Origin of the sequence: Streptomyces sp. NPDC093097 (assembly GCF_044754325.1) — a bacterium.
In the GTDB taxonomy this organism is placed as follows: domain Bacteria; phylum Actinomycetota; class Actinomycetes; order Streptomycetales; family Streptomycetaceae; genus Streptomyces.
In genome coordinates, this window is the sequence record NZ_JBIVOW010000001.1 from 344,742 (window position 1) to 400,762 (window position 56,021).

Genomic DNA, 56,021 nt, shown 5'->3' on the forward strand with positions numbered 1-56,021 from the left:
CAGCCCACCGTGAACCCGGCCCGGTGGCCCAGGGCCTCCCGCACATGCGCGTAGAACGAGCCCAGCGCCGGGCGGGCCACCGTCATCTCGGCCAGCATCCGCATGATCAGCACGGTGAGCCCGCCGGCCGCCAGGAACGACACCACCGCCGCCGGCCCCGCGGAACGGATCACCACCCCGCTGCCGACGAACAACCCGGCGCCGATCACCCCGCCCAGCGCGATCAGTTGCAGATGGCGGCGCGTCAGGCCCGTCCGGAGCCCCGTGCCGGCGGCCGCCGCACCCGGGCCGGCCGGGGCCTGCGGCCCTGGACTGGTGTCCGGCGCGGCCCCGGCGCCGGAGGCTGTGGTTCCCGTCGTCATGGGCTGCGACGCTAACGCGCCAATCCTGCGGCCCTGTTGCCGCAGTGTTTCGGGCGCGCCGGCCGCACTGCCGCGGACCGCCGCGCCCGCGGATCACAGCGGCAGCGCGCAGACCGCCAGCGGCGCCGCGAACGGCTCGCCCACCCGCCCCAGCGCCCCGGTCCGGGCGTCCACCGCGAACACCGTCACCGAGCCCGACTTCTGGTTCGCGGCGAACAACCACCGCTGGTCCGGCGAGAACGCGATCTGCCGCGGGAAGTCCCCGCCCACCGGCACCGTGTCCAGCAGCCGCAGCCGGGCCCCGCCCGCCTCCACGGCGTACCGCGTGAGGCTGTTGTCACCCCGGTTGGCGAGGAAGGCGAACCGGCCGTTCCGGGTGACCAGGAGCTGTGCCGGATAACTGACCCCGGGGCCGGTCCCGGTGGACTGCGGCGCACCGGGCACCAGCCGCCCGCCGAGCGGGTCGTAGCGGCAGACCACCACGGTGTTGTCGACCTCGTTCGCCAGATAGGCGGAGGTCCCCGACGGATGGAAGGTCAGATGGCGGGGGCCGGCGCCGGGCCGCAGCGTCGCGTACGACACCTGCGCCAACGTCCCGGCCCGCAGGTCGAGTCGGTAGCTGTAGACGGTGTCGTTGCCCAGGTCCACGGCGAGCACATGGCGGCCGTCCGGGGCGGTGACGATCTGGTGCGCATGCGGACCGGTCTGCCCGGGACCCGGCGGCGGGTCGGTGTGCACGACCAGGTCCGTGCGCGGCCCCAGCGCCCCGCTGCGGCGGTCGATCGGGTGCACGGCCACGCTCCCGGAGAGGTAGTTGGCGCTCAGCAGCCACCGCCCACCGGGGTGCACCGACAGATGGCACGGTCCGGCCCCGCCGGTGGACCGGCTGCCGAGCACCACCGGCCCGCCGCGCCGCGGCAGCGCCACCGCCGTCACCGCGCCGTCGTCCTGCTCGTCGACCGCGTACAGCGTCCGGCCGTCCGGCGCCAGGGCCAGATAGGAGGGGTCGGGGACGCCCTGGAGCACTCCGGCGGCGGTGAGCGCGCCCGTTGCGGGGTCGTAGTCGGCCAGGCCGATGCCGGTGCCGCCGCCCGGCTGCGAGGTGTACGTCCCCAGGAAGAGCGGTCGCCGCCGCCCGGTCCGCGCCGCGCCGGCACCGGTCGTGAGGGCCACCGCCCCGCCCGCGCCCGCCGCGACGAGCCCGGCGAACCGCCGCCGCCCGATCCCGCCGTGGACCCCTGCCGCCTCGCCCATGCCCCACCTCCGGTGCCGTGCCCGCCAGCGTGACCTGCCCTCCACCACCCCGCAAGAGCGCCCCATTTGACGGGGCGTCAGCCTTCGGTAACCCCGAGGGCCCCGTACATCCCGATGATGACCACCACCCCCACCCGTAGCACTCCAGTCGTACGTCACAACCCATACGTGGACGGATTCGCCGGACCCTCTCCCTTTCGTACGTTCGTGATCACGGGGAAAAGCACGAGGGAGAGGCCACGGATTGATGTACGGCAAGGCATTCGCCCCGGAGTACCAGGGCGAACTGGGCTCGACGCTGAGCGTGAACTCCTCCTACGAGGAGGTACTGGCCACCGCGCAGCGGACGCTCGCCGCAGCGGGCACCGCGCTGGAGCGCTCCAGAGCCCAACTGGCCGTCGCCGAGGCCAACCGGCGACTGGGCAGGGCGGAAGCGGCGGGAGCCGCCTGGCGCGCCGCCTACCGCAGCGGGCGCGCCGCCGGCGAACCGGCCGCCATGGCCTGGGCGTTATGGAGCGGCGGCACCCTGGCCCGCCAGTGCGGCACCCTGCCGCTGGCCCGACGGCTGCTCACCCACGCGGTGGCGCTCGCCGAGACCGGCGGCGACCGCCTGGCGCTCGGCTACTCCCTCGCCGGACTCGCCGAGACCGGCCGCATCCAGGGCGACTACGCCGCGGTCGCCGAACTCCACGAGCAACTCCTGGCGCAGGCCCGGGAGCACGGCGAGGCCCGGCACATGGTCTGGGCGATGTCCGGCATAGCCCAGATGCACCGCAACACCGGCGACCACCGCAAGGCCCTGGAACTGTTCGAGGAGTCCGCCCGTATCGCCGCCGAGGCCGACGACTTCCGCGGCCGGGCCTGGTCGCTGCGCGGCGTGGCCGACGTGCTCTCCGCCCGCGGCGAGCCGGACCGGGCGCTGGCCCTGCTGTCCGAGGCGGAGGCCATCTGCCGCACCATGGACCTCGCCGGCGCGCTCGCCTACAACCACAAGATGCGCGGCAACGTCTTCTACCGCGCGGGCCGCTACGCCGAGGCCCGCGACACCTACACCCTCGCGCTGGGCGAGTTCCGGGAGATGCACGAGCCGCGCGGCGAGGCGCTCTCCCGGCTGGGCCTGACCAAGTCCCGCGCCCGGCTGGGCCGCGACCGGGCCCGCACCCTGACCGAACTCGACGCCCTGGAACGGGACTTCACCCGCATCGGGCTCCGGCACGCCCGCGAGATGGTCATCGCCTTCCGTACAGAGCTGACCGCGACACCGGAGGCAGGAATTCCCGCTCCGCGGTCCGCTGCCACCACTCGCCGGTCTCCCGCAGTTCCCGCCAGGTCGTGAAGCGGTAGCGGAAGACCCGCGCCCGCACCCGGGCCGGCGGCAGATCGGGGAACGGATTGCGGCGCAGCAGCCGCAGGGTGTCCCGGTCGTTCTCCAACAGCCGTGCCACCAGCGGCAGGAACCACGACCGGGCATAGCCCGGCGACAGCGCCGCGAACCACATCAGCCAGTCCAGCCGCAGGTGGTAGGGGGCGAACTGGCGCGGCAGGCGGGCGGTTTCACCGGGCTTGCCGTGGAACTCGTAGGCCTGCCAGGTCGTCCCGGGCCCCGAGACCGCGTCCGCCGTCCCCTCCACGACGATCTCCCGGCGGACCCGGGTGATGCTGCCGAACGCCCCGTAGGAGTTGACCAGGTGCAGCGGCTCGTAGGAGGTGTTCATCAACTGCCCCCGGGAGACGAGGTTGCGCGCCGGGCGGTAGCTGAGCGCGACGACACCGGCCGCGGCCGCGCTCACCAGCACCTCGAACCACACCGGCGGGGCGCCGGGCGCCGCCGGGGGAGTGGCCCACAGGGGGGCGGCGGCCGACAGCGCCAGGGCGATGGTGATCCAGTTCAGCCAGGCGAAGTTGCCGGACAGCACCAGCCACAGCTGGGTGGCGGCCATCCCCAGGGCCGCCCATCCGGCCACCGGCTGCGGGGTGAACAGCAGGACCGGCAGGGCGAGTTGGGCGGCGTGGTTGGCGGCGGTCTCGATCCGGTGCAGCGGCTTGGGCAGATGGTGGAAGAACCAGCTCAGCGGGCCCGGCATCGGCTGCGTCTCGTGGTGGTAGTAGAGGCAGGTCAGCTCCCGCCAGCAGGGGTCGCCGCGCATCTTGATCAGCCCGGCGCCGAACTCCACCCGGAAGAGCAGCCAGCGCAGCAGCCACATGATCAGCACCGGGGGAGCGGTGTCGGCGTTGCCGAGGAAGACCGCCAGCGCCCCCGCCTCCAGCAGCAGCGTCTCCCACCCGAACCCGTACCAGGTCTGACCGACGTTGACGATCGACAGATACATCGCCCACAACACGGCCCACAGCAGCATCGCCACCCCCAACGGCACCGCGTCCGCCGCCCCCGCCGCGACCGCCGCCGCCAGCGCCGCCCCGCCCCAGGCCCATCCCGCGAAGAAGCGGTCCGAGTAGTGCAGCTGGAAGACCGACGGGGACAGCCGGAACGGCACCCGCGCCGTGAACGCGGGGATCGGCAGCATCCCCCGGGCCCCCAGAAGCGCCCGGAACTGCCGGGCCGCGGCGACGAACGCGAGCAGATACAGCACCGCGAGCATCCGCTGGAAGACCAGCCGGCCGAGCCATGAACCAGGATCCGAGAACCATTCCACGCGCCCATGCGTAGCACCGCGGCCCGCCGCGCACGGACATGGCACGCGGGCCGGCGCCCTCGTGCATACGCCCTACCTTTCCACGCTACGGAAAGCCCCGGACCCGGCAACCCGGGGAGCGGAGCGAACGCGGTGCGCAAGGGAAGGCCGACAGCCGGGCGGGTGAGTGACGGAGCGTGCCCCCGCGCCCCGGCGCGCGCCGTGCCGCCGGCGGTCCCCGTGTGTTCCCGAGACGTGCGGTTATCGCCCGAAAAAGTCGAGCGGCCCACCCGGGGCGCCGTTATCCTGAAAGGCGACGGACGACCCACCTGGGAGACGCCAACACCATTGGCCCGTCGCGGGAACGCCACGACCCTGGCCGACCTCCCGGTCTGTGAGAAGGCGCCACCGCGTCGGAACCAATACCTCGAAGAAGGAGTGCGTGGTGGCAGTGCACAAGGCTCAACACAAGCAGCCCCGTCTGAAGCAGGGCGAGCGCCCCGGGCGAATCAAGGAAGTCCGCAACCTCGAGGCGTGGGATCGCTGCGCGCCGGTCCGGCTGGCCGGCTGCGAAGAGGATCCCGTCGAAACGCATATCGTCCGCGGCATCGACTAGAGCGCCCGACCGCATCGACTGGAGCGCCCGCCGGTCCCGACCCCCTGCGCGGGATCGGGGCCGGCCTCCTCCGAGGCGCTCAGGGACGGCGACCGAGCAGGCACAGCAGCCGGGTCAGCTCGTCCGCGCCCGCCGGGGGCTCCACCGGCGCGGCGAACAGCCCGGAGCCCTCCAACGCCTCGGCGTACGGCTCCACCTCGCGCAGCGCCGCGGTCACCAGGCGCTCCGGCAGCCGCTCGTCGGCGCCGATCGCCCGGGACAGGTCCCAGCTGTGCACCACGGCGTCGGCGGTCATCTGCGTGCAGTACGCGTCGGCCGGGGTGGTGCCGTACGAGAGGTGGACCGAGCGGTGCAGGGCGCCCGGCTCGGAGAACGCGGCGACGGCCGCCGCCGCGGCCCGGTCCCAGGCACCCACCGGGTCCTCGCCGAGCTGATCGCCGTCGAAGTCCCCGTCCAGCGCGGCGATCGTGTACCCGTCCCGCACCAGGTGGGGCACCCACATCTGCTCCGCGGTGAGGTGGTTGACCAGATCGAACACCGACCACTGCGTGCACGGGGTGGGCGCCTCCCACTGGTCCTCCCGGACGGCGTGGACCCGGGAGCCGAAGAGCGTCAGCGCCTCCCCGTGGGTGCGCAGGATGTCGTTGTTGTCCATGGCCCCGAGGATAGGAGCGGCCACCGGCGACGGCGCCCCGTGCGGGGCGATCGGAGCACCGGACCAGGCCCGATCGCCGACGTCCCGCCTGCCGGACGGACGAGGGACGCGACGGCGGAGCCGGGCGCGCCGGGGATGGCGCGGGGCGCTCTGGTGGGCGCGCGGCGGTTGGCTGTTCAATGAGCCGGACCGGTGTGCGCCGGTCCTGGCCGCTCCCTCCTGGAGGCACCATGGAAGCCGTCGCACCGTCCGCCGCCGGCACCCCCGCCCTACGTTGCGCGGGGCATGAACGTGGCTATCCGCAACTCCTCGACCGTGCCGCACGGATCGCAACGGGCCTGGCGGAGCTGGGAGTCGAGGCCGGCGACCGGGTCGCGGTGGTGCTCCGCAACGAGCCCGCGCACCTGGAGATCACCACCGCGGCGGCCCTGCTCGGCGCCGCCGCCGTCCCCGTCAACTGGCACTTCCGCACGGACGACCTGCGCCATGTGCTCACCGACAGCGGCAGCGTGGTGGTCTTCGCCCACACCGACCTGCTGCCCGCGGTGACCGCCGTGCTCCCCACCGGCGTCCATGTCATCGAGGTCGCCGTACCGCCCGGTGTGGCCGCCGCCTGCGGGACGGACGCCCCGGCCGCCACCGGCCGGTACCCGCTGCTCGACGACTGGCTGGCCGAGCGCGCCCCACTGGACCGGCCCGCCCCCTTACGCCCGCCCACCGTCATCTACAGCTCCGGAACGACCGGTCGCCCCAAGGGAGTTCTGCGCGAGCCGGTCACCCAGGAGGTGCTGGCCGAGGCGGTCACCGGCTTCCTCGAATACTTCGCGGTCGCCCCGGGCGGCCGGACCCTGATCCCCGCCCCGCTCTACCACGCCTCGCCCAGCCAGCACGCGGTCCTGGCCCTGGCGGCCGGTCTGGACATCACGTTGATGCCGCGCTTCGACGCGGAGGAGTTCCTGCGGCTGGTCGAACGGCACCGCATCGCCCAGACCCAGATGGTCCCCACCATGTTCGTCCGGCTGCTGCGCCTGCCCCGGGAGGTCCGCGAGCGCTACGACGTCTCCTCGCTGACCTCCGTGGTGCACGCCGCGGCCCCCTGCCCGCCGCATATCAAACACGCCATGATCGACTGGCTGGGGCCGGTGCTGCGGGAGTACTACGGCGGCAGCGAGACCGGCGCGGTGACCTGGTGCGACAGCGCGGAGTGGCTGGCCCACCCCGGCACCGTCGGACGCGCCGAGGGCACCTGCGCGGTCGCCGTCCTCGGGCCCGACGGGACGGCGCTGCCGCCCGGCGCCACCGGCGACATCTACGTCCGGCCCGCCGACACCTGGCCCCGCTTCAGCTACCTCGGCGACCCGGACGGGCGCGCCGCCGTGGAGGCGCCCGGCCTGCCCGGATACGTCACCCTCGGCGACATCGGCCACCTCGACGAGGACGGCTACCTCTACCTCAGCGACCGCCGCAACGACATGGTGATCTCCGGCGGCGTCAACATCTACCCGGCGGAGATCGAGGGCTGCCTGCTGTCCCTGACCGGGGTGCGGGACGCGGCGGTGTTCGGCATCCCGGACGAGGAGTTCGGCGAGGTGCTCGCCGCGCACCTGGAGACCGACGCCGGGGAGCGGCTCACCGCCGCGGCGGTCCGCGCCCATGTCGCCGGGCGGCTCGCCGCGTACAAGGTGCCGCGGACCGTGGTGTTCGAGGAGCGGCTGCCGCGGGACGACTCCGGCAAGCTCTTCAAACGGCAGCTGCGGGACCCCTACTGGGAGGGCCACGGCCGCCGGATCTGACTCCGGCGGCCGGCACCGTGCGCCGGGCTCAGCCGGCCATCGCGTCGAGCACCGGGATCAGATGCTCCTCCTCGTAGGTCAGATGGGCCTCCAGCTCGTGCGTCAGCCGCTCGACCTCGGCGTGGAGGTCGCCGGGTGCGGCGGACGGCTCGGACAGCGTGCGCCGCAGCTCCTCCATGAGGGCCGCGATCCGCCGGTGCTCCTCGTCGAGGCGGTCCAGGACCGGGGCGAGTTCCGGCCAGCGGTGGCGGAGCGCGGGGAACATCATGCGGTCCTCGCCGGTGTGGTGGTTGGACAGCCCCAGGCACAGCGTCAGGCAGTTGATCCGCAGCTGCGCGCCGAGCACCGAGCCGGTGGCGGCCAACTCCTTCCGGATCGTGGCGAGTTCCCGCCGGAAGGCGTCGTGCACGAGGGTGAGGGTGGCGCCCGGGGTGGCCCCGGCGAACCGCGGCGGGCCGGTCTCGACCGAGGTCAGCGCCACCACCGGGAGGATGCGGCTGGTCTTCGCCTGATAGGCGGCCCAGCCCGGGTCGGCCTCGACGGCGCGGGCGAAGCCCCCCTCGCGGTCCGCCCCGGTCAGCACCTCGGCGCGTGCCCGGTAGGTGAATGTCCCGTTCTCGACGGTGGCATGGGGGTCGGCGAGGAGGTTGTGGAACCAGGCCGGGTGGCGCGGAGCGCCGCCCGCCGAGGCGATGACGAAGATCCGCTCGCCGTCGGGGAGGTAGCCGAGCGGAGTGGTGTGCGGGGCGCCGCTGCGGGCCCCGGTGGTGGTCAGCAGGATCAGTCGGCCGCCCTCGAAGGGGCCGCCGACCCGGCCGTCGTTGGCCCGGAACTCGTCGATGACCTGCTGGTTGAAGTCATGGGGCATGAAGGTGTGCTCTCCAGGGAGATGAGGTGCCCGGGGCGCGGGCCGCGCGGGCAGGCTGAGGCGACCACGCGACGGCGGTGGCGCGGCGCGGCAGGGCGCGGCACGACGATGGCGTCCGTGGTGAAGGAAGGAAGACGCGCGCGCGGAACAGCCGCGCGGAGCGGAAGGAAGCGCGCAGCGAAGGCGCGAAAAAGAAGAGAAGAAGAGCCTGGGAGGCAGGGGCGGGTCTCTCACCCGCCGCGCGGTCACGAAGTGACCGGGTGCCTCACTCGCTCATGGCCCATGGCCGACCCGGTAGTCACGGTCCCCACGGTACGGGCACATGTGTGCGCCGCGCAATCCGGTATCCGTGTGCGTTCGGGCGTCATGCTCCGGTTCGGGGACGGGAGTTGGCCGTCGGGCTGCCGCCCGCACTCGTGATGCTCACGACGGAAGCGCCTACGGAGGTCGCGCAGTGCCGGGCGAGTCCGCGTGAACTTCACGTGATGCCGGTGGCGTTGGTGTGGGTGGGCCCGTCGGGTGCCCCGGTCGATCGCCGCCCACCCCTGATCCCCGGCGTCCGCCCCCGCTAAAGTCGGCTCACCACAGCAGACCAGGGCAGACCGGCACAGACGTCACCACTGCCGCAGGTTCCGGGGGCAACCGCCCCGGGGGGAGGACGAACCGCGAGATGAGCCGCCGTTCCCAGGGATTACTCGGCATCTGGGCCGAGGCGCAGCGTCAGCAGCAACGCCGGGCGGAGGCCGAGCACCGCGCGCGCCTGCAGCAACAGCGGGAACAGGAACGGCAGGCCCGCACGGCCGAGCGCGCCATGGCCCGGATGCACCGCGAGCGGCAGACCGCCTACCGCCGCCAGCGCGAGGCCGACGCCCGCCGCCGCACCGAGGAACTCGACGCCCGCGTCACCGCCCTGACCGACCTGCTCGCCGACGGCTGCCGGGCACCGGCCTTCACCGCCGACGCCCTGCTCCGCCCCGAGCAGGTCGAACCGTTCGCCCCCGGAGCCCTCGCCACCCCGGTGGCCATGCCCGACCCGGCCCGCTACCAGGTGCCCACCGGCGGGATGCGGTCCGGCGCCCGCCGCGACCGCGACCAGCTAGAGGCCCGCGCCCGCTTCGAACAGGACTGGTACGCCGCCCAGGCCGCCGAGGCCCAGCGCCAGTCCCAACTGGCCGGCTACCGGCAGCAGTACGACCAGTGGGCCGCCGGCGCCCTGGTCGCGATACGCCGGCACAACGCCGGCGTCCAGGAGCTGGTCGCGGGCCTGCGCACCGGCGACGCCGACGCCGTGGTCGAGTACTTCTCCGCCGCCCTGTACTCCGGCACGTCCTGGCCCGAGGGCTTCCCCCGCCAGCTCAGCGCCGGCTACGACACCGCCGCCCGCCAACTGGTCCTCGACTGGGAACTGCCCGGCTACGACATCGTCCCCGCCGTCAAGGCCGTCCGGTATCTGCCCACCGCCGACGAGGAGCGGGAGACCGCCCGCCCGGCCGCCCAGCGCCGGGCCCTCTACCGCGAGGTGCTCGCCCAGAGCGTCCTGCTCGTCCTGCGCGACCTGTTCGCCGCCGACACCTACGGTGCCCTGGACTCGGTGGCGCTCAACGGCTTCGTCGACGACGTGGACCCGGTCACCGGCCGCCCCGCCCTGCTGGTCCTCGCCACCGTCCTGGCCCCCCGCAGCGCCGTCGACTCCTACGACCTGGCCCAGGTCAGCGCCCTGGACTGCCTCACCGACGGGCTCCGCGGCCAGCTCTCCACCCGCCCCGACCAGCGCACCCCGGTGCGCCCCGGACGGCGGCCGGACGACATCGCCGGCGGCGCGGTGGTCTCGCACGGCACCGACGGCGAGGCCGACCTCCACACGATGGACCCGCTCGCCTTCGAGCAGGTGGTCGCCGAGCTGTTCCGCGCGATGGGCATGCAGGCGGTCACCACCGAGCGCTCCGGCGACGGCGGGATCGACGTGGACGCCCTGGACCCGGACCCGATCCGCGGCGGCAAGATCATCGTGCAGGTCAAGCGCTACCGCAACACGGTCCCGCCGTCCGCGGTCCGGGACCTCTACGGGACCGTCCAGTCCGAAGGCGCCAACAAGGGCGTCCTGGTGACGACCTCCCACTTCGGGCCCGGCGCCCACCGCTTCGCCCAGGGCAAACCGCTCACCCTGATCGCCGGCCCCGAACTCGTCGACCTGCTCGGCCGGCACGGACTGCGCGGCCGCCTCGGCCCCGACGGCGACGGCCCCGGTGCCCCGGAGTCCGCCGAGCAGGCGGCCGACCACGTCACCCTCGCCATGAACTGGTCCGGTGCGGCCGCCCTCGATGTCTGCGCCCTGGTCTGCAAGGGCACCGCCGTGCTCGACGACGACCACTTCGTCTTCTTCAACAACCCCGCCACACCGGACGGTTCGGTGCGGATGCTGGCCGGGGTGACGGAGGACCGCGCCGCGCTGCGGGTGCGGTTCGAGGGCCTGCCGCCCGCCGCCGACCGACTGGTCCTGGTCGCCGCGGTCGATCCGGAGGCCGACCCCGACGGCGACCTCGCCGGCTTCACCGACGCCCGGATCCGCCTGCTGGACGCCGCCGGCACCGAACTGGACCGGCTTCCGGTCTCCGACGGACGGCCCGGTGAACGGGCGCTGGTGCTCGGCTCGTTCCGCCGCCGTGCCGGCGACGACTGGGACTTCGTCCTCGGCGGCCAGGGCTACCCCGGCGGACTGGCCGCCCTGGTGGGCGACTTCGGGATCGAGGTGGACTGAGACCGGCACCCGGCCCGCCCCGCGCCGGCCGCCGCCCCGGTCAGCCCTGCCACAGCCGGGTGAGGACCTCGTTGACCACCTCGGGCCGGTCCTGGTGCGGGGTGTGGTCGGTGCCCGGGACCTGCACGTGCCGGGCACCGATCATCTCGGCGAGGTACTCGCCGCACGCGGCCAGCGCATCGCCGACGAATGCCCGGTACTCGGGGTGCGCGGTCTCCCACGTCCCGTTGATCACGGTCTTCGGCATCTCCGCCCGGACCAGGGGCGCCAGCGGGATCTGCGCGTCCCAGACGGGCCGTTCCCGCATGGCCGACCGGACCGCCCGCAGCATCCGGGGCGTGACCTCCGGAAGCCGCATCCCGTACGCCTCGGTGGACTGCCGCAGGTACTCCTCCGCGCTCACCTCCCCGGCCGCCCCGGCGTCGGCGAACGCGGCCCTGATCCGCTCCACCGCCGCCAGCACCACGGGGTGCGCGGCCGCGGTGCGCAGCGGCGACGGCTCGATCAGGGTCAGCGAATGGACCGCCTCCGGCCGTGCCGCGGCGGCCAGCATCGCGGCCGCCGCGCCGTACGAGTGCCCCACCAGATGGGCGCCCTCGCCGAGCAGGCGGCCGAGGTCCTCGGCGTCCACCGCGTAGTCGCTGCACTCGATGTCGGGGCTGTCCCCGTAGCCGCGCCGGTCCACCAGCTCCAGCCGGAACATCCCGGCCAGCGGCCGCTGCCCCGCGAAGCACTCGGTGCCCCAGCTCATCGTGCCGTGCACCAGCAGCGCCCGCGGCGCCCCGGGCAGACCCTCGTCCCACACCGTCACATGGATCGGTTCGTCGTTCATACCCGGCCACCCTAGGGGCGCCGACACCCACCGACCTGTCAACCGGACGGAAGATGCGTGTTGTTGCCCATATGGATACGCAACGGGCGGACAAGAGACCGGAGTTATCGGAGCACGCGGGGGGAAATACGGGTCCGGTGCCGGGGTGGCACCCGTCGCGCGCCGGCCGGAGGGCTGCCGACTACGGTGCTCCCAGGGACTTGACTCCTCCCCCTGCCGCGCTCCGCGGGAGCTCCGCTTCTTCCCTCGGCCGAAGCCGGCGGTATCCACGAAGGAGAACCTGATGAAGATCACCATTGATGCCGACAAGTGCTGCTCCGCCGGGCAGTGCGTGCTGATCGCGCCCGAGGTCTTCGACCAGCGTGAGGAGGACGGCGTGGCCGTCCTCCTCGACGCCGAGCCGCCGGCCGGGCAGCACGCCGCGGTCCGCGAGGCCGTCGCCGTCTGCCCGGCCGCCGCGATCGAGGTGCAGGAGTGACCGCCCGCCCGATCGCGGTGGTCGGCGCCTCGGCCGCCGGCATCACCGCCGCCGAGTCCCTGCGCCGGGCCGGCTGGGACGGCCCGCTGACCCTCATCGGCGACGAGCCCCACCTCCCGTACGACCGGCCGCCGCTGTCCAAGCAACTGCTGCAGGGTGCCTGGGAGCCGGAACGGCTGCGGCTGCGCACCGAGGAGGAGCTCACCCGGCTCGGCCTCGACCTGCGGCTCGGCACCCGTGCCACCGGCCTCGACGTCGCCACCCGCACCCTCACCCTCGACGGCGGCGAGCGGCTGGCCTGCGCCGGCGTGATCGTCGCCACCGGTGTGGCGGCCCGCACGCTGCCCGCCGCCGACGGCCTCGACGGCGTCCTCACCCTGCGCACCCTGGACGACGCGCTGGCCCTGCGGGCCCGACTGTCCGGCGGCGCCCGCCGCCTGGTCGTCGTCGGCAACGGCGTCCTGGGCTGCGAGGCCGCCGCGGTCGCCCGCGAGTTGGGGCACGAGGTCACCCTGGTCGGCCGGGAACCGGTGCCGATGGCCGCCGCCGTCGGCGCGGGGATCGGCGAACTCCTCGCGGCGGAGCACCGGGCCCGCGGCGTCCGCCTGCTGACCGGGGAGGTGGCCGAGTTCGAGACCGCCGCGGACCCGGCACCCGGAGCGCCGGCGGCGGTCGGCGGCGTCCACCTGGCCGACGGCAGCCGGCTCCCCGCCGATCTGGTGCTGCTCGCCATCGGCTCCGAGCCCGCCGTGGGCTGGCTGGCCGACCCGGCCCTGGACACCGCCGACGGACTGGGCTGCGACACCTACTGCGCCGCCGCCCCCGGGATCTACGCCGCCGGCGACGTGGCCCGCTGGGAGCACCCGCTGCACGGCCGCCCGCTCCGCATCGAGCACCGGATGAACGCCACCGAGCAGGCCATGGCCGCCGCCCGCAACCTCGTCGCCGAACTGAGCGCCGAGCGCGACGGCGCCGCGGACGGCGCGGGCACGGAGCGGCCGGAGCGCCGCCCGTTCGCCCCCGTGCCGTACTTCTGGTCCGACCAGTTCGGCCTCAAGCTCCAGGCGTACGGCCTGACCTCCGGCGCCGACCGGGTCGAGACCACCGTCCTGGACCGGGAGGCGCGCCGCGCCGTCGCGCTCTACGGCCGGGCCGGCCGGGCCGTCGGCGTGCTGGCCGTCGCCCTGCCCCCGCGCCAGATACGGGCGCTGCGCGCGGTGGTCGCCACGCCCGTCCCCTGGGAGGAGGCAGCCGACCGGGTCCGGGCCGCCGTCAGCGCCGGCTGACGGGCTCGGCACCGCTCACCGGGGCGCGCCGTGGGCCGGTCGTCACCCGCCCGTACAGGGCCGCCGCCCGGCCCGCGGAGCGCGCGCCCGCACGGGGCGCCGTCCGGCCCGCCTCCGGGCACCCTCCGGCCTGCCTCCGGGCGGCCGACGGGAGCGGAACGGCGGAAGCCGGACGGCGGGAACGGGACGGCGGGACCCGGCACCCCGGACGGTGGCCGATCATGGAGGGATGACCGACTCGTACGTCCGGGTGCGCGGCGCCCGTGAGCACAACCTCCGCGGCATCGATGTGGACATCCCGAGGGACGCGCTGGTCGCGTTCACCGGGGTGTCCGGATCGGGCAAGTCCTCACTCGCCTTCGGCACCCTCTACGCCGAGGCGCAGCGCCGCTACTTCGAGTCGGTCGCCCCCTACGCCCGTCGCCTGATCCACCAGGTCGGCGCCCCCAAGGTCGAGGAGATCACCGGCCTCCCGCCGGCCGTCGCGCTGGAGCAGCGCCGCTCCGCGCCCACCTCCCGCTCCTCGGTGGGCACCGTCACCACCCTCTCCAACACCCTGCGGATGCTGTTCTCCCGCGCCGGCACCTACCCGCCCGGCAGCACCGAGCGGCTCGACTCCGACGCCTTCTCGCCCAACACCGCCGCCGGCGCCTGCCCGGAGTGCCACGGACTGGGCACCGTCCACCGCGTCACCGAGGACTCCCTCGTCCCCGACCCCTCGCTCTCCGTGCGCGACGGCGCCGTCGCCGCCTGGCCCGGTGCCTGGCAGGGCAAGAACCTCCGCGACATCCTCGCCGCCCTCGGCCACGACATCGACCGCCCCTGGCGCGACCTCCCGGCCGCAGACCGCGAGTGGATCCTGTTCACCGACGAACAGCCGGTCGTCACCGTCCACCCCGTCCGCGAGGCCGGCCGCATCCAACGCCCCTACAAGGGCCAGTACATGAGCGCCCGGCGCTACGTCCTGCACACCTTCGCCGACTCCAAGAGCGAGACGCTGCGCAAGCGCGTCCGCGGCTTCATGACCGCCGAGCCCTGCCCGGTGTGCGACGGCCGCCGGCTGCGCCCGGAGGCGCTGGCGGTCACCTTCGAGGGCCGCGACATCGCCACCCTGGCCGGTCTGCCCCTGGGCACCCTCGCCGCACTGCTCCGCCCCACCGCGGCCCGCCCCGGCGACCACCCCGCCCCGACGCTCGCCCGCGACCTGGTCGCCCGCATCGAGGTGCTCACCGAACTCGGCCTGGGCTACCTCAGCATGGACCGCCCCGCCCCCACCCTCTCCGCCGGCGAACTCCAACGCCTGCGCCTGGCCACCCAGTTGCGCTCCGGCCTCTTCGGCGTGGTCTACGTCCTGGACGAGCCCTCCGCCGGTCTGCACCCCGCCGACACCGAGGCACTGCTCACCGTCCTTGGCCGCCTCAAGGAGGCCGGCAACACGCTCTTCGTCGTCGAGCACGACATGGACGTGGTCCGGCGCGCCGACTGGATCGTGGACATCGGCCCGCGCGCCGGCGAGCACGGCGGCCGGGTCCTGCACAGCGGCCCGGTCGCCGCCCTCGCGGACGCCGAGCACTCCGCCACCCGCCGCTTCCTCTTCGCCGCCGAACCGCCCCCCGCCCGCACCCCGCGCACCCCCACCGGCACCCTCGCCCTGCACGGCGTCACCCTGCACAACCTCCGCGACCTGGACGCCGCCTTCCCGCTCGGCGTCTTCACCGCCGTCACCGGCGTCTCCGGCTCCGGCAAGTCCACCCTGGTCACCCGGGTCCTCGCGGAGGCCGTCCAGGACCGCCTGGGCGCTGCGGAGCCCCGCCCCGGCACCGACGACGCCACCGCCGCCGACGACCAGGACACCGGACCGGCGGCCCGCGCCCAACTCGCCGGCGCCACCGGCCTGGACGCCGTCGACCGCCTGGTCCGCGTCGACCAGAGGCCCATCGGCCGCACCCCGCGCTCCAACCTCGCCACCTACACCGGCCTGTTCGACGCCGTCCGCAAGCTCTTCGCCGCCACCGACGAGGCCCGCGCCCGCGGCTACACCGCCGGACGGTTCTCCTTCAACGTCCCGGCCGGCCGCTGCGAGACCTGCCAGGGCGAGGGCTTCACCGCCGTCGAACTGCTCTTCCTGCCCGGCACCTACGCCCCCTGCGCCGACTGCCGCGGCGCCCGCTACAACCCCGAGACCCTCCAGATCACCCACCGCGGCCGCACCATCGCCGACGTCCTGGCCCTCACCGTCGACGACGCCGCGGAGTTCCTCGCCGACCTCCCCGCCGCCGCCCGCAGCCTGCGCACCCTCAAAGACGTCGGGCTCGGCTACCTCCGGCTCGGCCAACCCGCCACCGAACTCTCCGGCGGCGAGGCCCAGCGCATCAAACTCGCCGCCGAACTCCAGCGGCCCCGCCGCGGCCACACCCTCTACCTCCTCGACGAACCCACCACCGGCCTGCACCCCGCCGACACCGAGGTGCTGCTGCGGCAGTTGCACGGCCTGGTGGACGCCGGCAACACCGTCGTGGTCGTCGAACACGACATGGGCGTGGTGGCGGGCGCCGACCACGTCATCGACCTCGGCCCCGGCGGCGGCGCGGAGGGCGGTCGGATCGTCGCCGCCGGCACCCCCGCCGAGGTCGCCGCGGCCCCCGGCAGCCGCACCGCCGGCTATCTCGCCCGCCACCGGGAAGGCCAGGACCGTTCTTGACGGTCCTGGCCCTGTAGGCGGGGCAGTTCACCCCGCGCCCGGTCCTCCCGGCCCCCTCCCGCTCATCCGCCGGCCGGCGTGCGCGCACCGTGCTGCCGCGAGGCCGCGGCCAGCGCCCCCGGGGTGCCCACCGGCGGCGGGGCCGCCTGGTCGCCGGTGCCCCAGCGGGACGGCTCCGGGCCCACGGAGAAGGCCAGTTCGCGGCCGCTGCGCAGGTCGGCGGTGGTGAGGTAGGTACGGTCCCGGGGCGCGCCGTCCAGCCGCACGGACTGGATGTAGCGGTGGGCGGACGAGGTACCGGGGGCCGTGAGGGTGAAGCGGCCCGACGGGTAGTAGCGGCGGTCCAGGGTCAGGTCCACCCGGTCGAAGACCGGGGTGCTCAACCCCCAGGTGTCGGTGCCCGGTTGGACCGGATAGACGCCCATCGAGGAGAGCACCATCCACGCCGACATGGTGCCCAGGTCGTCGTTGCCGGTCATCCCGGACGGGGTGTCGGTGAACAGGGTCAGCGCGGCGTGCACCACGTCCGTGGTCTTCCAGGGACGGCCGGTGGAGAGGTAGGTGTACGGCGCGATCAGGTCGGGCTCGTTCTGCGGGTTGTACTTGTCGGCGTTGTAGTAGTCGTAGGGGCCGTTCACCCACACCTCGCGGGCGGTCCTCGCCGGGTCCTTGAGCAGCTGCGGATAGGCGAAGAAGGAGTCCAGCCGGGCCGTGCCGCCGTCCTTGCCGCCGATCAGCGCCAGCATCCCCGGCAGGTCCTGCGGCACCAGCCACTGGTACTGCCAGGCCGTGCCCTCGTGGAAGCCCTCGCTCTTGGCCGGATCGGCGGGCCCGGTGAAGGCGCCGGCGCCGTCCCGGGCCCGGAAGAAGCCGGTCGAACGGTCGAAGATCTTGCGGTAGTTGAGCGCCCGCGCCGCGAACCGCTCGGCGTCCGCCCGATGGCCCAGCTCCTGCGCCATCTGCGCCAGCATCGCGTCCGACAGCGCGTACTCCAGCGTCGCGGACGCCCCGTGGTCGAAGTCGGAGTCCCCGGACTTGGTGTGCGGGCGGCCCTTGAGGTACGGCGCGTAACCATCCTTCAGATACGCCGCGTTGGCCTCCCGGCCGACGTACGGGGACGCGGCCGGCGGCACCCCGTCGGCGTTCTTCCGCAGCGCCGCGTACGCCTCCTCCTCATGGCCCTTGAGCAGCCCCTGCCGGTGGGCGTTGGTGAGGAACGGGGTCACCGGGTCACCGGTCATGATGTTGGTCTCGGCCGTGCCGTAGCCCCACTTGGGCAGCCAGCCGCCCTCCTGGTCGATCCGCAGCACCGACAGCGCCATATCGCGCGCCTCCCGCGGCGCGAGCAGCGACAGCAGCTGGGTCTGCGTGCGGTAGGTGTCCCACAGCGACCAGTTCTGGAAGTACGTGAACCCGGCCGCCCGGTGCGGGCGTTGGTCCCAGCCCGTGTAGCGGCCGTCCACGTCGCTGCCGATGTTCGGGGCGAGGAAGGACCGGTAGAGGGAGGAGTAGAAGGTGCGGCGCAGGGTGCGGTCGCCGCCCTGGACGCGCACCAGGCCCAGCCGCCGCTCCCAGGCCGCGTCCGCCGCCGCCTTCGTCCGTGCGAAGGAACCCCCGCCCTCCGCCCGGAGGTTGCGCGCCGCACCGGCCGCGTCCACATAGCTCAGGGACGTGGACGCCTCGACGACGCGGTCCTTGCGGGTGTCGAAGCGGACGTAGGCGCCGTGCCGTCCGGGCGCGGTGGAGTCCCGGGAGCCGGGCGTCACGGTGTCGCCGCGCCAGGTCCCGTACGCGGTGAACGGCCGGTTGAAGCGGGTCAGGGTGTGGACGGTGTACGGCCGGGTGTCCTGGCAGAAGCCGCGGCCGGTGATCGTGGTGCGGACGGTGCGGGAGTCCAGCACCTCCACCCGCGTGGAGACCGTCTTGTGCAGCGACTGGCCGGTGTTGAGCAGGACGTTGGCCTTGTCGGTGGCCGGGAAGGTGTAGCGCTGCCGGCCGGTGCGGGCGGTCGCGGTCAGCTCGGCGGTGATCCCGCCGTACGAGGTCAGCCGCACGCGGTAGGAGCCCGGGCGGGCCGACTCGCCGTCGTGCGTGAAGGCGGCGGCGTACTTGGCGTAGTCGGTCTCGGTGAGGTCGCCGGTGGTCGGCAGCACCGGCAGGTCGCCGCCGATCCCGCACCCGACGCCGGAGAGGTGCACCGCGCTGAAGCCCCGGATACGGCTGTCGTCGTAGTCGTAGCCGGTGGTGTGCCCGGTGTCGGGGGAGAGCTGCACCATGCCGAACGGCACCGCGGCCCCGGGGTAGGTGTTGCCGTCGTTCTGGCTGCCGATGAAGGGGTTGACGAGGTCGGTGAGGCGGCCGCCGGACGGTTCGGCCGGCGCGGCGGGCACGGCGTGCGCGGCCGGGCCGATGAGCAGGCTCCCGAGGAGCGCCACCGCCGCCGCCCCCGCGGTACGCGGCCGATTGCGTCTGGTCCAGGGCATGGGAAGACCTCCCAAAGTGGGCCGACAACGTTGTCGAAGCGCGCTCATTCTTGGGCCGGCGCCCCGGACCGTCAAGGGGAGGGAGGGGCCGACGGCGGTTGTGCGGAGGGGACTTGAGCAAGGAGGAGGTCAGCGCTCGGAGCCGCCGGCCCGTCCCTGGTCCCGGGGCCTGCTGGTCCCGCTGGTCCTGCGGGGAAGGCCGGGGCGCCAGGTCGTGATGGTGCTCCGGGCCGGGACGGGCAGACCTGCCCCACCGGGTATCGGCTCCAGCCCCCGCTGGGCGATCCGGATACGCTGGTGTGCCGCCGCGACGGCGCGCTCGCGTCGCCGGAACCCGGGCCGTCAACATCGCAGCCGGCCGTTCTCGCCCCGGACCGGCGGCGCACCTGATTCGCAACGACCCGCGCTTACGCTCCGCGTCGCGCACCGGTTGGCCAGATGACATCCACCGGTACGCCGGCGGTGCGCGCCAGCTCGACCGTGTCCGCTGTGCCCCCGCCCTTTCCGGAAGGGGGCGCGCCGTCCCAGACAGCTACGAGGCGGTCGGCGCGCTTGAGCAACTCACCGTTCGCTGCCTCGTATGCCGCGCGGTTCGCCGTCTCGTGCGGCATGGTCACCACGTCCGCCGCCGCGGCGAGACGGTCGAACGTAGGCGCGTGGTCCGGCTTGACCTTGGCCTGCCGGTAGTCCCGTGAGGGCAGGATGACGACCAACCGCCCGCCCGCCGCAATCACAGCCTCGGCGAACAGGGTGTCCGAGCCGCGTGCGAGGCAGGTAACCCCGATCAGCTCGCCTTGGTGCTTCCGGAGCAGGCTCCTCAACTCCTCCTGCACGAGCGCCACGGTGCTCTCGCTGAGGTCCATGTGGCCGGTCACGGCGATGATGGTCATGCCTTCTCTGTCTCCTACGTCGCCAGCAGGTCGCGAATGCGGTCCCGAGCCTCACGGAGCGGTCCCGGGACGTCTCTGCCGACGGTATACGGGTAGAGCTGCGCGAGTTGCTGACGGACCCGCCCGGACTGTGTGAGCGCAGCAGCGTTCACGGCGTGCCGAGTCGTCTCGGCAGCTCCGGTGACATCGCCGAGAAGAAAGCTGCACTCGGCCAACCCAATCCAGTCGAGCGCGTGACTCCGGCTGGCTTCCGGGCCCCGATGATCGATCGCGGTACGGATTGCGCTCGCTGCGGTCGGCGCGTGCTGGTTGGGGTCGGTACGGGCAAGGTCGAGGAGTCGCCCACCGGTCACGCCAGCGAGTTCGGCTCCGTCGAAGTAGCCGATCCAGTAGGGCTCTTGTTCGGCGGCGGCCGAGGCCAGGGATTCCTCTGCCTGCCTCGTTGCGCGCTCGAAGGCTGCGTGCCTTCCCATCGCCGCATAGGCCCATGCTTCTCGGGTGTGGAGCATGGCGCCTAGCCTCGGCCCTGCCGTGGTACGTACGCCCTCTTGGGCAAGTCGACCAGTTCGAGGGCGTCTTGAGGTTGGTTGACGTAGAGCATGAGAAGCCGCCGTGGCTGTGGATCGTCCTCTCGGAGAACGCGCTGAGACAGCAGATCGGAGGTCCAGAGGTCATGGTCAAGCAGATCGATGTGCTGCTGGAGATGGGGGCCCGATCCAACGTCAACATCCAGGTCCTGCCCAGCTATAAGCCCTCGATCCCTGGCTCCATCAGCCTGCTGACCGGGCAGGTGGGGGAGCGCTCGGCGTATGCCGAAGGCTTCATCACCGGAACGTACTGCCGGGAACCGGACGATGCCGATAGGTTCCAGAGGATCTACGATCAGCTCCAGGCCGGCGCGTTGGACATCGAGGCGTCGGCGCAGGTCATGAGGGACGCACGAAGGAAGCACCAAGAATGACGCAGCAGTCCACCTGGCACATCAGTTCGTACAGCGGCAGTAACGACAACTGTGTCGAGGTGAAGGTTCATGACCGGGCCCTTCCTGGTGTGGTTCGTGCACGAGACAGCAAGGACCGCACCATCCCCGAGGTCAAGGTCACAGCAGCGGCCTGGACCTCCTTCATTGAGCACTTCGCCAAGAACTAATCCAGAACGGTGCGAAGTCCCCCGGCCCTGCGGCCGGGGGCGTTTTTGCTGTGCTGCCGAAGACGGCGAAGAAGACGGTGGCCGCGCCGGTGAACGCGCCGCTCACGCCGAAGGGGAAGTACGGCCGGTAGTTGCCGGTGTCGATGTGGAAGAAGCCGACGCCGATGACGAGGAGGACGACCAGGACCTTCAGCCCGACCACGACGGTTTCGAAGCGGGCGGCGTTCTTGATGCCCAGGGTGAGCAGAGAGGCGATCAGGAGGCAGAGGAGCGCGGCAAAGATGCCGGCGCCGATGATGCCGCCGACGCCGATGGCGGTCAGCTGCCACAGCCCCAGTTCGCGGGTGAGCTGCTGGGCCGCGGTGCCCTCCGGCTCCTCGATGTGCTCGATGGGTTTGCGGCGCCAGACGCCCTGACCCGCGCGCAGCAGGCGTGCCATGGGGGATCCTTCCGTACGCTCGGTACGTGTCCGTCGTGGTTCGACGGCGGATCATCATGGACTGCCGGCGGCGCCCTGCGAAGGCGGCGCGGCGGCGGGGAGCCGATCGGGCGTCAGCCCGCCTCCTCCAGCCGGAAACCGACCTTCAGACCGACCTGGTAGTGGTCGATCCGACCCTCGACGATATGGCCGCGGACCTGCGTGATCTCGAACCAGTCGAGGTTGCGCAGGGTGTCCGAGGCGCGCTTGATGCCGTTCTGGATCGCGGCGTCCACGCTGTGTCGGGACGTCCCCACGATCTCGGTCACGCGGTACGTGCGGTCGGTCACGGTGGTCTCCCTCGTCGGGGCGGCGCTCCGCCCGTCCACCCTCCACCGTGCCTCAGCCCGGCCCGGCCCACCAGCGGAGCCGGGCCGTCTCCGCACACCCCGGGGAGTCCGGCGCCGGGGCTACGGCACGACCGTGACCGGCCACCGGCCGGCCTTCACCAGGCGCACCGCGACCGACCCCATGATGCGGTGCCCGGCGGACTCCGAGGCGCCGACCACCACCGCGTCCGCCTTGAGCTCGTCGGCCATCTGCACCATGCCGTTGTACGGGTCGCCACGCAGGGTGTGGAACTCCCATCGCAGGTGGAATATCCCGTCGAGCCGCTCCGTCGCCTTGCGGATCTCGGCCATCAGCTCCTCGGCCACCTCGGTGGTGGCGTCCATGACCGGCGCGCCCATCGCGGCGCCGGTCGCCAGCACCGGCTGGACGTAGACCATCACCAGCTTCGAGCCCTGGCGCCTGGCCAGTCCGGCCGCGTACGCCGCGGCGCGCCAGGAAGAGTCGGAGCCGTCGACGCCGACGACGATGACTTTCGGGCCGTCCGTTCCGCGCTCGAAGGGCGCGGTCGCGTTGTCCTCCACACCTGTGAGGTTATCCGTACGCACGTGCTGCCGGACTCAGGGGCCGGGCGGTTGCGGGCCGCCGGCCTCCGGCGCGGCGGGCGCGGGCGGCCAGCGGCCCGGTGCGAGCACCCCCAGGACGTAGGCCTTGGCGACCAGCGCGGTGCGGCCCTGGACGCGCCAGCGGCGGGCCAGCCGGGTCAGGTGGTAGTTGACCCCGTCCACGGTCAGGCCCAGGGCGCTGCCGATCGCCGCGGTGGTCGCCCCGCCGGCCGCCAGCGCCAGGATGCGGGCCTCCACGGGGCTGGTGGCGGTGGGCGGTGGGGCGGGGGGCGCGGCCCCCGGGTCCACCCGCAGCAGTGCCAGCAGCGCCGGCGGTTCGGCGGAGGCGTCGCCGACCGGATCGATCGTCAGCTCCCCCTGCTGCTCCGGTCCTCCGGGCGTGGTCCGCCAGCGCACCTCGACCGGGTAGCGGGACCGGCGGCCCAGCCGCAGTGCCTCCATGATGCGGGCGACCTGTGCGCGGTCCCGGGGCCGGAACCGGTCCAGCAGGTTGCGGCCGCGCAGTTGGCCGGGGGCCGCGCCCCACTGCGCGGCCATCGCCGGATTGGCGATCAGCACCTCGCCGTCGGCCCGGCACACCGCGATCGGCGTGGGGATCCGGTCCAGCAGCATCACGAAGTAGCCGCGGAAGAGGCTGACCTTGGGCGGCCCGGACGCGTCCGGCGATCCCGCGCACTCCTGTGCCGCGCCCGTGCCGTCCTGCGGCGCACCGCCGTCCTCCGGCGACCCGCCCGTGCCGTCCTGCGGCGCCTCGCCGTCCGTCGCCCCGTCCATCGCCCTGTCCCGCCTTCTCTCATGCCGCGGCGCTAGCCCCATCCGCACCGCATGCGCAAGGGTGCCCGGCGAAGAACCACTGCACAATCATGCAGTTGCCCGGGCCGGGGGCGGGCGCCGGGCCGGTCACGCTGGAGTCATGACCGACACCATCGCGCCCCAGTCGGGCGACCGCGCCGCCACCGCGAGCCTTCCGGTCGCCGATCTCACCGAGACCGGTCTCAGCAACACGCCCATCCAGCAGACCATGGAGCTGGCCCGGACCCACGGCCCGGCATTCCTGCGCAAGTTGGGCGACCGCGAGACGCTGTTCCTGACCTCCCTCGACCTGGTCACCGAGGTCGCCGACGAGACCCGCTTCGCCAAGGGCATCTCGGTGATCCTGGAGGACGTGCGGGAGTTCGCCGGTGACGGTCTGTTCACCGCCTACAACGACGAGCCGAACTGGGCCAGGGCCCACGAGGTCCTGATGCCGGCCTTCGCGCTGGGCTCGATGCGGACGTACCACCCGGCGATGCTGAAGGTCGCCCGCCGTGTCATGGCGGCCTGGGACCGGCGGACGGCCGAGGGTCGGCCGGTCGAGGTCGCCGACGACATGACCCGGATGACGCTGGACACCATCGGACTGGCCGGTTTCGGCTTCGACTTCGAGTCGTTCTCCCGGGACACCCCGCACCCCTTCGTCGAGGCGATGGTCCGCTGCCTGGAATGGAGCATGACCAAGTTCGCCCGGACGCCCGGCACCGACCACTCCGCCGCCGACGCGGCGTTCCGCGCGGACGCCGACTACCTCGCGTCCGTCGTCGACGAGGTGATCGCGGCCCGCACGGCCGGCGGGGAGCGCAGCGCGGACGATCTGCTGGGTCTGATGCTCGGCGCCACGGAGGGCGACGGCGCGCACGAGGGACCGGTGCTCGACCTCGCCAACATCCGCAACCAGGTCATCACCTTCCTGATCGCCGGCCACGAAACCACCTCCGGCGCCCTCTCGTTCGCCCTGTACCACCTGCTCAAGGACCCGCTCGCGCTGCGGATGGCGCAGCGCGAGGCGGACGAGCTGTGGGGCGACGACCCGGACCCGGACCCCACCTTCGAGGACATCGGCAAGCTGGCCTTCACCCGCCAGGTGCTGGCCGAGGCGCTGCGGCTGTGGCCCACCGCCGCCGCCTTCACCCGCCAGGCCCGCACCGACACCGTCCTGGGCGGCCGCTACCCGGTCGCGGCCGGCCAACTGGTCACCGTGCTCACGCCGATGCTGCACCGCGACCCGGTCTGGGGCGACAACCCCGAGGCGTTCGACCCGTTCCGCTTCACCCCGCAGGCCGAGGCGGCCCGCTCCCCGCACGCCTACAAGCCCTTCGGCACCGGTGAACGCGCCTGTATCGGGCGGCAGTTCGCGCTGCACGAGGCGACCATGCTGCTGGCGCTGCTGGTGCACCGCTACCGGCTGATCGACCACGCCGACTACCGGCTGCGCATCAAGGAGACCCTCACCCTCAAGCCCGACGGCTTCACCCTCGCCCTGGCCCCGCGCACCGCCGCCGACCGGGCCGCGGTCCGCGCCGCGCTCGCCGTGCTGCCCGGCGGCCCCGCCGACCAGGCCGCCCCCGGCGCCGCGGCGGACGACGGGCTGCCCACCCGCGTCCCGCAGGACACCGGTCTGCTCCTGCTGCACGGCACCAACTACGGCACCTGCCGGGAGTTCGCCGAGCGGCTCGCCGACGAGGCCACCGGGCTCGGCTTCGCCACCGAGGTCGCGCCGCTGAACGCGTACGCCGGCGGGCTGCCCACCGACCGCCCGGTCGTCCTCGTCGCCGCCTCCTACAACGGCCGGCCGACCGACGACGCCACCGCGTTCACCGCCTGGCTCACCGAGGCGTCCGAGGGCGCCACGGCCGGCGTCCGGTACGCCGTGCTGGGCGTCGGCGACCGCAACTGGGCCGCCACCTACCAGCAGGTCCCCACCCTCCTCGACGACCGGCTGGCCGCACTCGGCGGCGCGCGGCTGCTGCCCCGCGCCGAGGCCGACGCCTCCGGCGAACTGGCCGCCGCCGTCACGGGGTTCGCCGCCGCGCTGCGCACCGAACTGCTGACCCGCTACGGCGACCCGGCGAGCGTCGGTGCCACCGGCCAGGACGACGCCGACACCGGATACACCGTCACCGAGCTGACCGGCGGCCCGCTCGACGCGCTCACCGCCCGGCACGACCTCGTCCCGATGACCGTCACCGAGGCGCACGACCTGACCGCCGAGGGCTGGCCGCGCCCCAAGCGCTTCCTGCGGGTGGCCCTGCCCGACGGCGTCGGCTACCGCACCGCCGACCACCTCGCCGTGCTGCCGGTCAACTCCCCCGAAGCGGTGGCCCGCACCGCGCGGGCGCTCGGGGTCGACCTCGACACCGTGCTGGCGCTGCGCCCGCCCACGGGCCGCCCGGCCCGCGCCGCGCTGCCCGTCGACCGTCCGCTGACGGTGCGCCAACTCCTGGCCCATCATGTCGAGCTGGGTGCCCGGCCGACCGTTGAGCAGACGGCGCTGCTCGCCGCCCACAACCCCTGTCCGCCCGAGCGGCACGCCCTGGAGAACCTCCCCGAGGACGATCGGCGCACCCTCGTCGAGCTGATCGAGGCACATCCGGCGCTGCGCGGCGCGCTGCCCTGGCCGGTGGTCCTGGAACTGCTGCCCCCGCTGCGTCCCCGCCACTACTCGCTGTCCTCGTCGCCCGCCGCCGATCCCCGGCACGCCGACCTGATGGTCTCGCTGCTGCCCGGCGGCGCCGGTTCGACCTATCTGCACTCCCTGCGGCCCGGCGACCTCCTGTCGGCCCGGGTCCAGCCGTGCCGGGAGGCGTTCCGCCTGGACCCGGCCGACGACACCCCGGTCATCATGGTCGCCGCCGGCACCGGCCTGGCCCCGTTCCGCGGTGCCGTCGCCGACCGCGTCGCGGCCGGCCGACGCGGCCCGGCCCGGCTCTACTTCGGCTGCGACGACCCGGACGGGGACTTCCTGCACGCCGCGGAGCTGGCCGCCGCCGAGCGGGCCGGCGCGATCGCCCTCCACCCGGTCTTCAGCGCCCGCCCCGAGAACGGCCACCGCTTCGTCCAGCACCGGATAGCGGCCGAGGCCGAGGGGGTGTGGGAGCTGCTGCGGGCCGGGGCCCGGGTCTATGTCTGCGGCGACGGCAGCCGGATGGCGCCCGGTGTGCGCGAGGCGTTCCGCGCGGTGCACCGGGACCGGACCGGCGCCTCGGAGCAGGAGTCGGAGGCGTGGCTGCGCGAACTGACCGCGTCCGGCCGCTACATCGAGGACGTCTACGCGGCCGGCTGACGTCCCGGAGGCGGCGGGTGCGGGCCGGCGCCCGCACCCGCCGCCGCCTCGTCACTCCCCGCGGGGCGAACGGCCCGCCGCTCCCGGGAGCTGCACCACCACCAGTGCCACGCCGGCCATCAGGAAGTTCCGCACCGCGGCCTCCACCCCGTTCCACTGCTTGGACTGCCACATCGAGAACCACTCGCCGCCGATCGCCCAGAACCCGGCGCCGAACAGCAGCATCATCATCAGCAGCCCGAACGTGGCCAGGCGCCGGGCCGGCCGGCCGCCGGACCCCCGGCGCAGCACGCCCACCGCGGTGGCCGCCAGCAGCACCAGCGCCGTCACCGACTCCCAGGCGATGACGGCCACATACGCGGCGTCCTGGACCGAGCGCGAGGTGATGGCCCGCCACATCAGGTCGGGGTCGTGGAAGGTGGTGTCCATCGACAGCACATGGCGGACATACGCCTGGTTGGTGCCAAAGTCGGTGATGTTGCCGAAGGCGACCAGCGCGATGTAGAGCGCGACCGTCCCCGTCAACACCACTGCCGCCCACGACAGTCCGCCCGAGCTGGGTCCGGCGTTCCCCCGGTTCCGCATCCGTACACCCTTTCGTTCATGCGTTCGTGTCGCTGACCGTATCGTGCCCGGGGATGATCCGCCCGCCGGCCCAACTCCCGTACCCTGCTGACCCGACCAGGCAGAACACCAGGAAAGCGGGGCACATGACCAGCAAGCGGTGCGCGGGAACGGTCGCCGTCGCGGCGGCCGCGGTGATCGCGGCGCCCGGCGTTGCGGCGGCCGGGACGACCGCCACGACGACCTCCACCACCTACGGCACCAGCACCGCCGTCGGCGTCCACAACTCCTACGAGAAGGCCAAGTACCCCTACTTCGCCGATGCGTTGGACTCCGGCGCCGGGCTGGTCGAGGTGGACGTCTGGACCAACGGCTTAGGCGGCAACTGGCGCGTCTCGCACGCCAACCCGCTGAAGAGCAACAGCAACTGCGTGGGCGCGGCCACCGCCGCCGAACTGCGCACCAAGGACCGCAACCAGGACTTCGCCGGCTGCCTCGCCGACCTGCGGGCCTGGCACGACGCCCACCCCGGCCACCGCCCGATCCTCGTCAAGGTCGAGATGAAGGACGGTTTCAACGCCCAACGCGGCCGCGGACCCGCCGAGTTCGACGCGCTGGTGCGCGGCAAGCTCGGGGACGCGGTCTACGGTCCCGGCGACCTGGCGGCCGGCCGCGCCACCCTGGACGAGGCGGTCCGCTCCGGCGGCTGGCCCTCGCGCGCCGCCCTGGCGGGGAAGTTCCTCTTCGAGCTGATACCGGGCACCGTCGAGGAGCACAACCCGTTCGACAAGCTGTGGACCGACGTCGAGTACGCCACCCACCTCAAGGATCTCGCCGCGCAGGGGCAGTTGGGCAAGGCCGCCGCGTTCCCCGCCGTGCACGGCGCCGCCCCCGGCGACCCCCGTGACCGCTACGACCCGGCCCTGCGCCCCTGGTTCGTGGTCTTCGACGGCGACGCGGCCGCCTACCTGGGCGGCACCATCGACACGTCCTGGTACGACACCCGCCACTACCTGCTCATCATGACCGACGCCCACAAGGTCCCCCCGGTGCTGGACGCCACCCGCCCCACCGAGGAGGCCGCCCGGGCCCGGATCGGCCAACTCGCCTCCGCACACGCGAGTTTCGCCACCGTCGACTGGTACCCGCTGCCGTCGGTCCTCGGCACGGTGCTGCCGCGCGGCGGCGCCTGACCGGCCGGCGCGGCGCCGGCGGCCGCCCGGTCAGGCCCGGGTGGCCCGCCGGTACAGCGCCGCCACGTCCGCCCCGAAGCGGCTGCTGTACGACGTGGTGTCGTCGCCGCCCTGGTCCTGGCCGCCGATCACCCCGATCAGGGAGCCGGTGCCGCTGACCGGATCGAGGTCGGTGAGCAGCGGACCGCCGCTGGTCCCGGCCGGGAAACCGGCGCAGGGGAAGCGGACCTGGCCCGGCCCTTCGGCCTCCGCGGTGTGCCGGCAGCCGACGGGGGTGTCGCTGTCGCCGGGGTAGCCGGTCAGCTGCGCCGGCCGGCCCGGCGGGGCGCCGAAGCGGATCCGCTCGGCACCGGTGACGTCCTCGATCCGCTGCTCGGTGCCCCCGTGCCGGCGGACCCGGAGGAACGCCACGTCGTGGTCCGGGTCCCGGTCGCTGATCCAGCGCGGGTCCACGTCGATCCGGGTCGGCACCCACAGGCCGTAGGGCGCGATCCCGTCGTGCAGACCGGGCGCGAACACCAGCCGGGTGCGGAAACCGCCGTCGTGGACGCAGTGCGCGGCGGTGGCGACGAGGTTGCCGGCGGGGGAGTGCACCACGCTCGCGGTGCAGTAGTGCGCCACGTCGCCGCCGTCGTCGCTGCCGTCGTCGTCGGGGGAGAAGAGCACGCCGACCGGCGGTGCGGGGGTGGCCGCGGTGGCGACCAGGGGCCGGGAACCGGGCAGCGGGAGCGGGGTGCCGCCGGCCGGGCGCGCGGCGGTGGGCGAGGGGCCGGGGGACTCCCGGTAGTGGCCGGCCAGCACCGCGGCGGCCGCCCGGTCGCCGGCGGCCCGGGACGCGAGGTACGTCCCGGTCGCCGGGTCCCCGGGCGCCACGTACGGATTCTGCCGGGCGGCCCGCAGGGCCACCGCCGCACCGCCCACGACGAGCGTCAACACCCCGAGCGCCAGGGTCACCCGAAGTGGCACACCGGCCCGGGCCCGGCCGGTGCGGACCGGTCCGCCGGGCACCGGCCGCCGCGCCGCCGGCCCCGAACCGTCCTGTGCCGCCGCTCCGGGCCCGCGTTCGCTCGTCTCCACCAGTGCCGCCTCGCCGCATCAGCCGGCACCGCCTCCCCAGCGGGCGCAACGGTGCCGGAACCAGACATTTCAACCAGTCTGATGCACGACGGCCCGCGGAGGTTCGGTCCGACCGCCGATCACGCCCGCGGCTGGGCCACCAGGGTGACGCCGCGATCGGCCAGGTTGTGCCGGATCAGCGTCTGGGCCATCCCGAACTCGTTGGGGAAGTCCATCGGGACGATGCCCAGGCCCCGCCATGCGCCGCCCTCCGCGCCCTCCAGCAGGCTCTTGACCCGCGGGTTGAGGCGGTCGGCGTTGGAGCGCGGCGGGAGCAGGGCGGCGGTGGACACGTAGTTGACGAAGAGTCTGCCGGGCTGGGCGACGGCCTTGCGGAACTGGGCCTCGACCTTGGGGTACTTCCCGATCGGCTCGGTCATGTAGTCGTCCTGGATGTCGAACAGCGCCGGGTCGGCGTAGCGCACCCCGCCCAGCCCGTCGGCGTCCGCCAGCAGCACGACCCGGCCCCGGGCCTCGCCCAGCGCGGGCAGCCCGGGGTCCAGCCGGAACAGCGAGCGGTAGCCCTTGCCGTCCAGGTAGATCCCGAAGATCCGGCGGAACTCCTCGGCGGAGACCTCCGAGTACTCCTGCTTGACCCGCATCAGCACGGTCTCCGACGGGTGCGCCCGGAGGAAGTCCCGGCAGGCGTTGAGCACGTCGCCGAACATCAACTCCTGGTAGAACGCGCCGTGGTGGATCGCGAACACGTCGTCGATGGCACGGCAGCGGACGTCCAGGAACCGGATACCGGAGGCCAGTTGCTCGGCGATCGGCGTGTTCTGGCACGCCACCCAGGGGCCGCCGATCCGGGCCCCGGAGTCATGGGTGCCGGGGATGCTCAGCCGCTGCACCGGGGTGCCGTCGCCGAGCGCGGACATCCAGTCCGACGTCCCGACCGCGGCCGGTGCCGCGGCGACCGCGGTGCCCCCGCCGCCCAGGCCCGCCAGCACCCCGGCGGCGGACAGCCCCGCCGCGCCCCTGAGGAAACTCCGCCGATCCAGCACCGCGCCCATGCCCTGCCCCTCCGTCGAGCCCGTGTCGTTCCGTACGCGGCGGGCGGGCCCGACCGTGCGTACGCATGTGCGATCGGGGCATCGAACCACATCGGAGGGGGCGTCAGGCACCCCGGCGACCGGAAAAGGTCAGGTCCGCAGCGCCAGCGACAGCGCGAACCGGCCGGCGCGGTCGGTCCACCACTCGGTCAGCTCCAGCCCGGCGGCGGCGAGTTCGGCACGCACCCCCTCCTCCCGGAACTTCGCGGAGACCTCGGTGCGCAGCTCCTCGCCCGCCGCGAACGGCACCGCCAGATCGACACCGGCGACCTTGACGGTCAGTTCGGTGCGGGCCCGCAACCGCATCTCGATCCACTCCTCCTCGGCGTTCCACCGTGCGACGTGGTCGAAGTCCGCCGGGTCGAAGTCGCCGTCCAGCTCGCGGTTGACGACCTCCAGGACGTTCTTGTTGAACGCGGCGGTCACCCCGCGGGCGTCGTCGTACGCGGCGACCAGGGTGGCCTCGTCCTTGACCAGGTCGGTGCCGAGCAGCAGGGCGTCCCCGGGGGCGAGCAGCCCGTGCACCGAGCGCAGGAACGCGGCCCGCTCGTCCGGCAGCAGGTTGCCGATGGTGCCGCCGAGGAACGCCAGCAGCCGCGGGCCGGGCGTCGGGGGCAGGGTGAGGCCCTGCTGGAAGTCGGCGACCAGGGCGTGCACGGTCAGGCCCGGGTGCTCGGCCAGCAGCCCCTCGCCGGCCGCCCGCAGCGCGGACTCGCTGACGTCGACCGGCAGATAGGTGTGCAGACCGGTCAGGGCGCGCAGCAGATGGCGGGTCTTGTCGGACGAGCCGGAGCCCAGCTCGATCAGGGTGCGGGCGCCGGTGGCGGCGGCGATCCGGTCCGCGGTGCTGAGCAGGATCTCGCGTTCGGCGCGGGTGGGGTAGTACTCGGGCAGGGTGGTGATCTCGTCGAACAGCTCGCTGCCGCGGGCGTCGTAGAACCACTTTGGCGGCAGCTGCTTGGGCGTGCGGGACAGCCCCCGGGCGACATCGGCGCGCAGGGCGGCCGTGGTGGCGTCGGCGGGCAGGGTGCGGGTGATGCTGAGGGGGCTCACGATGCGGGCTCCTTGAGCGGGGTGAGATGGACCTCGGTGCCGCTGGCGCGCAGCAGGGTGCGGTCGGGGACCTCGGTCCAGTGGGGGGACGCGTCGTAGGGCTCGGAGGCGACGACCTGTCCGCCGTCGGGCAGGGCGCGGTGGAACAGGGTGTCGCCCCAGGTGGTGGCGGCGATGCCGGTGCCGTCGGTGAGCAGCAGGTTGAGCCGGGAGCCGGGCGCGGCCGCGGCGACCTCCTCCACCGTGTCGGCCAGTGCCCCGCCCGGGTCGTCGCCGCAGGCCAGCCGGTGCCGCACCAGCGCCCACAGGAACGCGGTGTCGTTGCGGGCGGCCAGCCGCAGCAGCTCCTCGGCGGGCAGCCCGGCGGCCAGCGGCGCCATGGTGTCAGGCCAGCCGGCCACCGCGCCGTTGTGGCTGAAGAGGTACCGCCCGGCGGCGAACGGCGCGGCGGCCGCCTCGGCGTCCGCCCCGGCGACGGTGGCGTCCCGGACGGCGGCGAGCAGCGCCCCGGTGCGGATCACCCGCCCGAGGTCGGGCAGTTGCTCATCGGCCCAGATCGGCCCGGCCCGGCGGTAGCGGGCCGGCACCGGGTCGCCGGGCGCGTACCAGCCGACGCCGAAGCCGTCCGCGTTGACCGTGCCGTGCCGCTGGTGGCGCGGCGCCCAGGACTGCCGGTAGAGGCCGTGCGGCGGCGCCAGGACCACCTGCGCGAACGGTATCTCCGGCCCCACATACGCCAGATGACGGCACATCAGGCCAGATACCTCTCCGTCGGGCCGGCGTCCCGGGCGGTGCGGAACCCGGAGAAGATCTGCCGCCGCACCGGGAGGTCCCAGTTGCGGAAGGTGCCGCGGCAGGCGACCGGGTCCACGGCGAACGAGCCGCCGCGCAGCACCTTGTGCGCGCTGCCGAAGAACACCTCGGAGTACTCGCGGTAGGGGAAGGCCGCGAAGCCGGGGTAGGGCAGGAAGTCGCTGGCCGTCCACTCCCAGACGTCGCCGATCAGTTGGTGGACGCCGAGCGGCGAGGCGCCCTCGGGATAGCCGCCGACCGGGGCCGGCCGCAGGTGCCGCTGCCCGAGGTTGGCGCGGTCCGGGGTGGGGTCCGCGTCGCCCCAGGGGTAGCGCCGGTCGCGTCCGGACGCCGGGTCGTGGCGGGCGGCCTTCTCCCACTCGGCCTCGGTGGGCAGCCGCCGGCCGGCCCACCGCGCATAGGCGTCCGCCTCGTACCAACTGACGTGCAGCACCGGCTCGTCCGGCGGCACCGGCTCGGTCGCCCCGAAGCGGCGGCGCAGCCACTGCCGGCCCTCGCGGCGCCAGAACAGCGGCGCCCGCAGCCGGTGCTCCCGCACCTGGGCCCAGCCCCGCGGGGCCCACCAGCGCGGGTCGTCGTAGCCGCCGTCCTCGATGAAGCGCTGGTAGGCGCCGTTGCTGACGGGCGTGGTGTCGAGGAAGAAGGACGGCACCGTCCGCCGGTGCGCGGGGCGCTCGTTGTCCAGCGCCCAGGGCTCGGTGGAGGTGCCCATCAGGAACGGGCCGCCGGGGACGAGGACTTCGGCCGGCAGCACTCCGGCGGGCGCGGCCGGCGGCTCGGGCGCGCTGAGCACCGGCGGGCCCGTCCGCAGCTGATGGGTGATCAGCATCGTCTCGTCGTGCTGCTGCTCATGCTGGGCGATCATGCCGAAGGCGAAGCCGTCGGCCAGCAGCGGCCCGCCGTGCAGCGCGGTGCGCTCCAGGACGTCCAGCACCCGGCCGCGCACCTCGGCGACATAGCCGCGGGCCTCGGCCGGGCCGAGCAGCGGCAGGGTGGGGCGCTCGGCGCGCGGATGCTCGAAGGCGTCGTAGACGGAGTCGATGTCCGGGCGCAGCGGGTCGCGGCCGCCGACGGTGCGCAGCAGCCACTGCTCCTCCTGGTTGCCGATGTGCGCCAGGTCCCAGACCAGGGGGGACATCAGGGGGGAGTGCTGGGCGAGCAGGTCCGGGTCCTCGACGCAGCCGGTCAGCAGGCGGGTGCGGTCGCGGGCGGCGAGCAGTGCCGTGGCGGCCCGCTCCCGCAGCGACTCGGGGTCGATGGTCACTGGCTGTCCTTCCCGGGGAGGGGGCGGCCCTCGGCCGCGGTGCCGGGTCCGTCGCCGGCCGGGTCCGGGCCGCCGCCGGCGTCCGCCGCGGCCAGCGCGTCGAGCTGGTCGTCGGCGGGGCACCGGCCGCGCGCCACATAGCGCTCGACGAACTCCGCGACCGCCGCGCGGATACCGGGGGCGGCGCCGAGCCGGGGCAGCGCCTCCTGCGCGGCGGTGAAGCAGGCCACCGCGGCGGCGTGCAGTTCGGGGTCGGCGAGCCCGGCGCGGGCGGCGTTCCGCCACAGCGGGTTGTCGGGCGCCGGGGCGCAACCCGCCGTCTCCGCAAGGGGCTTGACGGTGCGGTAGGCGAGCTCGGCCGCCTCCGGATCGTCGAACAGGGCGGCCGTGACGGCCAGCGGCACGATCCACCCGTCCGGGCCCGGCTGCGCGTCGATCATCCGCAGCTCCAGATGGCCGCGCGGCCGCACCGGCGGGAAGAGGGTGGTGACGTGGTAGTCGAGGTCCTCCCGGGTCGGCGGCCGGGGGGCGCCGGTACGGAACCACTCGCGGAAGGTCAGGCCCTCCGGCGCGTCCCAGGGGCCCTCCGGGCGCCGGACGCACATCACCGGGGCGTCCAGGGCGTAGCGGACCCATGCGGTGCGCGGGTCGTCGTCCAGGGGCGGGGCATGCGTGCGGCCCGGGTCGAGCTGCGCCCAGATGGCCTGGCGGGTGGTGCGGTAGCCGGTCGGACGCCCGTCGGCGAGCGGGGAGTTGGCGAACGCGGCGGCCAGAACGGCGCCGAGCAGGTGCGCCAGCAGCCACCGGCGGCCGAGCCCCAGCGGCCCCGGCTCCTCGTGCCCGGCGTCCAGGCAGACCTGGACGGAGGCGGTGCCGCACATCATGGACCGGCCGGCCGGACCGCGCCGGTCGAAGTACGCCTCCATGGCGTCGTAGCGGGGGGCGGACAGCACCCGCCGCGGGGGGTGCCAGGGGTTGTGACCGTGGCCCGCGAGCGCGAGGCCCAGCTCCCGCAGTGCGGGCCGGACCCGGGCGAGGTCGGCGGTGACCGCCTCGACGCAGGCGTTGAGCGAGGTGGCGGGCAGCGAGCTGAGCTCCAGCTGGCCGCCGGGTTCGAAGGTGAGGAGGGAGTGCAGTGGCAGGGCGCGCAGGGCGTCCGCCGCGGTGTGCATCCGGGACGGTGCGACCGGACATCGGGGGTTGCGGGCGTCGTAGACCAGGAGCTCGATCTCCACGCCGGTGCGGCGCGGCGGCCCCGTCTTGAAACAGATCCCGCTCAGGTGGGCCTCAAGTTCCGCTTCCGACACTGCCGGTCGTACGGGCATCGCTTCCCTCTCCCCTTCGGGGCGGCGGCTGGTTTGCCGCCCTCCACCTAAGCCGCTGCGGACGGAGCGCTCAAGGGCGCCTGCCCGCGCCGGGCGGCCCGGTGCGGGAGACCGGGCAGGTGGGAAGGGGAGGGGGCCGCAGAATCCGGTGCGTCCGTTCGGGTGTCGCGGGGCCGCGTCCGGGGAGGCCGGGCACCCCCTCCCCGGCCCCTGCGGACGTCCGCGCGGCCCCCCGCTACTGCCGGTACCCGGCCAGGAAGCGCCCGATCCGGCTGATCGCGGCGTCCAGGTCGTCGGCGTGCGGCAGGGTGAGGATGCGGAAGTGGTCCGGGCGCGGCCAGTTGAAGCCGGTGCCCTGGACGACCTGGATCTTCTCCCGCAGCAGCAGGTCGAGGACGAACTTCTCATCGTCGTGGATCTTGTGGACCGCCGGGTCCAGGCGCGGGAAGGCGTAGAGCGCGCCCTTGGGCTTGACGCAGGAGACGCCCGGGATCTCGTTGAGCCGCTCCCAGGCGCGGTCGCGCTGCTCGCGCAGCCGGCCGCCGGGGAGCACCAGGTCGTCGATGGTCTGCCGGCCGCCGAGCGCGGCCTGGATGGCGTACTGCGCCGGGGCGTTGGGACACAGCCGCATGGAGGCGAGGGTGCCCAGGCCCTCCAGGTAGTCCTTGGCGTGCTCCTTGGGGCCGGAGACCACCAGCCAGCCGGAGCGGAAGCCGGCCACCCGGTACGCCTTGGACAGGCCGCTGAAGGTCAGGCAGACCAGGTCCGGGGCGAGCACCGCGGCGTGGTGGTGGACCGCGTCGTCGTAGAGGATCCGGTCGTAGATCTCGTCGGCGAAGACCATCAGATGGTGGCGGCGGGCCAGGTCGAGCATGCCCTCCAGCACCTCGCGCGGATAGACCGCGCCGGTGGGGTTGTTGGGGTTGATGATGACCAGCGCGCGGGTCCGGTCGGTGATCTTCGAGGCCAGGTCGTCCAGGTCCGGCAGCCAGTCGGCGGACTCGTCGCAGAGGTAGTGCACCGGCTTCCCGCCGGCGAGCGAGGTGACCGCCGTCCACAGCGGGAAGTCCGGCGCCGGGATGAGGACTTCGTCGCCGTCGTCCACCAGCGCCTGGACGGCCATGGAGATCAGCTCGGAGACGCCGTTGCCGAGGTAAATGTCGTCGACGCCCACGTCCGTCAGCCCGGCCTCCTGATAGCGCTGGGCCACCGCGCGGCGGGCGGAGAGGATGCCCCGGGACTCGGTGTAGCCGTGTGCGCGGGAGAGGTTGCGCATCACGTCCTGGAGGATCTCCTCGGGGCACTCGAAGCCGAACAGCGCGGGGTTGCCGGTGTTCAGCCGCAGCACGCTGTGGCCGGCCTCCTCCAGGGCGTCCGCGTGCTCGATCACCGGCCCGCGGATCTCGTAGCAGACGTCGGCCATCTTGCTGGACTGCTTGAACTGCATGCGGCGGCCTCCCACTTCGCGCGCCCACCGCGGGATGCGGCAGCACTCATGAACCGTACTTGGTTTTCCCAACTTCCAACTTGGAAAATCCAATCACATGTCTATGCTGGTGTCATGCCGCGCCGAAGTTATGACCAGTACTGCGCCATCGCCCGGGCCCTGGACGCCGTGGGCGACCGCTGGACGCTGCTGATCGTCCGGGAACTGCTCGGCGGCTCCCGGCGCTACACCGACCTCCACGCCGACCTCCCGGGCGTCAGCACCGACATGCTCGCCTCCCGCCTGAAGGACATGGAGCGCGAGGACCTGCTCACCCGCCGCCGGCTGCCCCCGCCCGGCGCCGCCTCCGTCTACGAACTCACCCCGCGCGGCCGGGCGTTGCTCCCCGCCCTGACCGCGCTCGCCGACTGGGGCGCCCCCGCCCTCGACGAGCAGCGCCCCACCGACGCGGTCCGTGCCCACTGGTTCGCCGTCCCGCTGATGGCCCGGCTCGCCCGGCACTTCGCCGGCGAACCGGAGCGCGTCATCGGCATCGCCCTGGACGAGGGCGCCTTCCACATCGTCCTGGACCCGGACGATGTGGAAGGCGCCCGCTACGCCGACGGCCCCGCCGCCCGCCCCGACACCGTTCTGCGCATGGACACCGCCACCTGCGCCGCCCTCGCCCACGACCGCTTCTCGCTCGCCGAGGGCCTGGCGGCCGGCTGGATCGAACAGGCCCGCCCCGACGAGCGGACGGCGGACCCCGCCGCGGTCTGAACCGCGGCCCCCTTGCCGCCGCCCGCACCCGTGCCACCGTCCCTTCGATGACGACCGACCGGACGCCGCCCGGCCCGCCCTCCGGGGCGGGCCCCTGGCACACCCACGACCTCACGCTCCACCCCGACCGGGTCGTCAAACGCTTCCGCGCCGCCGAAGGGCCCGGCCCCAGCGCCTGCGAACGGCGCGCACTGACCCTCCTCGCGCGCGCACGCCCCCGGCGTCGCCCGGTGCGGCGAGAGTGCGTGCCGGGCGCCGCCCAGCAGGTGGGAGTTCGGCGACAGGACCGAATCAGGCCGCAGCGACCGGGCCTACGAACTCGCCGAGATCGTCGAGCACATCGCCGCCCGGGTGCCGCGCCCCTTCGACACCGGCGCGTTCCTGCGCCACTTCCCGCTGACCCCGGCCGAGGCGGCCCGCCTGTGCACCTGCCGCACCCTGCTGGCCCCCGTCTGGCTCTGCCCGCTCGCCCACGACGACCCCGCGCACCCGAGGAACCCGCCCGGCACCGCCGAACGGCAGGCCCGCCGGCTGCTGCGACTGCTCGACGGCGACCTGTCAGAAGCGTCCTAGCCGCGCCGTCCCGCGGACCCGTGTCTCGTCCGTACGGCATTCCGCCGCGAGCAGACCGAGCGCGGCCTCGGCGGGCGAGCCCGGCTCGGCGGTGAACATGATGACGCCCTGGCCGGAGCCGTCCGGCGTCTGGAGCACCTCGAAGTCCAGGGCCAGATCGCCGACCAGCGGGTGGTGGAAACGCTTGGTGCCGAAGGTGCAGTTGCTGACCGCATGGCGCGACCACAGGGCGCTGAACTCGGTGCTCTTCATGCTCAACTCCCCGATCAGCTCGGTCAGTTCCCGGTCGTCGGGGCGCTGTCCCGCGGCCACCCGCAGCGCGGCCACCGCCCGCCGGGTCTCCTCCGCGCGGTCCGGGTAGAGCTCGCGGGTGTGCGGGTCGAGGAAGAGCAGCCGCTGGGTGTTGGGGCGGTCCAGGGGGCGGGCGGGGCTGTCGAAATCCAGGTGCCCGGCGAGCAGGGCGTGCCCGAGGCGGTTCCAGGCCAGGACCTCGTAGCGCGGACCGAGGGCGACGGCCGGCACGTCCTGGACGGCGGCGAGCAACTGCCGCACACCGGGGCGGGCCTTGTCGGGGCGGGGTGCCGGACGGCGCCGGGTCTGCGCGGGGCGGGCCAGTTCGCGCAGGTGGGCGCGCTCGTCGGGGGTGAGCCGGAGCGCCCGGGCCAGGGCGTCCAGCACGCCTTCCGAGGCGTTGTGGCTCTGGCCCTGTTCGAGGCGGGTGTAGTAGGCGACGCTGACGCCGGCGAGCTGGGCGAGTTCCTCGCGGCGCAGTCCCGGGACCCGGCGCCGGGACCCGTAGGAGACCAGGCCGACGTCCTCCGGCTGCAGCCGGGCGCGGCGGGTGCGCAGGAAGCTCCCCAGCGCGGAGGGGCCGTTGGCGGGTGTGTCCATGCCGGCCAGTGTGCGTGATGCGGCGGCCGGGGTGCCTGTCCCTGTCAGGGGCAGGCTGCCGGGGAGGGCGCCCGCAACGGGCCCGGCCGGAACTGTTCCTCGACCGATACCGACCGCTTAGTATGCCCCGTGGTGAGGGCCGGATCCGGCCCCGTACCAGCCGTTCGACCGAGGTCTGTGGAGGCATCAGGTGAAGGCATGGCGCGTGCACGCGAACGGGGAGCCGCGAGCGGTGATGCGGCTGGAGGAGGTGCCCGACCCGCAGCCGGGCCCCGGCCAACTGCTGCTGCGGGTACGGGCCGCCGCCGTCAACTTCCCCGACGCGCTGCTGTGCCGGGGCCAGTACCAGGTCCGGCCGCCGCTGCCGTTCACCCCCGGTGTGGAGATCTGCGGCGAGGTGCTGGCCGCGGGCGAGGGCGCGGCCGGTGCCATCGGCGCGCGGGTGCTGGCCCAACCGGCGTTGCCCGGCGGCGGGTTCGCCGAGCTGGCGGTGGTCGACGCCGCGACCGTGCGGCCGGCCCCCGAGGCGCTGGACGACGCCGAGGCCGCCGCCCTGCACATCGGCTACCAGACCGGCTGGTTCGGCCTGCACCGCCGGGCCCGGCTCCAGGCCGGCGAGACGCTGCTGGTGCACGCGGCCGCCGGGGGCGTCGGCAGCGCCGCCGTCCAGCTCGGCAAGGCCGCCGGCGCCCGCGTCATCGGCGTCGTCGGCGGCCCCGAAAAGGCCCGCACCGCCCGCGAGTTGGGCTGCGACCTGGTCCTGGACCGGCGCACGGACGACCTCGTCGCCGCGGTCAAGGAGGCCACCGGCGGGCGCGGTGCCGACGTGGTCTACGACCCGGTGGGCGGCGACGCCTACACCAGGTCCACCAAGTGCATCGCCTTCGAGGGCCGGATCGTCGTCGTCGGCTTCGCCGGCGGCACCGTCCCCGCCCCCGGCCTCAACCACGCCCTGATCAAGAACTACGCGATCCTGGGCCTGCACTGGGGGCTCTACGCCACCAAGGACCCGGCCGCCGTCGACGCCTGCCACGAGGAGCTGACCAAGCTCGCCGCCCAGGGCGCGATCGCGCCGCTGATCGGCGCGCGGGTCCCGCTCGCCGCGGCCGCCGACGCGGTCCAGCGCGTCGCCGACGGCGACTCCGTCGGCCGCCTCGTGGTGGTCCCCGGAACGGAGGCGACCCGATGACCGACGCCGCCGACCTGCGCCGGCGCACCGCCGACCTGCTCGCCGCCCACCCTCCGGGCGCAACCGACCGCCTGGACTTCCTCCGGGCCCGCTTCGACGCCGGGCTCGCCTGGGTCCACTTCCCCGAGGGGCTCGGCGGCCTGGGCGCCCCGCGTGCCCTCCAGGCCGTCGTGGACGCCGAGTTGGCGGCCGCCGGCGCCCCGGACAACGACCCCGGCCGGATCGGCATCGGCCTGGGCATGGCCGCGCCGACGATCCTCCGCTACGGCACCGAGGAGCAGCAGCGGCGCTTCCTGCGGCCGCTGTGGACCGGCGAGGAGGTGTGGTGCCAGCTCTTCAGCGAACCGGGCGCCGGCTCCGACCTCGCCGCGCTGGCCACCCGCGCGGTCCGCGACGAGGGCGGGGCGGACTGGCTGGTGGACGGGCAGAAGGTATGGACCTCCAGCGCCCATCTGGCGTGCTGGGCGATCCTGGTCGCCCGCACCGACCCGGCCGTCCCCAAGCACCGGGGGCTGACGTACTTCGTGTGCGATATGTCCGACCCCGGCGTCGAGGTGCGCCCGCTGCGCCAGATCACCGGCGAGGCGGAGTTCAACGAGGTCTTCCTCACCGGCGTCAGGATCCCCGACGCCCACCGGCTCGGCGCGGTCGGCGACGGCTGGCAGGTGGCCCGGACCACGCTGATGAACGAACGGGTCGCCATCGGCGGCGCCCGCATCCCCCGCGAGGGCGGGATGATCGGGGTGGCCGCGGCCGCCTGGCGCGACCACCCCGCACTGCGCACCCACGACCTGCACCAACGGCTGCTGAAACTCTGGGTGGAGGCCGAGGTCGCCCGCCTCACCGGCGCACGCCTGGGCCAGCAGTTGTCCAAGGGGCAACCCGGCCCGGAGGGCAGTGGCATGAAGCTGGCCTTCGCCCGCCTCGCCCAGCAGATCAGCGGCTGGGAGGTGGAGTTCCGCGGCGAGGCCGGCCTCACCTACGACGACTGGACGCTGCGCCGCCCCGAGGGCGTCGACTTCACCGGCCGCGAGGCCGGCTACCGCTATCTGCGCGCCAAGGGGAACTCCATCGAGGGAGGCACCTCCGAAGTGCTGCTCAACATCGTCGCCGAGCGCGTCCTGGGCCTCCCGCCCGAACCGCGCACCGACAAGGACGTCGTGTGGAAGGACCTCCCCCGATGACCGCCACGACCCCGGCCCCCGAACCCGACCTCCTCTACTCCGAGGAGGAGGACGCCCTGCGCGCCGCCGTGCGGGCGCTGCTCGCCGACCGCTGCGCCCCGGACGCGGTGCTCGCCGGCCTGGAGAGCGGCCGGCCCCACGATGCGGACCTGTGGCGGGAGTTGGCCACCGGGATCGGTGCCGCCGGGCTGCTGGTGCCGGAGGAGTACGGCGGCGCGGGCGCCGGCCCCCGGGAGGCCGCCGTCGTCCTGGAGGAGCTGGGCCGCGCGGTGGCCCCGGTGCCGTACCTGACCAGCGCCGTGCTCGCGGTGACCGCACTGCTCGGCTGCGAGGCCGACCGCGACGAGGCCGCCGGCCCGCTGGCCGCGCTCGCCGAGGGCCGCACCCTCGGGGCGCTCGCCGTCCCGCTGACCACCGGGCCCGGCGCCGCAGGCCCCGCCCCGGTACGGGCGGACGCCGCCGGCCGGCTCACCGGGCACGTCACCTCGGTCGCGGGCGCGGCCGGCGCCGGACTGCTGCTCGTACCGGCGGAGGGCCCCGACGGCCCCGCGCTGTACGCGGTCGACGCCGCCGCGGACGGGGTGCGGATCGAGCCGGTCACCCCGCTCGACCTGACCCGGCCGCTCGGCCACCTCGCCTTCGACGGTGCCGTCGGCCGCCCGCTGGCCCAGGGGGAGCGGGCCCGCGCCGCGGTCGGCCGCGCGCTGCTCACCGGCGCGGGGCTGCTCGCCTCGGAACAGCTCGGCCTCGCCGAGTGGTGCCTGACCGAGACCGTCCGCTACACCCGCGAGCGCACCCAATTCGGCCGCCCGGTCGGCTCGTTCCAGGCGCTCAAGCACCGGATGGCGGCGCTGTGGCTGGACGTCGCCTCCGCCCGGGCCGCGGCCCGCAACGCCGCCGACGCACTGGCCCGCAACGCCGCCGACGCTCCCGTGGCGGTCGCCCTGGCCCAGGCGTACTGCGCGCCGGTGGCGGTGCGCGCCGCCGAGGAGTGCATCCAACTGCACGGCGGCATCGGGATGACCTGGGAGCACCCCGCGCACCTCGCCCTGAAGCGGGCCAAGAGCGACGAACTCGCCCTCGGCACACCGGGGCACCACCGGGAGGCGCTGGCCGGGCTGGTCGACCTGGCCGCGCCCTAGGTGTTCTGTCCGGGGGAGCACCCGGCCCGTAGGGGGCGCCGACACGGCTGCCCCCCTACGGGCCGAACTCCCGCGCCCCTACCGTCAGTCGGTCACCGCGAACGGCCGGCTGAAGGCGTGGGCGGCGCCGTTCCCGGCGGCCACCTCCAGGGCGTACGCCCGGCCCGGGACCACCGCGGGCAGGGTCACCAGGGCCTCGCCGGCCGCGGCGGCGCCGGCCCGCGGGGAGACCAGCGCCAGCCGCTGTATCCGGCCGCGGCCGGCGGCCGCGCTCAGCCAGACGTCCACCTCGGCGCCGGTGGTGTTGGTCCACGTCACCGGGAGGCTGCCGTTGGCCCGCAGGCTCATCGGGCCGGCCGGTGCGGTGACGCGGATCCGGCCGGCGCGGCGGAGCGGGGCTCCCGGCAGCGGCGCCTTCGCGGCCGCGCCGAGCGCGGCGGTGGCGGCCCGGGCCGCCGGGTCGCCGGGGCCGCGACCGCCGCGGGTGGCGGTGGCGCGGGAGGTGGCGCGCCCGGTGTCGGAGTGGTGGGTGGGGGACAGTTCGAGGACCAGCGTGCAGCCGACCGCGGTGGCGGCGACGGCGAGGGCGAGGGAGTTGGCCGCCTCGGCGAGCCTGCCCATCGCGTCCTCCTTTCCTCAGGGAGGGACGGGTCGTTCCTCGGGTCCCTCCGCGGGCGTCGACCGCGGGTATGTCCGGGCCTCGCCGGGAAGGGACGAGCCGGAACATCCCCGGCGACCTTGATCATCAAAAAGCCGCGCCCGGCGACCACCTGCATGGGCAGCTCCGGCGCGACAGGGCCCGCGACCGGGGGCGATACTCCCCGGCACACCGGGGCGATCAGTAAAAATTCCGTAAATTGGCGAGGGTGTCTGGAAAGTGCGGTTCAGGTAGCGTCGGAGCCATGACGACCGCACCCCGCCGTGTGCTGATCGCACCGGTGCTCCTGCTCCTGGCGGCCCTCCTCGCGATGGTCACCGTGGCCGCACCCGGTGCCCACGCGGCAGGTGGGCTGGATGAGGCGGCGGCCGCCCTGCGCAAGGGCCCGGTCTATGTCGACCCCCGCGCCTCAGGTCAGTTTTCGGCCAGCCAGGCGGACGCCCTGGCGAAGAAGATCAAGGACTCCGGCAAACCGGTCTTCGTCGCCGTCCTGCCCAAGACCTCCGACTACCAGCCGGCCACCCTCCTCCGCGACCTGCGCACCAAGGTCGGCATCAGCGGCGTCTACGCCGTCGAGCTCGGCGGCGGCTTCAACGCCGGCGCCGACCCCCGGGTGATGCCGCACACCGCCGTCCAGAACCTCGTCGGCGCCGTCAAGCGCTCCCAGTACCCCACCGTCTCCGAGCGCCTCAACAGCTTCGTCGACACCGCCGTCACCGAGGCCCGCGGCCACGCCCCGGCCTCCTGGGGCGGCGCCGGCGACGGCTTCGAGACCGGCACCGCCGTCGGCCTCGGCGCACTGATCGTCATCGGGGGCGGCGGCGCCTACGCCGTCGCCCGCCGCAACCGCCGCCGGCGGGCCGAGGAGGAGCGCGCCGCCCTTGAGGACCTGCGGGTCGTCGTCGACGAGGACATCACCGCCTTCGGCGAGGAGCTGGACCGGCTGGACTTCGACCCGGGCGAGCCCGGCGCCGACGACGCGATGCGCGCCGACTACGCCCGCGCCCTGGACACCTACGAGGACGCCAAGTCGGCGATGGCCGCGGCCCAGCACCCCGGCGACGTCCAGGCGGTGACCAAGCAGTTGGAGGAGGGCCGCTTCGCCCTCGCCACCCTCGCCGCCCGCCGCGCGGGGCGGCCGCTGCCCGAGCGCCGGCTGCCCTGCTTCTTCGACCCCCGGCACGGCCCGTCCGTCACCGACGCCGCCTGGGCCCCGCCCGGTGGCGCCCCGCGCACCGTCCCGGTCTGCGCCGCCGACAAGAGCCGCCTGGACGACGGCCGCGAGCCGATGGCGCGCACGGTCCGCACCCCGCAGGGCGACCGCCCCTACTGGGACGCGGGTCCGGCCTACGCCCCCTGGGCCGGCGGGTACTTCGGCGGCGGGCTGCTCCCCGGCCTCCTCGTCGGCACCGCGCTCGGCCACATGATGATGGCCACCCCGGCCTACGGCGCCGACCTCGGCGGCTACCAGGGCGCGCAGGGCGGCGACGTCACGGGCGCCGACTTCGACCCCAACGGCTTCGGCGGCGGCTTCGGCGACGGCGGTTTCGGCGGCGGGGACTTCGGCGGCGGGGGAGACGGGGGCTTCGGCGGCGGTTTCTGACCGGCCCGCCGGGTCCACTCCTCCCGCGCCACCGCGGCTACCCCTCCGGGAACGCGCCCGGCACCACCCGCTTCGCGCCCAGGAAGCGGGCGTACCGCGGCCGCGCGGCGAAGTCGGCGTACGACCACACGGCCGGGCGGCCCACCTCCCGGCACAGGTGCAGCACCCGGTCCGGGCCCAGGTGGAGGCCCACGTGCGCGCCGTAGCCCTCGGGCCGCCCGGTGACCGGACCGCCGTCGAACAGCACCAGGTCCAGCGGGCCCGGCGGGTCCGCCGGGCCCGTCGCCCGCCGGTCCGCCCAGAGTTCGGAGGACCGCAGCGGCGGCACCCACCGGCCGAAGTGGGCCAGCACCGCATAGGCGTAGCGCTGGCAGTTGGCGCCCCCGGTGAGGTCCCAGGGCGCCGCCCCCGCGCCCGGGGGTGATGGGCATTCAGGTGGCCCGGCTCCCGGATGGCGGGCCGCCGAGTAGGCGACGTTCCACAGCGCCATGGGCAACGCGTCGATCCCAACCGGGCTGTCGGCGCAGGGGACTTGAGGACGTTCGGCGGAGTTCACCGGGCCATGATGCCGGTGCTCTCCCCCGTGCCGCCCGGGACGGTGTCGAGGAATCTCACGGTGCGGGCTGACCCCGCACACGCCCCGGTCCGGGGCGGGGCCCGACGTGTACTCGACACCGCGAGGAGACCCCGATGGAACGCCGCACCTCCCAGGCCGCACTCTGGAGCGCGGCCGCCGCCGTCGTGCTGGCGGCCGTCCTCCCGAACGGCCCGGCGCGGGCCCTGCCGCAGCCCGACCCCACCCCCCAGCCCGCCCAGCGCGGCAACATGCTCGACGCGATGCGCCGGGACCTGGGACTGTCCCCGGCCCAGGCCCGGATCCGGCTCGCACAGGAGGCCCAGGCGCAGCAGGCCGCCGGCGTGGTGCGGCGGGCGCTGGCCGCACCGCCGGCCGGCATGTGGTTCGACAAGGCGGCGGGCCGGCTCGTGGTGGCGGTCACCCAGGCCGCCGACGCCCGGCGGGTGCGGGCCGCCGGTGCGGTGCCCAGGACCGTCCGGCACAGCCGGGCGGCGCTCGGCAAAGTGGTGCGGCGGATCGCCGAGCGGGTCGGCCGGGGCATCCCCGGCGTCACCGGCTGGGGCATCGACGAGCGCGCCAACGGGGTGGTGGTACAGGTCGACCGCGCGACGCGCACCCTGCGCACCGCCGGCTTCGAGCACGCGGTCCGGCGGATCGCCGCCCGCACGCGGGTCCCGGTCGTCGTCGAACGCCGCGACCAGGCACCGCGCCAGCAGAACCGCACGGTCATCGGCGGCGAGCGCTGGATGCCGGGGACCGACGGGATCTGCTCGATCGGCTTCTCGGTGACCGGCGCGGACGGCTTCCGGGGCTTCCTGACCGCCGGGCACTGCACCCTCAAGGCCGACCAGCCCGCGTTCGGCAAGGACGGCAGCCGGCTGGGGACCGCCAATCCGCACGGCGCCCGCAGCGTCAACGGCTACGAGGGCGACTTCGGCCTGGTGGCCGTCGACCGGCCCGGCTGGGAGCTCAGCCCCCAGGTGGCCGCCGAGGGCGGCCGACCGGTCGTCGTCACCGGTTCCCAGGAGGGCCTGGTCGGGATGTCGATCTGCCACTCCGGCCAGACCAGCGGCTGGCACTGCGGCGAGATCACCCGCGCCGACCAGACCGTGGACTACGGCACCACCGTCATCTCCGGGCTCTCCTTCACCAACGCCTGCTCGGCGGCCGGGGATTCGGGCGGTTCCTACGTCACCCAGCCCGGTGCCCCCAAGGCCGTCGGGGTGCACTCCGGCGGCGGCGCGGCGACCTGTGACATCGGCGGCGACACCGTCACCATCTTCCAGCCCGTCGACAAGCCGTTGGAGAAGTGGGACCTGAAGCTCGTGACCGGCACCCCCTGATCGGACGCCCGCCCCGGCCCGCCGGACCAGCACATCCCGGCCACCGGGGACCGGTTCATGACCACACTTTTACGTACTGTTTAATGGCATCCGCACAATTGCGAGCCGTTCGCAACAACAGTCGATCTCCAAGAGGGGTGTGGGCATGACCTCCCGGTCCATACGGCGCGTGGCCGCCACGGCGCTGGCGGCCACGACGGCGCTCACTGCGGCGGCCTGCGCCGCTCCGGACGAGGGCCGCGGCAGCGGCAGGCTCACCGACACCGCGGTCGTCGGTATCGCCTTCGAACCCGAGACGCTCAGCCCGCTGCTGGGCTACGGCAAGGACGGCAACTCCAAGATCTTCGACGGGCTGCTCACCCACGACGCCGGCATGCGCCTGGCGCCCGCGCTCGCCGCCGCCCTGCCCAAGGTCACCGACGGCGGGAAGACCTACACCTTCACCCTCCGCAAGGGCGTGACGTTCAGCGACGGCAAGCCCTTCACCGCCGACGACGTGGTCTTCACCTACGCCACCATCCTCGACGAGAAGACCAACAACGCCTCCAAGGCCGAACTGGACGCCCTGGACAAGGTCGAGAAGAAGGACGACCGGACCGTCGTCTTCCATCTGAAGTACCCCTACGCGCCGTTCGCCGAGCGCACCGTCCTGCCCATCGCCCCCGAGCACATCGCCGGCAAACAGGACGTCAACACCGGCGACTTCGCCGCCCACCCCGTCGGCACCGGCCCCTACGTCCTGACCAAGTGGTCCAAGGGCGAGAAGCTCAGCTTCACCGCCAACCCCCACTACTGGGGCGGCGCGCCCAAGGTGAAGCACCTCACCATGGCGGTCATCAAGGACGACGACATCCGCGCCACCCGGCTGCGCTCCGGCGACCTCGACGGCGCCATCCTGCCGCCCGAACTCGCCGCCACCTTCAAGGGCGACAAGAGCCGCACCACCCTGGCCGCCAAGACCTTCGACTACCGCAACGTCACCCTGCCCAGCGCCAACCCGGTCACCGGCGACCGCGCCGTGCGGCAGGCCCTCGACCTCGCCGTCGACCGCCAGGCCATGGTCAAGGGCATCCTCAGCGGCGCCGGCAAGCCCGCCTACGGGCCGGTGCCCACCGACAGCCCCTGGTTCGCCAAGGGCACCGAGCGCCCCCACGACCTCGCGGGGGCCCAGCGCATCCTCGACGACGCCGGCTGGAAGAAGGGCGCCGACGGCATCCGCGCCAAGGACGGACAACGCGCCGGCTTCACCCTCTGGTTCCTCTCCGGCGACAAGCTCCGCCAGGAGCACGCCCTCGCCTTCGCCTCCGACGCCAAGAAGGCCGGTATCGAGGTCAAGGTCGAGTCCGGCACCTGGGAGGCCATCGAGCCGAACATGAAGCACGACGCCGTCCTCGCCGGCGGCGGCAGCCCCGCCGACCCCGACTTCGACCAGTACCTGCTGCTGCACTCCTCGCTCGCCGGCGACGGCTTCAACAACATGTCCCGGTACGCCGACAAGACCGTCGACGAGCACCTCGTCGCGGCCCGCCGCACCGACGACCACCAGGCCCGCAAGGCCGCCTACGACACCGTCCAGCGGGAGCTCGTCAAGAACCCCGCCTACATCTTCCTCACCCACGTCGACCACGTGTACGTGACCGACGACCGCTGGAAGGACCTGACCACCCAGGTCGAACCGCACGACCACGGGCTGGCCTCCGGCCCCTGGTGGAACGTCGAGGACTGGCAGCCCGCCAAGTGACCACGCGCCACCGCCGGTTGCCCTGGGGGCCGATGGCACGGATGACGGCACGGCGGGCACTCGCCGCCGTGCCGGTCCTCCTCGCCGTCACCCTCGGGGTCTTCGGGCTCGCCGCCGCCTCCCCGTTCGACCCGGTGCGCGCCTACGCCGGCACCGCCGGACTCACCGCCTCCCAGGAGAACCTCGACCAGCTCCGGCACAACCTCGGCGTCGACCGACCGCTGCTCACCCGCTGGTGGGACTGGCTGACCGGCGCCCTCACCGGCGACCTCGGCGACTCCACCAGCCTGCGCGCCCCGGTCGCCCAGGTCATCGGCGAACGCCTCGGCTGGTCCCTGCTGCTGTGCGGACTGGCCTTCGTCCTCGCGGTGAGCGCCGGCACCGTCCTCGGCGTCCTGGCCGCGCGGCGCCGCGGCGGCCTCTTCGACCGCGCCGTCACCTCCGTCGCCTACGTCCTGGAGGCCGCCCCGCCGTACTGGCTCGGCCTCCTCGCGGTCTGGCTGGGCGCGCTCAAACTCGGCGTACTGCCGGCCGGCGGCCTCACCGACACCGGCAGCCAACTCGCCACCGCCGGCCAGATCGCCCGCCACCTCGTCCTGCCCGCACTGGTGCTGGCCGTCTCCCAACTCCCCTGGTTCGTGCTCTACGTCCGGCAGGGCGTCGGCGACGCCCTCGACGAGGACCCCGTACGCGGCGCCCGCGCCCGCGGACTGCGCGAGCGCACCGTCCTGCTCCAGCACGCCCTGCGCTCCGGCCTGCTGCCCGTACTCACCCTGATCGGCTCCCGGGTGCCCGAACTCATCACCGGCGCCCTGCTGGTCGAGACCGTCTTCAGCTGGCCCGGTATCGCCGCCGCCACCGTCCAGGCCGCCACCAGCGTCGACTTCCCGCTGCTGGCCGCGCTCACGGTGCTCGCCACCGCCGCCGTCCTCGCCGGCAACCTGCTCTCCGACCTGCTCTACGGACTGGCCGACCCGAGGGTGGGCTTCGATGGCTAGCACCACCGCCGCCGGCACGGCGCCGCGCCGCCGCGGCACCGCCCCGCGCCGCGCCCGCCGGCTCCGCGCCTGTGCCGCGGTCCTCGCCCTGATCGTCCTCGTCGTCCTCCTCGTCCCGGCGCTGTTCCCGCTGGACGAGCAGGCCGTGGACCTGGCCGCCAAGCTCCAACCCCCCTCCGCCGCCCACCCGTTCGGCACCGACGAGGTCGGCCGCGACCTGCTGCTCCGCTGCGTCTATGGGCTGCGGGTCTCCCTGCTGGTCGGCGTCGTCGCCGCGCTCGCCGCCACGGTCGTCGGCACCGCCGTCGGCGCGCTGGCCGGTGCGCTCGGCGGTTGGGTCGACCGCACCGTGATGCGCGTGGTCGACCTCTTCTCCGCCGTGCCGCACCTGCTGCTCGGCATCTTCATCGTCGCCATGTTCCGGCCCGGCGTCTGGCCGGTGATCATCTCGGTGGCGCTCACCCACTGGCTGTCCACCGCCCGGATCGTCCGCGCCGAGGTGCTCTCGCTGCGCTCCCGGCCCTACCTGGACGCGGCACTGACCGGCGGCGCCTCCCGCTGGCGGATCACCACCCGCCACCTGCTGCCCGGCGTCCTGCCGCAGGCCGGACTCGCCGCCGTCCTGATGGTGCCGCACGCCATCTGGCACGAGTCCGCCCTGTCCTTCCTCGGCCTGGGGCTGCCCGCCCACGAGGCGAGCCTGGGCATCATGGCCAACGCCGCCCGCAGCTCCCTGCTGGCCGGCGACTGGTGGCCCACCCTCTTCCCCGGCCTGTTCATCATCGTCCCCACCCTCGCCGTCGCGGGCCTGGCCGGCGCCTGGCGGGAGCGCCTCAACCCGCGCCGCCGATCGGAGCTGACGCTGTGACCACCGACGGCACCCCGCACGACGCCGGCACCGCCGCCGCAGAGCCGCTGCTGGCGGTACGCGGGCTGACCGTCCGCTTCCGGATGCCCGGCGGCCGGTCCGTCGCCGCCGTCACCGACGCCGCCTTCGACCTGGCACCGGGCGAATGCCTGGTCCTGGTCGGCGAGAGCGGCTGCGGCAAGTCCGTGCTGGCCTCCGCGCTGCTCGGCCTGCTGCCCGGCAACGCCGAGGCCACCGGCACCGCGCTGCTGGCCGACCCCCACGGCACGACCGACCTGCTCACCGCCCCCGAGGCCGAGCTGGCCCGCTCGGTACGCGGCCGCCGCATCGGCCTGATCCCGCAGAGCCCGGCCGCCCACCTCACCCCCGTCCGCACCGTCCGGTCCCAACTGGAGGAAACCGTACGGGAGCTGACCGGCACCCCCCGCGGGCCCGCACTGCGGGCGGCCGCCGAACGGGCCGCGGAGCGCGCCGCCTTCCCGCCCGGCCACCTCGACCGCCACCCGCACCAGCTCTCCGGCGGCCTCGCCCAGCGCGCCGCCACCGCCCTCGCGCTGGCCGGCGACGCCCCGCTGCTGCTCGCCGACGAACCCACCACCGGCCTCGACCGTGACCTGGTGGACCGCACCGTCGACGAACTGCGCCGGCACACCGGAGCCGGCCGCGCGCTGCTGATGATCACCCATGACCTCCCGGCGGCCGAGCGGATCGCCGACCGGGTCGCCGTGATGTACGCCGGGCGGATCGTCGAACTCACCGCCGCCCGGCGGTTCTTCGGCACCCCCGGACCGCGGCACCCCTACGCCCGCGGCCTGCTCGACGCCCTGCCCGACCGCGCCTTCACCCCCATCCCCGGGATGCCGCCCGAACTCGGCGACCTGCCGGCCGGCTGCGCGTTCGCCGCCCGCTGCGACCGCGCCACCGACACCTGCGCGACGATCCCCGCACCGCGCGAGGGCGTCGCCTGCCACCACCCGGTGCCGTCACAGGGGCCGATGCCGCCCGAGAAGGAGGACGATCGTGCTCGAACTGCGTGACATCACCGCCGGATACGACCGCCGCGCCCCCGTCGTCCGCGGCGCGTCCCTGACCATCGCCCCGGGCGAGGCGGTCGGCCTGCTCGGCCCCAGCGGCTGCGGCAAGTCCACCCTCGCCCGGGTCGCCGCCCTGCTGCACCGCCCGGACGCCGGCACCGTCACCCTGGACGGCACCCCCGCCAAGGGCTGGCGGCACCGCGCCCCCCGCGCCCAACGCACCGCCTTCGGCGTCCTCTTCCAGCAGCCGCGGCTCTCCGTCGACCCCCGCCTGCGCCTGGCCGACCTGATCGCCGAGCCGCTCCGCGCCACCGGCCGTACCCCCGAAGTCCCGGCCCGCCTTGAGGAGTTGGCGCCCCGCGTCGGCCTCACCGCCGACCTGCTCGCCCGCCGTCCGCACGAGGTCAGCGACGGCCAGCTGCAACGCGCCTGCCTGGCCCGCGCCTTGGTGCTCCGCCCGCGCTGGCTGATCTGCGACGAGATGACCGCGATGCTGGACGCCTCCACCACCGCGGCGCTGGTCGCCGTCGTCGAGTCCTACCGCCGCGAGAGCGGCGCCGGACTCCTCGCCGTCGGCCACGACCGCACCCTGCTGTCGCGCTGGTGCGACCGCACCGTCGGCTGGGCGGAACTGGGCGCGGAGACCGGAATGCCGGGCGCGGCCTGATCGTTGCCCCCTACGATGGGCCGGCAGTCGGTCCCTGGGAGACAGGAGCGCATCGTGACCGAAGTGGCACCTGAGGCGACAGCGGCGGGCACCGACGGGCCCTTCACCGTGCCGATCACCGTCCGCGGCTACGAGACCGACACCCAGGGCCACCTCAATCAGAGCGTCTACCTCCAGTACGCCGAGCACGCCCGCTGGTCCGCCCTCCAGGCCGCCGGCATCCCGCAGAGCGCGATGGTCGCCCGCGGCATCGGCCCGGTGACGCTGGAGACCACCATCCGCTACCGCCGGGAACTGCGCGCCGGCGACGAGGTCGAGGTCAGCTGCGCCTTCGTCTGGCGCACCGGCAAGACCTTCGTGATCGAACAGACCGTGCGCAAGACCGACGGCACCCTCTCCGCCGAGATCAGCGCGGTCTGCGGGCTCCTCGACCTCACCGCGCGCCGCCTCCTCGACGACCCGCGGTCCGCCCTGCGGGAACTGGCCACCGCGCCGGAGGTGCTGGGGCTGGGAGCCTAGGGCCGGCCGCGGCCCCGCTCATCCCCGCTGCGCCACCACCGTCACCTCCGTGCCCGCCGCCCGGACCGCCCGGACCTGCTCCGCCGGCAGCCCGTCGTCGGTGATCAGCAGGTCGAAGTCGGTCAGCGGCGCCAGCGCGTACAGCCCCTCCTTGCGGAACTTGGTGTGGTCCGCGACCAGCACCCGGCGCGCCGCGCTCTCCATCATCGCCCGCTTGACCAGCACTGTCTCCGGCGAGGTGTGATAGCAGCGGCCCTTGGCGACGGCCGTGGTCGACAGGAACAGCACATCGGGCCGATACGCCCGGATCGCGTCCGCGGTGTGCAGCCCCATGAACGCGTCGTACGCCGGGAAGTACGCCCCGCCCAGCGTGATCAGCGAGATCCCCGGCTCCTTGGCCAGCGTGGTGATCGCCGGCAGCGAGTTGGTGAGCACGGTCAGCGGGGCGTGCCCGGCCATCTGGTGCGCCAGCATCAGACAGGTGGTGCTGTCGTCCAGCATCACCGTCTGCCCGGGGACCAGCAGCTCGGCGGCGGCCCGTGCCAGCACCTGCTTGGTCGCCGCCATGGTCGCCATCCGCTCCGCGACCGACCCGTGGAAATGCGCCGACGGCAGCCCCGTCGCCCCGCCCCGCACCTTCCGCAGCCACCCCTGCGCCTGGAGCGCGTCCAGGTCCCGGTGGGCGGTCATCAGGCTGATCCCGAACTGCTGCGCCAGCTCCGAGGTCCGGACGAACCCCCGGGAGATCACCGACTCCCGGATGTGCCGCCGCCGTTCCTCCTGGGCCTCGACCCGGTCCATCGACCCGTTCCCTCCGGTTCGTACCGCGGTCGCCTTCAGTGAAGCGCCGCGTGATGTTCGCACGAATGTAACGCGGCAGCCGGGGCCCGTGTGCCCACCGCATGCCCTCCCGCCCCGATGCATCACGGCAGGTCGCCGCCGTGATGGGAAGATTCCGGCCACTCTTGACGCCCCTTTTACGCCAGGGATTCCATCACCACGTCGTCCACCGGCAGTGCGCCCCGCCGCACCTCCCGCCGGCCCGGACCCACCGCACCCGACCCGCCGCAGAAACAAGGGGAGCTTCGATGACGAAACCTCCGCTGTCCGCGCCCCGCGCACTCCTGACCCGCCTGGGCATCCCGCCGACCCTCGCCTGGGGATACCTCGGCCTGCTCCTCTTCATGATCGGCGACGGTGTCGAGTCCGGTTACCTCTCCCCGTACCTCATCGACCGCGGCATCCCCGAATCCCGCGTCGCCCTCCTCTTCACCGTCTACGGCATCACCGCGGCCCTTGCCGCCTGGCTCTCCAGCGTCCTCGCCGACCTGTGGGGACCGCGCCGCGTGATGGCCGCCGGGCTGGCGGTCTGGGCCGCCTTCCAGGTCCTCTTCCTCACCGCGGCCATCCCGCTCACCAGCTACCCGCTGATGCTCCTCGGCTACGGCCTGCGCGGCCTGGGCTACCCGCTCTTCGCCTACGGCTTCCTCGTCTGGATCGCCGGCGTCGCACCCCGCGCCCGCCTGGGCACCGCCATGGGCTGGTTCTGGTTCGCCTTCACCGGCGGACTGCCCACCCTCGGCTCCCTCGTCGCCAGCGGCCTGATCCCGCAGATCGGCGCCTACGCCACCCTGTGGGCCGCCCTGGCACTGGTCGCCGCCGGCGGACTGATCGCCCTGCTGCTGGTCCGCGACGCCAACGGCGCCCCGCGGCCGCGCGGCGCGGGGGAGGGGCCGCTGGCCACCCTCGCCGGCAGCGTCACCATCCTCTGGCGCAACCCCCGGGTCGGCGCCGGCTCCGTCGTCCGGGTCATCAACACCGCCTCCCAGTTCGGCTTCTTCGTCATCCTGCCCGTGTACTTCACCAAGACCGTGGGCTTCTCCCTCACCCAGTGGCTGCACCTGCTCAGCGCGATGTTCGCCACCAACATCTTCGCCAACCTGGCCTTCGGCGTGATCGGCGACCGCATCGGCTGGCGCCGCACCATCGCCTGGTGCGGCGGCGCCGGCTGCACCCTGAGCACCCTGCTGCTGTTCTACGTCCCCACCGCCGCGGGCCCGAACTTCCCGCTCGCCCTCCTGGTCGCCGCGTTCTACGGCGCTACGCTGGCGGGATACGTACCGATATCAGCGCTGATGCCCTCTCTGGAGCCGCGGCACAAGGGACAGGCACTGGCGGCACTCAACCTCGGCGCCGGCGCCAGCACCTTCGTCGGACCCGCCGTCGTCGCCGCCTTCGTCGGGCCGCTCGGCGTCGAAGGGGTGGTCTGGATCTTCGCGGGGATGTATGCGGTGAGCTGCGCCCTCACCTTCTTCCTGAAGCTGCCGGACGGGCCGGAGCCGGCAGCGGCCGGCGAGCCCGCCGCCGCGCCGCACACCGCCCCGGCCTCGGCGTGAAAGGACCCCGCTGATGTCCGTACTGACCATCGACGCCGGCACCACCGTCATCAAGTCCGTCGTCTTCGACGACCAGGGCAACGAGATCGCCGTCTCCCGCGTCGCCACCGACGTCCACCGCCCGCACCCCGGCTGGGCCGAACAGGACATGGAAGCCGTCTGGCAGGCCGTCGTCCGCACCGTCCGCGAGGTCCTGGCCGACCTCACCGACCCCGTCCGGCTGGTCTCCTTCACCGCCCAGGGCGACGGCGCCTGGCTGGTCGACGACCACGGCCGGCCCACCGGCCCCGCCATCCTGTGGTCCGACGGCCGCGCCGGCGACCTGCTCACCACCTGGCAGCGCGACGGCCTCCTCGAAGCCGCCTTCCGCCGCAACGGCTCACTGACCTGCGCCGGCATGCCCAACGCGCTCTTCGCCTGGCTCGCCGCCCACGACCCGGACCGGCTCGCCCGCTCCGCCACCTCCCTCACCGCCGCCGGCTGGCTCTTCCTCCGCCTCACCGGCGTCCGCGCCACCGACGAGTCCGACGCCTCCGCCCCCTTCCTGGACCACGCCACCGGCCAGTACGACCCGGCGATCCTGGAGCTCTTCGGCCTCACCGCCCACGCCCGACTGCTGCCCACCGTCCTCGCCGAGGACCAGCGGATCGCCGAACTCACCCCCGACGCCGCCACCCAACTCGGCCTGCCCGCCGGCCTCCCCGTCGTCATGGCCCCCTACGACATCGCCGCCACCGCCCGCGGCGTCGGCGTCGTCAACCCCGGCCAGGCCTGCAGCATCCTGGGCACCACCCTGTGCACCGAGATAGTCCGCACCGGCATCGACACCACCGGCGAACCCTCCGGCGTCCACATCGCCTACCGCGGCCGCGAACGCGTCCTGCGCGCCTTCCCCACCCTCAACGGCGCCGAAGTCCTCGGCTGGGCCGCCCGCCTCCTCCACCTCCCCGGACCGCCCGAACTCGGCCGGCTCGCCTTCGAGTCCGAGCCGGGCGCCCACGGCCTGATGTTCCTGCCCTACCTGTCGCCGGCCGGCGAACGCGCCCCCTTCCTCGACCCCGGCGCCCGCGGCTCCTTCTGGGGCCTTTCCCTCGAACACACCCCCGCCGACCTCGCCCGCGCCGTCTTCGACGGGCTCTCCCTCGTCCTGCGCGACTGCCTGGCCGCCGCCCGCACCGACGTCACCGAACTGCGGCTGTGCGGCGGCGGCGCCAACAACGACGCCTGGTGCGCCCTCATCGCCGACGCCACCGGCGTGCCCACCGCCCGCTCCGGCGACACCGAGATCGGCGCCAAGGGCGCCTTCCTCACCGGCCTGGTCCGCACCGGCGCCGAAAGCAGCATGCACCGCGCCGCCGACAAGTACGTCCACATGCAGCGCAGTTGGCAGCCCGACCCCGAGCGTGCCGCCTTCTACGCCGCCCTCCACGAGGACTTCCTCAGCTGGCGGGAGCTCGCCCGTACCGCCGGCTGGCGCGGCGCCACGGCCCGACGCCCGGCCCCCAGCGCCCGCACGCCCCGCCCCGCCGAGACCCCCGCCCCTGGAGGCATCCGTGTCTGACCCACACGCACCCGGCCCAGGACTCGCCCCCGACGACATCTGGCTCGGCCTCGACCTCGGCACCCAGAGCGCCCGCTGCCTCGCCGTCGACGGCACCGGGCAGCTCCTGGCCACCGCCGCCCGCCCGCTCACCAGCAAGCGCACCGGCAACCGCCACGAGCAGGACCCCCACCAGTGGTGGACCGCGCTCGCCGACGCCTGCCGCGAGGCCCTGACCGGACTCGACCCGCACCGCATCCGCG

51 protein-coding genes and 1 pseudogene (2 of these 52 cut by a window edge) are annotated in these 56,021 nt (G+C 74.3%); 27 read left to right on the forward strand and 25 right to left on the reverse strand.

What is annotated here, in order from left to right; translation table 11 throughout:
• Both ACIQE0_RS01375 and ACIQE0_RS01380 read right to left on the reverse strand, forming a co-directional pair.
• Positions 1–362 carry the 5' end (the start) of an amino acid permease gene (locus ACIQE0_RS01375; RefSeq protein WP_366330337.1) on the reverse strand. It extends 1,075 nt beyond the left edge of the window, so the window shows 362 of its 1,437 coding nt (coding positions 1–362); the start codon lies at positions 360–362; the stop codon falls past the left edge of the window.
• A gap of 93 nt (positions 363–455) precedes the next feature.
• On the reverse strand, positions 456–1,616 hold the full coding sequence (locus ACIQE0_RS01380) for a lactonase family protein (protein WP_366330336.1): 1,161 nt from the start codon (positions 1,614–1,616) through the stop codon (positions 456–458).
• A gap of 247 nt (positions 1,617–1,863) precedes the next feature.
• Between ACIQE0_RS01380 and ACIQE0_RS01385 the strand changes: the two genes are divergently transcribed.
• Positions 1,864–2,952 carry a tetratricopeptide repeat protein gene (locus ACIQE0_RS01385; protein WP_402328188.1) on the forward strand — a complete coding sequence of 363 codons (1,089 nt, stop codon included), beginning with the start codon at positions 1,864–1,866 and terminating at the stop codon, positions 2,950–2,952.
• Here ACIQE0_RS01385 and ACIQE0_RS01390 read toward each other — a convergent pair.
• Complete coding sequence (locus tag ACIQE0_RS01390) at positions 2,846–4,270, reverse strand: lipase maturation factor family protein (protein ID WP_402328190.1); 1,425 nt, start codon at positions 4,268–4,270, stop codon at positions 2,846–2,848. The genes ACIQE0_RS01385 and ACIQE0_RS01390 overlap by 107 nt on opposite strands.
• Positions 4,271–4,694: 424 nt before the next feature.
• Between ACIQE0_RS01390 and ACIQE0_RS01395 the strand changes: the two genes are divergently transcribed.
• Entirely contained in the window at positions 4,695–4,865 is a 171-nt protein-coding gene (locus ACIQE0_RS01395) for a hypothetical protein (RefSeq protein ID WP_157846778.1), read from the forward strand.
• A 79-nt stretch (positions 4,866–4,944) separates the two neighbouring features.
• Here ACIQE0_RS01395 and ACIQE0_RS01400 read toward each other — a convergent pair whose 3' ends face one another.
• The gene (locus ACIQE0_RS01400; RefSeq protein ID WP_366330333.1) at positions 4,945–5,520 is read right to left on the reverse strand and encodes a TIGR03086 family metal-binding protein; all 576 of its coding nucleotides are present in this window, start codon (positions 5,518–5,520) and stop codon (positions 4,945–4,947) included.
• Positions 5,521–5,750: 230 nt separating this feature from the next.
• Here ACIQE0_RS01400 and ACIQE0_RS01405 point away from each other — a divergent pair, with 230 nt between their 5' ends.
• Entirely contained in the window at positions 5,751–7,313 is a 1,563-nt protein-coding gene (locus ACIQE0_RS01405; RefSeq protein ID WP_402328192.1) for an AMP-binding protein, read from the forward strand.
• Positions 7,314–7,341: 28 nt separating this feature from the next.
• Here the strand turns inward: ACIQE0_RS01405 and ACIQE0_RS01410 are convergent, their stop codons facing one another.
• A complete protein-coding gene (locus tag ACIQE0_RS01410; protein ID WP_402328194.1) occupies positions 7,342–8,181 on the reverse strand; it encodes a nitroreductase/quinone reductase family protein in 840 nt (279 codons plus the stop codon).
• Between the two features lie 670 nt (positions 8,182–8,851).
• Between ACIQE0_RS01410 and ACIQE0_RS01415 the strand changes: the two genes are divergently transcribed.
• Complete coding sequence (locus ACIQE0_RS01415; protein ID WP_366330329.1) at positions 8,852–10,939, forward strand: restriction endonuclease; 2,088 nt, start codon at positions 8,852–8,854, stop codon at positions 10,937–10,939.
• A gap of 40 nt (positions 10,940–10,979) precedes the next feature.
• Here ACIQE0_RS01415 and ACIQE0_RS01420 read toward each other — a convergent pair whose 3' ends face one another.
• The gene (locus ACIQE0_RS01420; protein ID WP_366330328.1) at positions 10,980–11,771 is read right to left on the reverse strand and encodes an alpha/beta hydrolase; all 792 of its coding nucleotides are present in this window, start codon (positions 11,769–11,771) and stop codon (positions 10,980–10,982) included.
• Positions 11,772–12,054: 283 nt separating this feature from the next.
• Between ACIQE0_RS01420 and ACIQE0_RS01425 the strand changes: the two genes are divergently transcribed.
• From ACIQE0_RS01425 to uvrA, 3 genes are all read left to right on the forward strand, one after another.
• Positions 12,055–12,249 (forward strand): ferredoxin, encoded by a 195-nt coding sequence (locus ACIQE0_RS01425; RefSeq protein WP_366330327.1) that lies wholly within the window; start codon positions 12,055–12,057, stop codon positions 12,247–12,249.
• Entirely contained in the window at positions 12,246–13,535 is a 1,290-nt protein-coding gene (locus ACIQE0_RS01430) for an NAD(P)/FAD-dependent oxidoreductase (RefSeq protein ID WP_402328197.1), read from the forward strand. The genes ACIQE0_RS01425 and ACIQE0_RS01430 overlap by 4 nt, the downstream gene beginning before the upstream one ends.
• Before the next feature lie 229 nt (positions 13,536–13,764).
• Positions 13,765–16,236: an excinuclease ABC subunit UvrA gene (gene uvrA / locus ACIQE0_RS01435; RefSeq protein ID WP_402328199.1), complete on the forward strand. Its 2,472-nt coding sequence runs from the start codon at positions 13,765–13,767 to the stop codon at positions 16,234–16,236.
• 62 nt (positions 16,237–16,298) lie between these two features.
• Here the strand turns inward: uvrA and ACIQE0_RS01440 are convergent, their stop codons facing one another.
• The 3 genes from ACIQE0_RS01440 to ACIQE0_RS01450 form a co-directional block, all read right to left on the reverse strand.
• A complete protein-coding gene (locus ACIQE0_RS01440; RefSeq protein WP_402328201.1) occupies positions 16,299–18,719 on the reverse strand; it encodes a GH92 family glycosyl hydrolase in 2,421 nt (806 codons plus the stop codon).
• 407 nt (positions 18,720–19,126) lie between these two features.
• A complete protein-coding gene (locus tag ACIQE0_RS01445; protein WP_402328203.1) occupies positions 19,127–19,609 on the reverse strand; it encodes a hypothetical protein in 483 nt (160 codons plus the stop codon).
• 14 nt (positions 19,610–19,623) lie between these two features.
• A complete protein-coding gene (locus tag ACIQE0_RS01450) occupies positions 19,624–20,118 on the reverse strand; it encodes a hypothetical protein (RefSeq protein WP_402328205.1) in 495 nt (164 codons plus the stop codon).
• Here ACIQE0_RS01450 and ACIQE0_RS01455 point away from each other — a divergent pair.
• Positions 20,097–20,570: a Scr1 family TA system antitoxin-like transcriptional regulator gene (locus tag ACIQE0_RS01455; RefSeq protein ID WP_402328207.1), complete on the forward strand. Its 474-nt coding sequence runs from the start codon at positions 20,097–20,099 to the stop codon at positions 20,568–20,570. The genes ACIQE0_RS01450 and ACIQE0_RS01455 overlap by 22 nt on opposite strands.
• The gene (locus ACIQE0_RS01460) at positions 20,567–20,758 is read left to right on the forward strand and encodes a DUF397 domain-containing protein (protein WP_402328209.1); all 192 of its coding nucleotides are present in this window, start codon (positions 20,567–20,569) and stop codon (positions 20,756–20,758) included. The genes ACIQE0_RS01455 and ACIQE0_RS01460 overlap by 4 nt, the downstream gene beginning before the upstream one ends.
• A gap of 31 nt (positions 20,759–20,789) precedes the next feature.
• On the opposite strand, the pseudogene ACIQE0_RS01465 reads toward ACIQE0_RS01460, so the two are convergent.
• The 4 genes and pseudogenes from ACIQE0_RS01465 to ACIQE0_RS01480 all read right to left on the reverse strand — a co-directional run.
• Positions 20,790–21,197, reverse strand: a pseudogene (locus tag ACIQE0_RS01465) (hypothetical protein); the annotation flags it as partial.
• A gap of 113 nt (positions 21,198–21,310) precedes the next feature.
• Positions 21,311–21,526, reverse strand: a complete 216-nt coding sequence (locus tag ACIQE0_RS01470; RefSeq protein WP_366330314.1) for a dodecin — start codon at positions 21,524–21,526, stop codon at positions 21,311–21,313.
• A gap of 120 nt (positions 21,527–21,646) precedes the next feature.
• Positions 21,647–22,108, reverse strand: a complete 462-nt coding sequence (locus ACIQE0_RS01475; protein ID WP_366330313.1) for a universal stress protein — start codon at positions 22,106–22,108, stop codon at positions 21,647–21,649.
• Between the two features lie 36 nt (positions 22,109–22,144).
• Positions 22,145–22,924 (reverse strand): PAS domain-containing protein, encoded by a 780-nt coding sequence (locus ACIQE0_RS01480; RefSeq protein WP_402328211.1) that lies wholly within the window; start codon positions 22,922–22,924, stop codon positions 22,145–22,147.
• A gap of 139 nt (positions 22,925–23,063) precedes the next feature.
• Here ACIQE0_RS01480 and ACIQE0_RS01485 point away from each other — a divergent pair, with 139 nt between their 5' ends.
• The gene (locus tag ACIQE0_RS01485) at positions 23,064–26,249 is read left to right on the forward strand and encodes a cytochrome P450 (protein ID WP_402328213.1); all 3,186 of its coding nucleotides are present in this window, start codon (positions 23,064–23,066) and stop codon (positions 26,247–26,249) included.
• Positions 26,250–26,300: 51 nt separating this feature from the next.
• On the opposite strand, the gene ACIQE0_RS01490 is transcribed toward ACIQE0_RS01485, so the two are convergent.
• Complete coding sequence (locus ACIQE0_RS01490; RefSeq protein WP_366330310.1) at positions 26,301–26,834, reverse strand: DUF2165 domain-containing protein; 534 nt, start codon at positions 26,832–26,834, stop codon at positions 26,301–26,303.
• A gap of 125 nt (positions 26,835–26,959) precedes the next feature.
• On the opposite strand from ACIQE0_RS01490, the gene ACIQE0_RS01495 reads away from it, so the two are divergent.
• On the forward strand, positions 26,960–28,006 hold the full coding sequence (locus ACIQE0_RS01495; protein WP_402328215.1) for a phosphatidylinositol-specific phospholipase C domain-containing protein: 1,047 nt from the start codon (positions 26,960–26,962) through the stop codon (positions 28,004–28,006).
• A 30-nt stretch (positions 28,007–28,036) separates the two neighbouring features.
• Here the strand turns inward: ACIQE0_RS01495 and ACIQE0_RS01500 are convergent, their stop codons facing one another.
• The 7 genes from ACIQE0_RS01500 to ACIQE0_RS01530 form a co-directional block, all read right to left on the reverse strand.
• Positions 28,037–29,083 (reverse strand): trypsin-like peptidase domain-containing protein, encoded by a 1,047-nt coding sequence (locus ACIQE0_RS01500; protein WP_366330308.1) that lies wholly within the window; start codon positions 29,081–29,083, stop codon positions 28,037–28,039.
• Positions 29,084–29,202: 119 nt separating this feature from the next.
• A complete protein-coding gene (locus tag ACIQE0_RS01505) occupies positions 29,203–30,135 on the reverse strand; it encodes a phosphatidylinositol-specific phospholipase C (RefSeq protein WP_366330307.1) in 933 nt (310 codons plus the stop codon).
• Between the two features lie 129 nt (positions 30,136–30,264).
• A complete protein-coding gene (gene egtD / locus ACIQE0_RS01510) occupies positions 30,265–31,227 on the reverse strand; it encodes an L-histidine N(alpha)-methyltransferase (RefSeq protein WP_366330306.1) in 963 nt (320 codons plus the stop codon).
• Complete coding sequence (gene egtC / locus ACIQE0_RS01515) at positions 31,224–31,979, reverse strand: ergothioneine biosynthesis protein EgtC (RefSeq protein WP_402328218.1); 756 nt, start codon at positions 31,977–31,979, stop codon at positions 31,224–31,226. The genes egtD and egtC overlap by 4 nt, the downstream gene beginning before the upstream one ends.
• Positions 31,979–33,304: an ergothioneine biosynthesis protein EgtB gene (egtB, locus tag ACIQE0_RS01520; protein ID WP_402328220.1), complete on the reverse strand. Its 1,326-nt coding sequence runs from the start codon at positions 33,302–33,304 to the stop codon at positions 31,979–31,981. The genes egtC and egtB overlap by 1 nt, the downstream gene beginning before the upstream one ends.
• A complete protein-coding gene (gene egtA, locus ACIQE0_RS01525; protein ID WP_402328222.1) occupies positions 33,301–34,629 on the reverse strand; it encodes an ergothioneine biosynthesis glutamate--cysteine ligase EgtA in 1,329 nt (442 codons plus the stop codon). Before egtA ends, egtB begins: the two co-directional genes overlap by 4 nt.
• Positions 34,630–34,864: 235 nt before the next feature.
• The gene (locus ACIQE0_RS01530; protein ID WP_402328224.1) at positions 34,865–36,076 is read right to left on the reverse strand and encodes a pyridoxal phosphate-dependent aminotransferase; all 1,212 of its coding nucleotides are present in this window, start codon (positions 36,074–36,076) and stop codon (positions 34,865–34,867) included.
• 114 nt (positions 36,077–36,190) lie between these two features.
• Between ACIQE0_RS01530 and ACIQE0_RS01535 the strand changes: the two genes are divergently transcribed.
• Both ACIQE0_RS01535 and ACIQE0_RS01540 read left to right on the forward strand, forming a co-directional pair.
• Entirely contained in the window at positions 36,191–36,835 is a 645-nt protein-coding gene (locus ACIQE0_RS01535; RefSeq protein ID WP_366330301.1) for a helix-turn-helix domain-containing protein, read from the forward strand.
• 351 nt (positions 36,836–37,186) lie between these two features.
• Positions 37,187–37,408 (forward strand): hypothetical protein, encoded by a 222-nt coding sequence (locus tag ACIQE0_RS01540; RefSeq protein WP_402328226.1) that lies wholly within the window; start codon positions 37,187–37,189, stop codon positions 37,406–37,408.
• Here ACIQE0_RS01540 and ACIQE0_RS01545 read toward each other — a convergent pair.
• Positions 37,394–38,299, reverse strand: a complete 906-nt coding sequence (locus ACIQE0_RS01545) for a helix-turn-helix transcriptional regulator (RefSeq protein WP_366330299.1) — start codon at positions 38,297–38,299, stop codon at positions 37,394–37,396. The genes ACIQE0_RS01540 and ACIQE0_RS01545 overlap by 15 nt on opposite strands.
• A gap of 190 nt (positions 38,300–38,489) precedes the next feature.
• Between ACIQE0_RS01545 and ACIQE0_RS01550 the strand changes: the two genes are divergently transcribed.
• The 3 genes from ACIQE0_RS01550 to ACIQE0_RS01560 are packed head-to-tail and all read left to right on the forward strand — an operon-like array spanning position 38,490 to position 41,814.
• Complete coding sequence (locus ACIQE0_RS01550) at positions 38,490–39,488, forward strand: NADPH:quinone oxidoreductase family protein (RefSeq protein WP_402328229.1); 999 nt, start codon at positions 38,490–38,492, stop codon at positions 39,486–39,488.
• A complete protein-coding gene (locus ACIQE0_RS01555) occupies positions 39,485–40,672 on the forward strand; it encodes an acyl-CoA dehydrogenase family protein (protein ID WP_402328231.1) in 1,188 nt (395 codons plus the stop codon). The genes ACIQE0_RS01550 and ACIQE0_RS01555 overlap by 4 nt, the downstream gene beginning before the upstream one ends.
• On the forward strand, positions 40,669–41,814 hold the full coding sequence (locus tag ACIQE0_RS01560; protein WP_402328233.1) for an acyl-CoA dehydrogenase family protein: 1,146 nt from the start codon (positions 40,669–40,671) through the stop codon (positions 41,812–41,814). Before ACIQE0_RS01555 ends, ACIQE0_RS01560 begins: the two co-directional genes overlap by 4 nt.
• 84 nt (positions 41,815–41,898) lie before the next feature.
• Here the strand turns inward: ACIQE0_RS01560 and ACIQE0_RS01565 are convergent, their stop codons facing one another.
• Positions 41,899–42,435, reverse strand: a complete 537-nt coding sequence (locus ACIQE0_RS01565; protein WP_366330295.1) for a hypothetical protein — start codon at positions 42,433–42,435, stop codon at positions 41,899–41,901.
• A gap of 281 nt (positions 42,436–42,716) precedes the next feature.
• On the opposite strand from ACIQE0_RS01565, the gene ACIQE0_RS01570 reads away from it, so the two are divergent.
• Positions 42,717–44,075: a hypothetical protein gene (locus ACIQE0_RS01570; RefSeq protein WP_402328235.1), complete on the forward strand. Its 1,359-nt coding sequence runs from the start codon at positions 42,717–42,719 to the stop codon at positions 44,073–44,075.
• 37 nt (positions 44,076–44,112) lie between these two features.
• Here the strand turns inward: ACIQE0_RS01570 and ACIQE0_RS01575 are convergent, their stop codons facing one another.
• The gene (locus ACIQE0_RS01575) at positions 44,113–44,565 is read right to left on the reverse strand and encodes a cell wall hydrolase (protein ID WP_402328631.1); all 453 of its coding nucleotides are present in this window, start codon (positions 44,563–44,565) and stop codon (positions 44,113–44,115) included.
• A 200-nt stretch (positions 44,566–44,765) separates the two neighbouring features.
• On the opposite strand from ACIQE0_RS01575, the gene ACIQE0_RS01580 reads away from it, so the two are divergent.
• The 7 genes from ACIQE0_RS01580 (at position 44,766) to ACIQE0_RS01610 (ending at position 51,822) form a co-directional block, all read left to right on the forward strand.
• Positions 44,766–45,995, forward strand: coding sequence for a S1 family peptidase (locus tag ACIQE0_RS01580; protein ID WP_402328238.1), 1,230 nt, complete (start codon positions 44,766–44,768; stop codon positions 45,993–45,995).
• A gap of 145 nt (positions 45,996–46,140) precedes the next feature.
• Entirely contained in the window at positions 46,141–47,736 is a 1,596-nt protein-coding gene (locus tag ACIQE0_RS01585; RefSeq protein WP_402328241.1) for an ABC transporter substrate-binding protein, read from the forward strand.
• 32 nt (positions 47,737–47,768) lie between these two features.
• Positions 47,769–48,734 carry an ABC transporter permease gene (locus ACIQE0_RS01590; protein ID WP_402328243.1) on the forward strand — a complete coding sequence of 322 codons (966 nt, stop codon included), beginning with the start codon at positions 47,769–47,771 and terminating at the stop codon, positions 48,732–48,734.
• On the forward strand, positions 48,727–49,602 hold the full coding sequence (locus ACIQE0_RS01595; protein ID WP_402328245.1) for an ABC transporter permease: 876 nt from the start codon (positions 48,727–48,729) through the stop codon (positions 49,600–49,602). The genes ACIQE0_RS01590 and ACIQE0_RS01595 overlap by 8 nt, the downstream gene beginning before the upstream one ends.
• The gene (locus ACIQE0_RS01600) at positions 49,599–50,639 is read left to right on the forward strand and encodes an ABC transporter ATP-binding protein (RefSeq protein WP_402328247.1); all 1,041 of its coding nucleotides are present in this window, start codon (positions 49,599–49,601) and stop codon (positions 50,637–50,639) included. The genes ACIQE0_RS01595 and ACIQE0_RS01600 overlap by 4 nt, the downstream gene beginning before the upstream one ends.
• Positions 50,623–51,303 (forward strand): ABC transporter ATP-binding protein, encoded by a 681-nt coding sequence (locus ACIQE0_RS01605; protein WP_402328249.1) that lies wholly within the window; start codon positions 50,623–50,625, stop codon positions 51,301–51,303. Before ACIQE0_RS01600 ends, ACIQE0_RS01605 begins: the two co-directional genes overlap by 17 nt.
• A 54-nt stretch (positions 51,304–51,357) precedes the next feature.
• On the forward strand, positions 51,358–51,822 hold the full coding sequence (locus ACIQE0_RS01610) for an acyl-CoA thioesterase (RefSeq protein ID WP_366330288.1): 465 nt from the start codon (positions 51,358–51,360) through the stop codon (positions 51,820–51,822).
• Between the two features lie 18 nt (positions 51,823–51,840).
• Here ACIQE0_RS01610 and ACIQE0_RS01615 read toward each other — a convergent pair whose 3' ends face one another.
• On the reverse strand, positions 51,841–52,623 hold the full coding sequence (locus tag ACIQE0_RS01615) for a DeoR/GlpR family DNA-binding transcription regulator (RefSeq protein WP_402328252.1): 783 nt from the start codon (positions 52,621–52,623) through the stop codon (positions 51,841–51,843).
• Between the two features lie 287 nt (positions 52,624–52,910).
• Between ACIQE0_RS01615 and ACIQE0_RS01620 the strand changes: the two genes are divergently transcribed.
• The 3 genes in view from ACIQE0_RS01620 to ACIQE0_RS01630 are tightly spaced (at most 13 nt apart) and all read left to right on the forward strand, a layout consistent with a single transcriptional unit that may run on beyond the window.
• Positions 52,911–54,218, forward strand: coding sequence for an MFS transporter (locus ACIQE0_RS01620; protein WP_384104448.1), 1,308 nt, complete (start codon positions 52,911–52,913; stop codon positions 54,216–54,218).
• Between the two features lie 13 nt (positions 54,219–54,231).
• Positions 54,232–55,779 carry an FGGY-family carbohydrate kinase gene (locus tag ACIQE0_RS01625; protein WP_402328254.1) on the forward strand — a complete coding sequence of 516 codons (1,548 nt, stop codon included), beginning with the start codon at positions 54,232–54,234 and terminating at the stop codon, positions 55,777–55,779.
• Positions 55,772–56,021, forward strand: partial view of an FGGY-family carbohydrate kinase gene (locus tag ACIQE0_RS01630; RefSeq protein ID WP_402328256.1) — the start only. The gene runs 1,259 nt beyond the window's last position; only the first 250 of its 1,509 coding nucleotides appear in the window; the start codon lies at positions 55,772–55,774; its stop codon lies off the right edge, out of view. The genes ACIQE0_RS01625 and ACIQE0_RS01630 overlap by 8 nt, the downstream gene beginning before the upstream one ends.

Bases quoted from the DNA above. Each gene is read 5' to 3' on its own strand.
- ACIQE0_RS01380 (WP_366330336.1), bottom strand. From the start codon at position 1,616: ATGGGCGAGGCGGCAGGGGTCCACGGCGGGATCGGGCGGCGGCGGTTC.
- ACIQE0_RS01385 (WP_402328188.1), top strand. From the start codon at position 1,864: ATGTACGGCAAGGCATTCGCCCCGGAGTACCAGGGCGAACTGGGCTCG.
- ACIQE0_RS01400 (WP_366330333.1), bottom strand. From the start codon at position 5,520: ATGGACAACAACGACATCCTGCGCACCCACGGGGAGGCGCTGACGCTC.
- ACIQE0_RS01405 (WP_402328192.1), top strand. From the start codon at position 5,751: ATGGAAGCCGTCGCACCGTCCGCCGCCGGCACCCCCGCCCTACGTTGC.
- ACIQE0_RS01410 (WP_402328194.1), bottom strand. From the start codon at position 8,181: ATGCCCCATGACTTCAACCAGCAGGTCATCGACGAGTTCCGGGCCAAC.
- ACIQE0_RS01415 (WP_366330329.1), top strand. From the start codon at position 8,852: ATGAGCCGCCGTTCCCAGGGATTACTCGGCATCTGGGCCGAGGCGCAG.
- ACIQE0_RS01420 (WP_366330328.1), bottom strand. From the start codon at position 11,771: ATGAACGACGAACCGATCCATGTGACGGTGTGGGACGAGGGTCTGCCC.
- ACIQE0_RS01425 (WP_366330327.1), top strand. From the start codon at position 12,055: ATGAAGATCACCATTGATGCCGACAAGTGCTGCTCCGCCGGGCAGTGC.
- uvrA (WP_402328199.1), top strand. From the start codon at position 13,765: ATGACCGACTCGTACGTCCGGGTGCGCGGCGCCCGTGAGCACAACCTC.
- ACIQE0_RS01440 (WP_402328201.1), bottom strand. From the start codon at position 18,719: ATGCCCTGGACCAGACGCAATCGGCCGCGTACCGCGGGGGCGGCGGCG.
- ACIQE0_RS01445 (WP_402328203.1), bottom strand. From the start codon at position 19,609: ATGACCATCATCGCCGTGACCGGCCACATGGACCTCAGCGAGAGCACC.
- ACIQE0_RS01455 (WP_402328207.1), top strand. From the start codon at position 20,097: ATGCTTCTCGGGTGTGGAGCATGGCGCCTAGCCTCGGCCCTGCCGTGG.
- ACIQE0_RS01450 (WP_402328205.1), bottom strand. From the start codon at position 20,118: ATGCTCCACACCCGAGAAGCATGGGCCTATGCGGCGATGGGAAGGCAC.
- ACIQE0_RS01460 (WP_402328209.1), top strand. From the start codon at position 20,567: ATGACGCAGCAGTCCACCTGGCACATCAGTTCGTACAGCGGCAGTAAC.
- ACIQE0_RS01480 (WP_402328211.1), bottom strand. From the start codon at position 22,924: ATGGACGGGGCGACGGACGGCGAGGCGCCGCAGGACGGCACGGGCGGG.
- ACIQE0_RS01485 (WP_402328213.1), top strand. From the start codon at position 23,064: ATGACCGACACCATCGCGCCCCAGTCGGGCGACCGCGCCGCCACCGCG.
- ACIQE0_RS01490 (WP_366330310.1), bottom strand. From the start codon at position 26,834: ATGCGGAACCGGGGGAACGCCGGACCCAGCTCGGGCGGACTGTCGTGG.
- ACIQE0_RS01495 (WP_402328215.1), top strand. From the start codon at position 26,960: ATGACCAGCAAGCGGTGCGCGGGAACGGTCGCCGTCGCGGCGGCCGCG.
- ACIQE0_RS01505 (WP_366330307.1), bottom strand. From the start codon at position 30,135: ATGGGCGCGGTGCTGGATCGGCGGAGTTTCCTCAGGGGCGCGGCGGGG.
- egtC (WP_402328218.1), bottom strand. From the start codon at position 31,979: ATGTGCCGTCATCTGGCGTATGTGGGGCCGGAGATACCGTTCGCGCAG.
- egtA (WP_402328222.1), bottom strand. From the start codon at position 34,629: ATGCCCGTACGACCGGCAGTGTCGGAAGCGGAACTTGAGGCCCACCTG.
- ACIQE0_RS01530 (WP_402328224.1), bottom strand. From the start codon at position 36,076: ATGCAGTTCAAGCAGTCCAGCAAGATGGCCGACGTCTGCTACGAGATC.
- ACIQE0_RS01535 (WP_366330301.1), top strand. From the start codon at position 36,191: ATGCCGCGCCGAAGTTATGACCAGTACTGCGCCATCGCCCGGGCCCTG.
- ACIQE0_RS01545 (WP_366330299.1), bottom strand. From the start codon at position 38,299: ATGGACACACCCGCCAACGGCCCCTCCGCGCTGGGGAGCTTCCTGCGC.
- ACIQE0_RS01555 (WP_402328231.1), top strand. From the start codon at position 39,485: ATGACCGACGCCGCCGACCTGCGCCGGCGCACCGCCGACCTGCTCGCC.
- ACIQE0_RS01560 (WP_402328233.1), top strand. From the start codon at position 40,669: ATGACCGCCACGACCCCGGCCCCCGAACCCGACCTCCTCTACTCCGAG.
- ACIQE0_RS01565 (WP_366330295.1), bottom strand. From the start codon at position 42,435: ATGGGCAGGCTCGCCGAGGCGGCCAACTCCCTCGCCCTCGCCGTCGCC.
- ACIQE0_RS01570 (WP_402328235.1), top strand. From the start codon at position 42,717: ATGACGACCGCACCCCGCCGTGTGCTGATCGCACCGGTGCTCCTGCTC.
- ACIQE0_RS01575 (WP_402328631.1), bottom strand. From the start codon at position 44,565: ATGGCGCTGTGGAACGTCGCCTACTCGGCGGCCCGCCATCCGGGAGCC.
- ACIQE0_RS01580 (WP_402328238.1), top strand. From the start codon at position 44,766: ATGGAACGCCGCACCTCCCAGGCCGCACTCTGGAGCGCGGCCGCCGCC.
- ACIQE0_RS01585 (WP_402328241.1), top strand. From the start codon at position 46,141: ATGACCTCCCGGTCCATACGGCGCGTGGCCGCCACGGCGCTGGCGGCC.
- ACIQE0_RS01590 (WP_402328243.1), top strand. From the start codon at position 47,769: ATGGCACGGATGACGGCACGGCGGGCACTCGCCGCCGTGCCGGTCCTC.
- ACIQE0_RS01595 (WP_402328245.1), top strand. From the start codon at position 48,727: ATGGCTAGCACCACCGCCGCCGGCACGGCGCCGCGCCGCCGCGGCACC.
- ACIQE0_RS01615 (WP_402328252.1), bottom strand. From the start codon at position 52,623: ATGGACCGGGTCGAGGCCCAGGAGGAACGGCGGCGGCACATCCGGGAG.
- ACIQE0_RS01620 (WP_384104448.1), top strand. From the start codon at position 52,911: ATGACGAAACCTCCGCTGTCCGCGCCCCGCGCACTCCTGACCCGCCTG.
- ACIQE0_RS01625 (WP_402328254.1), top strand. From the start codon at position 54,232: ATGTCCGTACTGACCATCGACGCCGGCACCACCGTCATCAAGTCCGTC.